Here is a 57,671-nt window from a genome sequence, read left to right as displayed (position 1 = left end):
GATCGCGTTCGGCTCCGGCGATCCCACCAAGATCATCTGCTCGGCCCTGATCGCGCAGGCCTTCGACGCCGTGCGCTACCCGATCCTGCCCAGGGTGACGCTGGCCGGTTCGCGGCAGGCGCGCCGCGAAATCCTGCATATCCGCGACTCCTCGCTCTATATGCCGCGCGATTTCGACATCTCGCCCTATTTCGAGATCGTCAAGCCGACGATCATTACCGGGTTCGACTACACCGCGCTGCACTGGGCCGACAAACAGAAGCCGCTCCCGGAGGTAGCGGGCCAGTTCGGTGTGTTTCCAGAAGCGCCGCCGCTCGTTCCTGAAGAGGCTGACGAAGAAGCGCCGCTTCCAGTTGCGTAAGTAGGCGCGTCAATTCCTCGCACGCAAAACGCCTCCCTTCCACCACATCCGCACCGAGACACGCGCAGCTCCCGAGAGGGCCTTGCCGAACGCTGATGTCATGGCTAACTCTCGCGTGGGCTTCGCGGGGCGCCTACTTGCGCGGCACGAACTTCGGAAAGTGGGCATTAGATGATTGACGCTGCCATCAAGGCGCTGTCGCAAATGCTGTCACCGCCGATGCGCTCGATCCTGTGGCGATCGATCGGTCTGGCTCTGGTATTGATCGTGGTGCTGGCGATCGGATTGCAGCGGCTGTTGAGCTGGCTGGCGACCTCGGGCGAGGGGTGGGCAGAGGCGGCGCTCGGTCCGTCCTTTCAGACACCGCTCGATATTCTTGCCTGGATCGTTTCGGTCGCCGCCGGCCTCGGCATCGTCTTCGGCGCGGTGTTCCTGATGCCGGCAATCACCTCGCTGGTCGCCAGCTTCTTCGTCGACGAGGTCGCCGACCATGTCGAGCGCGAGCATTATCCGGCGGAACGGCCCGGCACCGCGCTGCCGCTTGGCATTGCGGTTCGCGAAGGCATCAAGACCGCTGCTCTGACGATCCTCGTTTATCTGGTCGCGCTGCCGTTCCTGCTGTTTGCCGGCGCCGGCTTCATCATCTTCTTCATCGCCACCGCATGGCTTCTGGGCCGGGAATATTTCGAACTCGCCGCCATGCGGTTCCGTTCGCCGCATGAAGCCAAGCTGATGCGCAAGGAGAACGCGACAACCGTGTTCACCGCCGGTCTGTTCATCGCGGCTTTTGTCTCGATTCCCGTCGTCAACCTGGCGACGCCGGTCTTCGCCATGGCTTTCATGGTTCATATGCACAAGCGGCTGAGCGGGCCCGGTGCTGAGCTGATCGAGCCAGCGAGCAAGACGAGATTACCGCTGGCGTGATCGCGCTGCCTCCTCAGTCGGCGACGTAGCCTTGCGGAAGGTTGACGATCCGGCCTCCCCGCGTGAGCGTGACGGCGTCCGGAAATTCCTGTTCAAATGTCACGCCGAGATCTTCCAGCCTAAGCAGCAATTCCGGCAGGCACGCCAGACATCCGCCTTCGATATCGTGCAGAACCACGACGCTCCAGGGCTCGTCCAAGGCCACCGCGACGCAGCGCTCGACCCAGCCGTCCGGATCCCGCCAGTCACCGGGCACGTTATTCCAGATGATCGTCCGGTAATTTTGCACGACGAGGTGATCGAGGGCCGCCCGGCTCAGAAGATGAGGTCCGAGATGTCCGGAGTTGCCATAGGGTCGAAACAGCTTTTCGGCTTGCGCGAAGGGCCCGATGCGCGCTTGTGCGCCCTCGATCTCGCTCACCGCATAATCGCAATCCGGCCGATCCCCCAGAGCAACCGTGTGCGAAAATGTGTGGTTGCCGATCCAGTGACCCGCCGCATGCGCGCTCTTCATCAGTTCAACTGTGCCCGGCTTGTCGAGATTGCGTCCGATCACGAAGAAGGTCGAACGAATCCGCGCCTGCCCCAGAATATCCAGCACGCGCTCGGTGACACCAGGCACCGGGCCGTTGTCAAAGGTCAGCGTGACGCGTCTTGATGTCATTTGGACTCAATTTAGTCGAACGATCTGGCGTTTGTTCGGCAACACTAGAAGCTCCATGAGCCTTCTACCCGTCGGGCCCGCTTCCCCGGCGAAGCGGACCTCGCAGGCGTCGCTTAGGCGCGAGAAATCGAGACTTCCGCGGCGACCGGGTCGTTTTATTGATTTTCCGGCGACGGCTTCAGGATGGTATCGACGCGCCCTTGAAGATTGGCGGGCGGCTTTTCCCCATTCGCCAAGCGACCGCGAATGACGGCTATCACGCGTGCTGCTTCGGCGCTGTGACCCAGCCCCTGTTCGACTTCGGCCAGCGAAACGATGATCGTCCAATTGTCGGGGTTGATGGTTGCCGCCTTTTGCAGAACCTGGCTGGCAGAGTGCATCTCCTTTCGCCGCCGCAGGTCTTCGGCATAGTCCGACAGCACACCCGGATTGTTCGGGGTCTGCATCGTGCCTGTCACCAGCGCCTCAGTTGCGCCCTCCGTGTCACCTGTCGCGCGAAGCACCTTGGCGAGCCGCCGGTATGCTCCGGCGTTTTTCGGAAACAGCTCGATGCTCTTCCGATAGCATACGATGGCGTCGGCGTTGTTACCGCTAGCCTGATAGATCCAGCCGAGGACAAAATGCGTGCTGTGTTCGTTGGGGTAACGCTGGACGTTCCCCAATTGAACGGCAAGCGCGTCGTCGAACCTCTTGGCGAGCGTCAGCGCAAATGCCTTGGAGTTATCAGCGGGGAACAGGACGCCGCCAAAAGATCTAACCCGCTCTGAAGCGGCAAGCGCGTCATCGATGCGGCCATCGACGGCGAGCATGTAGGACTTCAGGTTCCAGGCAAATTTTTGCGAGTTCGGGTCCGGGCTCACCAGCGCGACCGAGAGCAGGCGCTTTGCCGTCTCGGCATCGCCATACTCCCGCCAATAGACGCCCGCGGCAATTTCCGGGTCGAGGCGTTCGAGCAGGTTCATGCCGCCTTTGGCGAAGAGCGCTTCGGGACCTCCCGACGACTCCACATCAATAAGCGTCTCTCGGCCCGGCGAGCGCCTCAGGCGTAGCCGGGCCACTTCCTTGTCATTCTGCTTTCGCAGGGTGATTTCGCCCGAGAGCTGAATGATATCCTTGCCGAAGAATCGCCTTATCAGCGTTTGGACCGATCGTGCATCAATCAGTCCAGATTGAACCTGGGTGGCGGCGACATCGCCGAGAAAGCTGGTGTCGCCGACGTACGTCTTCGGCTTGCCTCCCACCGATATGCTGTTGATGTTGGCGATCTCGTCGAGGAGGCGTTGGGTCGCAGCTTCGCTTGAATATCCATTTTTCTCGTACGCCTCGGGCACGCTGATCGGAGTCAGCACGATTGGCGTGTGCAGCAACGACTGCAGGATGATTACAAAGCCGATCACGGTCGGGAGGACACCCGCCATGATGACGATCGTCGTCTTTGCAACCCCATAAAGCTCCGACGTCGTCCGGCTCGACACATGGGAATGGATGCGCCGCGGCATCGCAAAAACGACGGAAGAAAATTTGGCGCGTGGCGTTGCGCGTTTGTCGGGTTGAGCACTATTGCTCATGTCCTGCATATCAATGCGTCCAGGCGTTGCGCGAGGAACGTTCTGGGAGTGACGTCATGAAATCTACCAAGGTCCCGGAGGGGGTTGTCTCCCTCGCGACGTCATTTTTGCAAAAATCAGCCTCGATGGCAGACGCGGCGTTCAGTTGATCGATGGCAGCAGCGCGCTGGCCACATATTTCTGTCCCGCGGCGTTCAGGTGAATCCCGTCCGCTACCACCATCCCCTTGCTTCGCGCGGCCATATAAAGCGGCATCGCATTGATCACACGGATACCGCGTGCTCGCAATCGCGACATGATTTGTGCCACGCCTGCCTTTGCGTCGGCGACGCTAGCGCCACGGCGAATGTCGTTTCCGCCGATCATCAAGATGACGATGCGCGTGCTCTGGGGCACGGCGCTGTCGAGCCGGCTCAGAACGCCAGCGGTGGTGTCTCCGGAGACGCCCTGATTGCTGACTGAATACTGCTTGCCCTTGGCGCGGAGCATCCCCTGCAATTGCTCCGGAAACGCCTCGCCGGAGTTGACGCCATAGCCCTGAACCACGCTCGCGCCGAGTGCGACGATTTGTGCTTGAGAAGGGGCAGCCCAAGCGAATTGCGCCGCAAGAAAAACAAAAGCGCAGGAAATTGCGCGTCGTCGCTTGATCATAAAATGCTTCATATTATCCTCCACTTTCAATTTCTTGTGGCAATTGGAAAACCAATCACAGTTTGCATGGTGCGGCAAGCGGCCGCCAGCTTGGCGCGTCGCAGTAGATTGTGCGTTGCACGAGAAGGACAACCGCCATACGACGATGGCACATGCGCCACTGCCGCCAGTACTGCCATTTTCCATGATCTGCGGTTGCCGCCGAAACGGCCTGCCCCGCAGGCCGTCGAAATGATCGGTCGCAAAGCCAATGGCACTTCCGCTCTTTGCCCGTCGCGTCATTTCGCTGCCGCGCGGTAGCTAGTGCCCACTTTCCGAAGTTCGTGTTACACCTCAGCGCGCTCCTTTCACGAACTTCGGAAAGTTATGGGCACTAGCAAATATATGTTTCTAGTGGAGTTTATGATTTGACATTCGCTTGCGAATTCGCGGTCGGATGGTAGCGAATGTCAAATCCACTCCACTAGCCACTTATGCCGGTAAGTGAAAATGGCCGGTCATCTGCCAGCCGGTCATCCACCATGTATCGCGACAATGACGCGCCCTAAAGGTCTTTTCCCAGAGCGCGACCGGGGACGGCGGACCCAGGCGCCACAGCCCCTGAAATTTTAGACTGCGCGACGCTTTGGCGGCTTCCCGGACAGTTGACACCGCTTGGGGGCGCGGGTGAGATGAAGTTAGCCCGGCGCGGGCCTGGGGTATCGCCGCTTACGCGTTGAACCGACGCACAAATTGCCTGGACAGAAGCAGAATGAGTATCCGCCTTTCGTTGCTGGCTCTTTTGGTTCTTTTGCTTGCCCCGAATTTCGCTTGGGCGGCTGGCCCGGACCGGATTGCTCTCGTCATCGGCAATGCCAAATATCCCGACGCAGATGCGCCGTTGAAAGAGCCGGTCAACGACGCGCGGAGCCTCGCCGACGAACTCAAGCGTGACGGCTTCACGGTCGAGGTCGGCGAAAATCTGACCAACGACGGAATGCGCAAAGCGCTCGATCGCCTGTACGGCCATATCAAGCCCGGCAGCGTGGCGCTGATCTTCTTCAGCGGTTTCGGCATCCAGTCCAATCGCCGGAGCTTCATGATGCCGGTGGATGCGCAGATATGGACCGAAGCGGATGTCCGGCGGGATGGCTTCAGCCTGGAGACGATGCTCGGCGAAATCAATAATCGCGGCGCCGGCGTCAAGATCGCCCTGATCGATGCATCGCGGCGCAACCCCTATGAACGGCGGTTCCGCAGCGCTTCGGCCGGCCTTGCTCCGGTGATCGCGCCCAACGGCTCGCTGGTGATGTATTCGGCGGCGCTCAGCTCGGTGATGTCCGACAATGGCGGCGACCACAGTCTGTTCGTCCAGGAGTTGCTGAAGGAGATCCGGGTTCCGGACCTGATGGCGGAGGAGACGCTCAACCGCACCCGCATCGGCGTCACCCGCGCTTCGCAGCGCGAACAGGTCCCGTGGATTTCGTCCTCGCTGGCGGAAGACTTCTCCTTCATTCCGGGCGCGCGGCCCACTGCTTCGGCTCCGCAACAGCCGACCGCCGACGCCTCGCCTGCGCCACGCGTTGAACCGCCGGCGCCGCCAAAGGCGGAGGTGCCTCCGCCGCCGAAGATGGAAGCGGCGATCCCACCGCCGCCCGAGCCCCCCGTGGCGAAGACGCCGAGCAGCGAGGCGACACCTCCACAGCCCTCGCTCGCCGATGATCTGATCATCAAGGGCCTGAACCAGAAGCTTGCGGAAAATCCTGACGACGCCAGCAGCCTTTACAGGCGCGGCCAGGTCTATGCCAGCAAGGGCGCCTATGACCTTGCGGTCCGGGACTTCAGCGACACCATCCGCCTCAATGGCAAGGATGTCGAAGCCTATAACAACCGATGCTGGGTGCGCGCCGTGACCGGCGATTTGCAGCCGGCGCTGCGGGACTGCAACGAGGCGCTCCGGCTGCGCCCGAACTTCGTCGACGCCCTCGACAGCCGCGGGCTAGTCAACCTGAAAAGCGGATCGAACAAGAACGCGATCGCCGATTTCGACGCCGCTCTACGGCTCAATCCGCGGCTGACCTCGTCGCTGTATGGGCGCGGCCTGGCGCGGCAGCGTAGTGGCGCTGCTTCGGATGGCGAGGTGGACATCAACAACGCGAAGGCGATGGACCCGAATATTGTCAAGGAATTTGCAAGCTACGGCGTACACTGAGACATTCAACCCATCTATCTAAAGCTCCCGCAGACGGAGCCACCTGATTTCGCGCCAACGCGCCGCTAGTGAGGTCTATTTGAAGTTCCTGCACCACAAGCGGCGAATTCAATCGGGGACTTGAGATCGAAAAAGCGGTACTAGAATCAATAAGTTTGTGAGTAGCCCATGACTTTTCCGAAGTTCGTGAAGGCGGGTGCTGCGATGGAGCACGAACTTCGGAATCGGGACACTAGTCCGCCCCGACCAAGGAGCGCCGAGCCCGGCAATGAACCTTTCCCACTACGTCAAGCCCGCGCTGGCGCTTGTATTCTTCATCGTCCTCGGGGCCAGCTGGTACTGGTTCGAGCATCGCTGGCACGCCGGAAAAAAGGAGATGGCCGGCAACGCACTTGTCGTCGTCGCCAAATCGGCCAACGCCTGCTTTTCAGATCTGGTGCGGGCGACCGGATTTGTGGTGCCGCGCCACGAGGCCGTGGCTGGCGTCGAGCAGGAGGGTTCGAGGGTCACGGAAGTGCTGGTCCGCGAGGGCGAGACTGTCGCCGATAACCAGGAATTGGCGCGCCTTGCCCCTCCGCCAGGGGGAAATTATTCGCGCAACCCGACCTCGCTGCGCGCGCCCGCCGCCGGACTTGTCACCCAGGTCAACACCATTGCCGGCGCGCCCGCCTCGCCGCAGGCCGGACCGATGTTCCGCATTGCCGTCAATAGCGAGATCGACCTCGACGCCGAGGTACCGGCGGTTCACATGGCAAAGCTGAGCCCCGGCGCGACCGCGCGGATCGTCCGTGACAATGGTCCGGAGATTGTCGGCCGCGTGCGCCTGGTGTCGCCACAGATCGATCGCAACACCCAGCTCGGCCATGTCCGGATAGCGCTGAATGGCAGTTCCGATGTCAAGATCGGCATGTTTGCGAAGGCCAGCATCGACGCCAAGCGCAGTTGCGGCGTTGCGATCCCGCGCACCGCGATTGACCATCTCACCGTTCAGGTGGTCAAGGACAACATCATCGAAACGCGGAAGGTGAAGGTCGGCCTCGTCTCCGACACCTCGACGGAAATCCTCGAAGGCCTCAATGTCGGCGAAGTCGTCGTGGCCGATGCCGGCTCTTCGCTGCACGACGGCGACCACATCAAGACCGTATTCCCCGATGCACTCGACCGGACGCAGGTACGCTGATGGCTCTCAATATTTCGGCATGGTCGATCCGCCACCCGCTTCCGTCGGTCGTCTTTTCAATCATTCTCCTGTTGTTGGGCTGGGTCAGCTTCACGCACCTGGCGGTGACGCGGCTGCCCAGCGCCGATATTCCGGTGATTTCGGTGGCGGTCTCACAGTTCGGCGCCGCCCCCGCCGAACTTGAAGCGCAGGTCACCAAGACGATCGAAGACGGCGTCTCCGGCGTCGAGGGCGTGCGGCACATCTCGTCGTCGATCACCGACGGCCTGTCGGTGACGACGATCCAGTTCGCGCTGGAAACCAACACCGACCGCGCGCTCAACGACGTCAAGGACGCGGTGACGCGCGTGCGCGCCAACCTGCCGCAGAACGTCAACGAGCCGCTTATCCAGCGCGTCGATGTCATCGGCCTGCCGATCGTCACCTATGCCGCGATTTCGCCCGGCAAGACGCCGGAGCAACTGTCTTACTTCGTCGACGACGTGGTCAAACGCGCGCTGCAAGGCGTGCGCAACGTCGCCCAGGTTGAGCGTATCGGCGGTGTCGAGCGCGAAATTCTGGTCTCGCTCGATCCCGATCGCCTGCAGGCCGCAGGGCTGACCGCGGTCGATGTCTCCCACCGCCTGCGCGGCACCAATGTCGATCTCGCCGGCGGGCGGGCCGAAATCGGCAAGAACGACCAGGCTATCCGCACGCTCGCCGGCGCCAAGACCCTCAACGAACTCGCCGGCACCATGATCAGCCTGCCGAACGGCGGCGAGGTCCGGCTCGACGATCTCGGAACGGTCACCGATACCATCGCCGATCGCCGGACGTTTGCGCGCTTCAACGGCGAACCGGTGGTGGCGCTCGGCATCAAGCGCTCCAAAGGCGCCAGCGACGTGGTGGTCGCGGCCGCCGTGCAGAAGCGCATCGACGCTCTGAAAATTGCCCATCCCGAGGTCGATCTGAAGCTGATCGATACTTCGGTCGAATACACCAAGGGCAATTACGAGGCAGCGATCTCGACCCTGTTCGAAGGCGCGATCCTGGCCGTCATCATCGTGCTTTTGTTCCTGCGCGACATCCGCGCCACCATTATCGCCGCAATTTCACTGCCGCTGTCGATCTTCCCGGCGTTCTGGGCGATGGACATTCTCGGCTTCTCCCTCAATCTCGTCAGCTTCCTCGCCATCACGTTGTCGACGGGCATTCTCGTCGACGATGCGATCGTCGAGATCGAGAACATTGTGCGCCACATGCGGATGGGCAAATCGCCCTACCGCGCGGCGCTCGAGGCCGCCGACGAGATTGGTCTGGCGGTGATTGCGATCTCCCTGGCGATCATCGCGATTTTTGCGCCCGCCAGTTTCATGTCGGGCATCGCCGGACAGTTTTTCAAGCAATTCGGCATTACGGTTTCGGTTCAGGTGTTCTTCTCGCTGCTCGCGGCGCGCTTCGTCACGCCGGTGCTGGCCGCCTACTTCCTCAAGGATCATTCGCACGACGATCCGGCGCCCGGCCGCGTGCTCCAGACCTACACGAAGCTCGTGACCTGGTCGGTCAAGCACTACTTCGTCACGGTGATGATCGGGTTCGGCATCTTTGCCGCCTCGATCTGGAGCATCACGCTGCTGCCGCAGGGCTTCCTGCCGGCACAGGACACCGCGCGTTCGCTGCTCGCCATCGAGCTGCCGCCCGGCTCGCAGCTTGCCTTCACCGAGAAGGTCACCGAGCAGATCGTGGCCCGGTTGCGCAAGCGACCCGAAGTACGAAGCGTTTTCGTCGATGGTGGCCGGATTCCGCCCGGCACATTCGAAGTGCGCCGCGCGGCTTTGATCATCAACTACACGCCGAAGACCGAACGCGAGATTACCCAGCGCGAACTCGAGCTTTCGATCGGCAAGGAGCTCGCAAACGTCCCTGACATTCGTTTCTGGTTCCTCGACGAAAACGGCCTGCGCGCGATCTCGCTCGTCGTCACCGGCGCCGACAGCAACATCGTCAACAACGTTGCGAGCGAACTCGCCAACCAGATGAAGCGGATTTCGCTGATCGCCAACGTGATCTCCGAAACCGCGCTGGACCGGCCGGAGCTGCGCATCCAGCCACGGGCCGATCTGGCTGCGCGGCTCGGCGTTTCCACCGAGAGCCTGTCGGAGACCATTCGCGTCGCCACCATCGGCGACGTCGGCCCGGCGCTCGCCAAGTTCGATGCCGGCGGCCGCCAGGTGCCGATCCGGGTTCAGCTTGAAGATAGCGCGCGCGGCGACTTGCAGACGCTGGAGCAGTTGCGGGTTCCGCTCGGCGGCGGCCACGGCGGCGTCCCATTATCCGTGGTCGCCGACGTCAAACTTGGCCAGGGGCCGACCAGCATCAACCGCTACGACCGCGAACGGCAGGCGACGGTCGCCGCCGATCTTGTCGGCACGGCCGCGCTCGGAACCGCGACCAAAAGGATCTATGAACTGCCGGTCATGAAGACCCTGCCGAAGGGCGTGACCGTCAATCCTTCCGGCGACGCCGAAAGCCTCAACGAATTGTCGGCGGGCTTTGCCACCGCCATCACCGCCGGCCTGATGATGGTCTACGCGGTGCTGGTGCTGCTATTCGGTACGTTCCTGCAGCCGATCACGATTCTGTTCTCGCTGCCGCTTTCGATCGGTGGCGCGATCGCCGCGCTGCTTCTGACCGGAAAGCAGCTGACGACGCCGGTGTGGATCGGCATCCTGATGCTGATGGGCATCGTCACCAAGAACGCGATCATGCTGGTCGAATTCGCGGTGGAATCCATGCGCGAAGGCAGGACGCGTGAATATGCCATCATCGACGCCGGCATGAAACGCGCCCGCCCGATCGTGATGACTACGATCGCGATGGCGGCCGGCATGATGCCTTCCGCGCTGGCCTTCGGCGCCGGCGGCGAATTCCGTTCGCCGATGGCGCTCGCGGTGATCGGCGGCCTGATCTTTTCGACCATCCTGTCGCTGGTGTTCGTGCCGGCGATGTTCATGGTGATGGATGACATCGGCACGCTGATCTGGCGCTTCGCGCGGCGGTTCGTCACGTCGAGCGATCGTCGCGACGATTCTGGCCAAGGTGAGGATCGAAAGCCGCCGGCGATTCTCCATTCACCGGCAGCCGAGTGACCAGTGCGGCGAATTGGAGGTTCCGCCTTCGCCAGATTCGATCGCTTCACGCAACGGAACTGCATCGAACGACTTGTGTCATAAGTCACACATCTTTGCAGCTGGAAGACCGATATGAGAGCCTTGAAAATTGCAGGCGGGGTTATTGCCGCCATGGTCGTCGTGGCGGCATTGCTGCTGATCGTCGGAATGCCCGCCGGGTCTTTGACGTCCAGCATTCAACAGCGGGTCGCGCGCGAGACCGGCTACCGACTGACGGTCAAGGGTTCGACCAGGGTCGGGCTGTGGCCTTGGCTCAACGTCACGATGAGCGAGGTAACGCTGCAGCCGCCCAAGGACCGGGACACCGAGGACCACGACACCGGCCATCGGTTGACCATCGGCAGCCTCCGGGCCGACTTGACGCTGCGCAGCCTGTGGTCGGGCCAGCCTGATATCACCGAGCTTGTGATCAATCGCCCCACCGCCAGCATTCCGCTGCTCCGTGAACGGCGCGCTGTGGCCAAATCGACTTCCGCCGCGCCGGCCGCGCCGCCAGAAGCGGCCACGTCGAGCGCCACGACCATCAAGCGCATCGCCGTCACTGAGGGCACGGTCATTTTTTTCAATACCCATGATCGGGTGGAAGAGCACATCGAGGGTATCAGCGCCAATGCGACGATCGGCGCTGACCGCCATCTCAACCTCGATGGCAACGCCCGCGCGGGCGGCCATCCGCTGACATTCAACCTCAAGGCTTCGTTGGGCGACCCGTCGATGCAACGGCAGACCCTTCCTGCCGAGTTCTCGCTCGAGGCGCCCGGCCTGTTGCAGGCGCCGCTGTCGAGCAAGGCGGAGCTTCGGATCAACGGCAGCACGGTCCTGATCAATAGCCTCTCCGGCACGATCGGCAATGGCGCCTTCGACGGCTGGGCCTCGGTCGATTTCGCCAGCAAACCCCTGGTCAAGCTCGACCTCGATTTCAAGCGCCTCGACATCGCGGCAGCCGCAACGCAGGCCAGGCCGGAGGCCGCTGCGAACGCATGGAGCACCGAAACAATTGAGCTTGCCTGGCTCAACTATGTCGATGCGCAGGTCCGCCTGTCGGCCGACGAACTCAATATCGGGCGTGCACACTTTGCCCCCGCGGCGATCGAGGCGTCGCTCGAAAGCGGCATCCTGAAAGGCACCCTGTCCGATATCGGCGCCTATGGTGGAAAGGCCAATGGCACCGTCGATATCGACGTTTCGCAGGAAACGCCGGTCTACACGATCCACAGCGATCTCTCCGGCGTTCGCGCGCTTCCCTTGCTGAGCAGCACCGCCGGATTCGACAAGCTCGACGGCAAGCTGCAAGCGAAAATCGACGTTCGCTCCAATGGCCAAAGCCAGCAGGCGATCATGTCGAACCTTTCCGGCACGGTGAAGGCCAATTTCGCCGACGGCGCCATCCGCGGCCTCAACGTGGCGCAGATGATCCGCTCGCTCACGTCAGGCACGCTTTCGGGCTGGCAGGAAGGCCAGGAGAAAGCGACCGATCTTTCCCGGCTTTCGGCATCCTTCCGCATCGACAAGGGTCAGGCGAAGACGACCGACCTCAATCTGGTTGGCCCACTGGTGAAAATGACGGGCACCGGCACGGTTGATCTCGGCGCGCAGACGCTGGCGCTGCGCGTTGAACCGAAGCTGGTGATGAGCACCGAAGGTCAGGGACGCACGTCGGACCCGGTCGCCTTCGGCATTCCCGTTGTCATTGACGGGCCGTGGACGGCGCCGCGCATTAATCTCGACGACGCCGGCAATGATAACAACACGACCGGCGGCAACTCGCTCGGCGACACCCTGGGCAAACTCATCCAGCAGGGATTGGACGCCGCTCGCGGCCGCAACTCGCCTGACGCCTCGCCGAACGATCCCTCGCGCCAGCAAGATAGCCAGCCGCTGAATGACATCATGAAGCAGCTGTTTGGCAGGTGATCGGTCGGCCAACTCCGCGCGCGGCGGCAAGACGTGATGAAGCAGTAGCCGCTCTCTGTCGTCCCGGACAAGCGAGCTCTTGGCAACGCGAAGCGTTGTCCAATGCGAGCGCCGATCCGGGATCCATACGCCGCGGCCCACCGGTTGGAGTGCGGAAGCCTGACGCCTGTTTAAACCACGAACACCTGTGGTTATGGGTCCCTGCTTTCGCAGGGACGACGAAGCGGATGTGTAGGATTTCAATTTTCAAACATCCAAGCGTTGCAGACACACGACGATATTTCCGCGACGCAAATCGCGCCCGGATGATACCTGGAATCTTCACCCTTGGATCACCGAGGGCGCAGGGAAAGCCGGATGCTTTGCGCACCCGCAGCCTCGCGTCCAAAAAAAGGTAGGACACGAGTTAGTCACCACAGGTACGCCGGAGCGATCCGGCCTTCCCTGCGCGATGGTTTTAACGGCCTATAGCGCGCTCTCCCTGGTGATCGGGCTTTCTTGCCACCATCCCCGCGTGATGCGCAGCATCATCGCGAGTTGACATCAGCGTCGAGATGTCGGGACCACACGCCTTCGCCGTCCGCTTCAAGCCGCGCCCGTCGTGCGCCGCCCAAGCGTCCACCGCATCCCGCGCCCAACGTCCGTGACGATCGCGAAACGCCCCTTGTGTGAGGCGGGACGGCGAGGCTTGTAGAAACGATTTGCCCGACGGCGAAAGCGGAATATTTTTCGAGGAAAGGGTAGACAGGAATGCAAATCAGATTGCAGCGCCAAAGGTTTCGAAAGCTATGCTACCGCGCTGTCGCGTGACGCTCCGCCTCCACCTCGTGCACGGCAGGGAATTGAGCGGCGAGGAAGGCGAAATTCGACATCAGGATCTTCCTTAGGCGGCGTCGGCCACCGCGCGCACCTGCAATCGAACCCCAATCTCCGCTTGCAAAACACCGATGACGGCGAGCAGGTTTTCGGCGGTGGGATTGCCTGTTGGTCCGAACATACGCATCAGGCTCTTCGGCGATTGGCCGAGCGTCGCGCCGAGCTTTTCAAAGCCGACCGTGGCGTTGATGCACGAGCGCAGCGCAGCACGACCGTCCTCCAGATTGCTATCGAGCAGCGCCTGTATCGCCTCGCCCAGCAGCGCCCGGCGAAATTTGGCGTCGCGTCGCGCCCGCGCCCGCACGGTTTCGCGAAAGCTTTTCGTCAGGGGCATGGTCATTTCCTCTTCGTCCGTCCGGCAGCCTTGCGCGCCTTGTAGGTCCGCCAGTGGCGCAGTGCAGCCTGTATGTCGCTCTGCTGCCTTCTTTTGGTGCCGCCTCCGAGTAGAATGACGAGCACCTTGCCGTCCCATCCGAAGTAAACCCGGTAGCCGGGGCCTCGGTTAATTCGCAGTTCAGAGACGCCTTCACCGAGCGCCTTGGCATTCGAAATGTTGCCTTCGCCAAGCCGATCGATGGCAATGGTCACCAGCGCCGCCGCCTGTTCGTCGAGGCCGTCGAACCAACGCCGAAAGGGACTCACATCCTCATCGGTGATAAATTCCTCAACGTGGATCAATTGGTATCATATATGTTACTAAATGGCAAGCGGTTATCCCGCACGTGGCCATGTCGGGTCCAATAACGCAACCACCGGGCGGAAATCACTATCGCCAGCTGTTGGAGCGGCTGCTCTCTCGGTGGGATAGTGAACGCAGCGCGATTGAGGCAAGCCATGTTGATGACAAAACGCAAGCCGGCGACATCCGGCGAAATTCTGGTCGAAGAGTTCATGAAGCCGGTCGGCCTGACGCAAGGGGCACTGGCTGAAGCCATGGGCGTGCAACACAAGCACGTCAACGAGCTGTGCAACAACAAGCACAATGTGACTGCGGTAACCGCCCTCATCCTCGCCCGCGTGTTCGGCAATAGCGCGGAGTTCTGGCTCAACGTGCAGCGGCGCAGCGATCTGTGGGAGGCAATGCATTCTCCGCGCCAGCGCAAGCGGATTGAGCGCGCGCGGCCGCTGACGTCAGCGGCGTAAATCACCGCGTCCCTTAACCCAACGTCCGTGACGACCGCGAAACGCCCCTTGTGTGAGGCGGGACGGCAAAGAAGAACCATTGATTTGGGTGGGACGTGAAACGAAATATTTTTCTCGGAAGGACGGGACTGTCAGGCAAATCAGTCGAGGCTTCGGATACTCAGGCCGCGCTTTCCTTGAAAGGGTTCACGATCGTGAGGTCGCCGAATTTGCGGCCGTGCTGCAAATCTTCGGTGAACAGCGTGTCGCACTCGGCTTCGATGGCGGCGGCAACAATCAACGCATCGTAGACGGACAGCCGGTTCTCTTCGGCGAGCAATCGCGCTGACGTATGCAGATCCAGCGTCAACGTCAGCGGCGGATCGACCAGGGTGAGCACGTCGGAAATCGCCTCAGCGATTTCGCGCCAATCCTTGGCCTGCTTGCGCCGCGAGACCGCGGTGAACTCGTTCAATACCTGCACGCTGAGTTTGCCGCCGCCTGCGAACAGCGCACGCGCGCGATCGCCGTTCATCCCGGGTTGTTGGGCATAGACAAGGATATTGGTGTCGAAGAAGGCGCTCACCTTTCGTTGGCCTCGTCGCGATCGAATTTGTAATCGGGAGGAAGCGTCCAGTTGCGCGCCGCCATGCGCCCAAGCGCAGCCTTGCGCTGATCTTCCTTCGTTTCGACTTCGAGCGTGCCACTCCTGGCGGCAACCAGGTTCAACTCATCGCCTTCCTTGAGCCCAAGTTTATCGACCAGCGCCTTCGGCAGTCGAACTGCCAAGCTGTTACCCCATTTCGAAACCTGCATCGTCGCCTCCATGATATCCGCACATCCATGTATATCATACAATGTATATCTTTCGTTTTCAAGACGACCTTCGCCTGATTTTATGAGCTCTGACAAGGTCTTGTCGAATGAAGGACGCAGCCTTCGAGCTTCGTGGGGTTGTGCTTGAGCCCATCCTCCCGTTAGGTTGCGACCATGGGGGAAACCAAAAACACCGAAGCCGTTGAAGCCTTTATCAAGCGATGGCAGGGCCGAGAGGGAGGTCAGGAACGGGCGAATTACGTCTCGTTTCTCAACGAACTCATCGCACTCCTTGGACTGCCCCCGCCTGATCCCGCCGATGCTACCCACGAACACAACGACTATGTGTTCGAACGGGCCGTCACCAAACACAAGGACGAAGGCGATTCGCATGGCCGGATCGACCTGTACAGGAAAAGCAGCTTCGTTCTCGAAGCGAAACAGAGCCGCCTGAGAGGCGTCAAGAAGGTCGCGGGCCAGAACGACCTGTTTACTGCCGATATTCCCGAAGGTTCACGTGGGCGCCGTAGCGCGGATCGCGCCTGGGACGTCTTGATGCTCAACGCCAAGCGACAAGCGGAGGAATACGCGAGGGCGCTTCCAACCTCTCACGGCTGGCCACCCTTCATCCTCGTCTGCGATGTCGGACATTGCATCGAGGTCTATGCTGACTTTTCCGGCCAGGGAAAGAATTACACTCAGTTCCCGGATCGTCAGACCTTCCGCATCTATCTTGAGGACTTGCGTAGCGAGGTCGTCCGTGACCGTCTTCGCAAGATTTGGCTTGATCCAACCTCGCTCGATCCTGCACAGGCGTCTGCAAAGGTCACGCGAGACATCGCCAAACGACTGGCACAAGTCTCCCTCGCGCTAGAGAAGAGAAATTATCCCGCGCAGGACGTGGCCATGTTCCTGATGCGATGCCTGTTCACGATGTTTGCCGAAGATGTCGGACTGCTGCCGGAAAAATCTTTCAAGGAAGTTCTCGAAGAATGCGAGAAGAGTCCGGAGGCGTTCACACATGATGTGGGGCAGCTTTGGGAAGCAATGGACCTTGGCACGTGGGCGCATGTGCTGAAGACCAAAGTCAAGAAATTCAACGGCGAGTTTTTCCGGAACCGAGCGGCGCTGCCACTCGGACGCGAGGAAATCGGCGAGTTGCGGCAGGCCGCAAGCTATACTTGGAGAGAGGTTGATCCCTCGATATTCGGCACTTTGCTCGAACAGGCGCTTGATCCGGACGAGCGCAAGCGTCTTGGTGCACATTATACGCCTCGCGCTTATGTCGAGCGGCTCGTAGTCGCCACTGTCATTGAACCCTTGCGCGAAGACTGGCGCAACGTGCAGGCCACGGCGGAAATAAAACGCGCCTCAGGCGACCTTAAAGGCGCTGCGGCCGAGGTCCAGGCGTTTCACGATAAACTTTGCGAGACGCGCGTGCTCGATCCCGCCTGCGGCACTGGAAACTTCCTCTATGTTTCACTCGAATTGATGAAGCGGCTTGAGGGCGAAGTACTGGAGGCACTCCTCGATCTCGGCGGGCAGGAAGCGCTACGCGGGCTTGGTTCGCACAGCGTCGACCCACATCAATTCCTTGGACTTGAAATCAATCCGCGCGCCGCGGCGATTGCCGAACTGGTGCTATGGATCGGCTATCTGCAATGGCATTTCCGCACGAAAGGCGCACCGCCGGATGAGCCGATCCTGCGGGCGTTCAAAAATATTCAGGTCAAGAATGCGGTGCTGACGTGGGACGGTGAGCCGGTGCCAAAGATCATCGATGGCAAGGAAACCTACCCGCACGCGCGGCAGCCGGAATGGCCTTTGGCAGAGTTTATCGCCGGCAATCCGCCGTTTATCGGCAAAGGATTGTTTATGCGGGCGGCCTTGGGAGACGCACAAACTGAAGCGCTCTGGTCGGCGCACCCGCATATCGGCGATTCCACTGACTTCGTTCTGTATTGGTGGGACCGGGCTGCTGAACTTTTGACACGCAGGGGAACGACGCTTCGACGATTCGGGCTTGTCACCACAAATTCCATCACACAGGTCTTCAATCGACGGGTGATGGAGCGACACTTCAAATCCAACAAGCCGACTTCCCTTGTGATGGCAATACCCGATCATCCATGGACAAAGGCGACACCAGACGCGGCGTCTGTCCGAATTGCGATGACAGTTGTCGAGGCCGGCAATAGGGACGGCCTTTTAGAGGAAGTGACTCGTGAACAAAACCTAGATACCGATGCTCCCAAGGTCGATTTTAAAATCAGTTACGGCCACATAAATTCCGACCTAACGATCGGCTCGGACGTTACGACTGCGAAGTCCCTTCGCGCGAACGACAACCTTTCTTCGAACGGAATGATGCTTGCCGGCGCAGGGTTCATCCTTACGCCTTCCGAGGCAAGCCATCTAGGACTTGGGAGGCGCCCTAGCCTAGAGAAGCATATTCGCGACTATCGCAATGGCCGCGATCTTATGAGCCGATCGCGCGGAGCAATGGTGATCGATCTATTTGGCCTCACGTCCGACGAAGTGAGGGACCAATATCCCGAAGTATATCAACACGTCTTGCTTACTGTTAAGCCCGAGCGAGATTTGAACCGAAGAGCCAGTTTCAAGGAAAACTGGTGGAGATTTGGAGAACCACGGAAATTGCTGCGTAGCTTTTCTGTAGGTCTTCCGCGCTATATCGCGACGGTCGAAACGACCAAGCACCGAGTTTTTCAGTTTCTGGACATTGGAATTGTGCCCGACCACATGCTCATAGCGATCGGCTCGGATGATGCAGCAATCTTGGGCATCTTATCGTCACGGATTCACATTGTATGGGCGCTTCGTGCCGGCGGCTGGCTCGGCGTAGGAAATGATCCTCGCTATTCGAAATCCCGCTGTTTCGACCCCTTTCCGTTTCCCAACGCCAACAACATCCAGAAACAGACTATTCGCGTCATCGCCGAAGAGCTTGACGCCCATCGCAAACGCGTGCTGGTCGATCATCCGCGCCTGACGTTAACGGGGCTCTACAATGTGCTTGAAAAGCTTCGCGCCGGAGCCAAACCAGATGAACTCGACGAAAGCGATCGCGGAATTTTCGACAACGGCCTCGTACTCATCCTGAAAGAGCTACATGATAAACTCGACGTCGCGGTGGCCGAAGCCTACGACTGGCCCGCTGACCTTGCGGACGAGGAAATTCTGAATCGGCTGGTAGCGCTGAACAAGGAACGGTTGGCGGAAGAGAAACGTGGTTTGGTGCGCTGGCTGAGACCGGACTATCAAATCCCCCGTTTCGCCAAGGAGCTAGACAAGCAGGCGGCCAAGGAGGAAGGCGCGCAGGTTGCGGCCGAACTTATTCCCTCTGTAGAGCAGAAGCCTTCGTTCCCAAGCGGCGCCGTCGAACAGACCGCAGCTGTATTCGCGGCCTTGGCCGCCGCCACCCAACCGCTTGATGCCAAGGGTCTCGCCCAGCTGTTCAAGCGAACCAGGACAACTGAGAAAAAGATCAGCGAGGTGTTAGCGTCGCTAGCCCGACTTGGATACGTTACATCGGAAGACGGCAAGACCTTCGCATTTCGAAGAGTAGCATAGCTTCAGCCACGGGGCTTTGCTCCTTTCCTGCCGGTCTGGTATCCATGCTAGTAGAAGCTGGGACGCAATGCGGATGATCAATCTCGCTCGCGAGAACGCGCTCAAATTTTCGGCCTTGGGTTTTGCCGCCCTGCTCGCCATCGCCGCCCCCGCCCTCGCTGCCGACAATCCGAGCGCGCCTAAGGACGGCCCGCAAGGCGCTGCGGTGACGGTGCTGAAGGCTTCGAAATTCTGCTTCCCCAACGTGGTCGAGGCATTCGGCATCCTGATCGCGCGCGAGGAGACGATGGTGCGAGCGGAGCGGCCGGGGCTGAAGGTGGCCGAGATCATGGCCGAGCCCGGCGACACCGTCACGGCAGGCCAGGTCCTCGCCCGGCTGATCCCATTCGAAGGCGGCGGCACCACCGCGGTATCGTCTCCGGTCGCGGGCCTCGTGCTGAGCTCGACCGCGACCATCGGCGCGGTGGCCTCGCCGAGCGGCGAGGCCTTGTTTACCGTCATCGCCCGCAACGAGTTCGACCTGGTCGCCATGGTGTCGACGGAGGACCTGCCGAAGATCGCGGTGAACCAGGGCGCGCGCGTCCGCCTCGTCGGCGGCGGCGAGGTGGAAGGCAAGGTCCGCCGCATCGGCGCGACCGTCGAGCCCAACACCCAGCTCGGCCAGGTCTTTGTCGGCCTCACCACCAATCGCAAGCTGTTCGTCAATGGTAGCGGCCGCGCCATGATCACGACGGGCAAGAGCTGCGGCGTTTCGGTGCCGCTCACCGCCGTGCTTTATGGCAACGCCGGCACGGTGGTGCAGGTGGTGCACCGCGCGCGGATCGAGACCAAGCGCGTCGAAGTCGGACTGACGTCGGGCGGCCAGATCGAAATCCGCGAGGGACTGGCCGAGGGCGACATCGTGGTCGCGCGCGCCGGCGCGCTGCTGCGCGAAGGCGACGTGGTGCGGCCGGTGATGGAGAACGCCGAGGCGCGGTAGAGGCTTGGTCTAACCGGTGTCGTCCCTGCGAAAGCAGGGACCTATAACCACCGGCCTAGGATATTGAGGAAGTCGTTGCCACCGTGCCCTAAGATGGGCCGCGGCGGCGCGATGAGCGCAATTGCGCTCACGCGGGGGTCCCTGCTTTCGGCAGGGACGACAGATCGATAAATTTCGAGCATGTTTCACGTCTATGTTCTTGCCAGCCGACGTCACGGAACCCTCTACATTGGGGTGACGAATTCCTTGCAGAAACGGCTGGACCAACATCGAAACGGCGATGGGTCTTCGTTTGTGAAAGCCTATGGCGTCCATCGGCTTGTCTACGTCGAATCGTACGATCGCGCGGATGAGGCCATTGCCCGCGAAAAACAATTGAAACGGTGGAAGCGCGATTGGAAGATCGAGCTTATCGAGCGCGACAATCTCGAATGGCGCGACCTCAGCGATTTGCTGGCCTAGCTGGGGAAGAAAAAGTTTAGCGTCGTTCCTGCGAAAGCAGGAACCCATACGCCGCGGCCTTGCGGATGGAACGCCGCAGATAGACACCTTTCTGTAACCACACAAGCCAGTGGTTATGGATCCCGGCTCGCGCTTCGCTTGGCCGGGACGACGAAACAGAGATTGCTCTTTTGGTCGTCCCTGGTTCGCAGGGACGACGACAGGCGTTGAGCTACCGGGCTTTAGCCGGGTCGGCGTTGAGGCTGACGTCTTCCATCAGCGTCGAGGAGACGGAAGGCACCTGCGCGCCGCCAGAGGCGCGCGAGATCGCGACGCGGGTCTGGTTGAAGATCGCCTCCGCGGCCCGCGCCTGGTCGGCCTGCTTGCTGTCGATATGGCTGAGCAGTTCCGTCACCAGCACCGAGTCCGGACCGGTGGAATCATCGGCGACCGTGCCGGGCGATGCCGACGTCAACAGCAGCGCGTTGTCAGGCAGGTTGATCGGCGCCAGACCGTGGGAGAACGTGCGGAAGCGGCGCTCGTAAGGGTTGCGGCGCGAGGCATCGAGCACCACGACCTTGGCCGAGGCGCCGAAATCCCTGGCGGCGTCGAGCACGGACTCGACGCTGACGCCATCGCGGCGCACGTCGGCTTCCTTCCAGATCCTGGCATCGACCGGGATCATGTAGCTTTCGCGGCCGACCTGGATGCCATAGCCGCCGAAGAACAGCATCACCACCGAATCCGGGCGAACCTTCGATTTCACCCGGGCGACGGCGCGGGTCATGTCGTCATGGGTCGCATCTTCGATGACGTCGACGTCGAAGCCTTCGTGACGCAGCGCCGAGGTCAAGGCGCGCGCGTCGTTGATCGGTTGGGTCAGCGGGGCGTTCGCGTCAGGGTAATGGCCATTGCCGATGACGAGCGCAATCCGGGACGACGGCCTGGCGGCGCTGTCCACCTGGTCGTTGGCTGCCACCCTGGTGGCGTCCGCTATCCGCTTGTTCAGCGCCGCATGGGCACCAATGGCCAGCGAGACCGTCCCGACCACGGCCACCGCAATGGCAAGCGAGCGACGGGAAATGCCAAGTCGCAAGAACTGGCCGAAAAGCTCCATCACAGGTCTCATTCCGCAATCACTGGATCTCTTGATTGAGCATCAAAACCGGTTTCCACTTTTCCGGATCATGCCCTGCCGCGCGCAATTTGGTCGCGCGGGATACTGGATCGGTTTGTTGGGATCGGCGTCGTTTGCTGTCGAAATGTGCTCAATTTGCGGCACCGCAACAAACAAAGTCTTAACCCGTTAGGTAACCTGCTCGCAACCTTATTCGTCCGTTAACGGGAACCGGCTGGTGCCAGTTCCCTGATGCTCATCACGCAACATGGCTCGCTTTTCGCCCAATCCGCTCCGGCTCTCATTTCCTTGAAATTGCTGCAGCTTTCGTGCGAGTTCTCGATGCGCTTGCAGATGCCTTCCGCAAATGAGCATTTTGCGGGGGAACTGGCGGAGCGCGCGGGCGTCGGCTGTTCGAGAAAGAAAATCCATGGCGTTTCATGAAATGGCCGGGGCCGCCTGCCGCGCGCTGACGGCCCGAAAAGACGGCCCGTCGCTCTATGACGTCTGCGATCCGATCCTGCGGGGCGGCGCCGGCGGCGATCCGCATCTCGCCAAATTCTACCGCACCGCGCTTGCCAACCCGGCCTTGCGGCCGTTGCTCCGCCGCAGCGGCTTAACCGAATTGAACGACGCATCGCGCCTGGACGCGGTGCGCCAGGCGTTGATCCGGGCGCGTGACGACGAGCGGCCGGACTGGGCCGCGATCGGCCGGCCGGTCGCGGACCTGCTCGATACGATCGAACTGCACCATCCCCGGCCGCCCTCCGCTCCATCATCGAACGCCGCGCCGCCAAGGCTTTTCGAGATCGAGCACGCGATCCGCACCTGCGGCGCGCATCTGCTGCGATCATACCGGAGGTGCGGCTTCATCCCTGCTTATGCGGCTTTCAACCTGATCGGCGATCCCGACATGCGCGGCCGCGACTTCGTGACCGCACTGACCGGGCTCGATGCGCGCGGCTACAAGAACTCGACGCTGTTGTTCAATCTGGCGCGCATCTTCATCGCGCGTTCGCCGGCGCGCGAGCTGATCAACCCGCCCTGGAAAGGCATCGCCGAGCCGATGTGGCAGCCGGTGCAGATCCGCCATCGCTCGGCCTATTACGATGCGTTCTACATCGAAGCACTCCTGAGCTTTGCCGAGAGCGGGCTTGCCTCGCATGAAGAGAGCGCCGCGGCGCGGCGCGCCATATCGGCCATGGCCGATTTTTGCCTCGGGGCGAGCCGCGAGCGGGTCACCGGCGTCGACGGCCGGGCCTTCGATGTCGTCACCGCGATCGCGCCGCACCCGCATCCGCAATTTTCGCGCTTCTTCGCGCAGATCAAGCAGACGCTCGGCTTCGGCCTCTACGTGCCGGACTGCGACACCACGGCCTGTTCGTTCTCCGCCGCCTTGCAGGCCGGCTCCAGCGATCCGATGCTCGATCAGCCGCTTCCCGATTTCTATGCCGGCTATCAGGTCAAGCCAGGCGCCAACGCACCCAGGGTCACGGTCGCGATCAACGACCACATCGACTATGACGGCGCGATCGTCACCTGGATCGACAACATCAACGGCGACCGCCCCTACGGCAACGACCTCGATCCGACGCTCAATCTCGACGTCCTCGAGGTGAGCTTTCGCAACCTCGCGCGCTGGAAAATTCTGGAAACGCCGCAGCGGCTCGATTTCCTGCGCGGCATCGTCAAGTTCCAGAAAAATCTCGCAGCCAGCGGCGCCTTCACTGAGCCGCGTTCGCACATCTATTATTTGCCCGAACTTTACTGCGCCTATTTCGGCCGTTGTTACGCCGCCTTCATGGCGCTGCCCGCCGACGCGCGCCAGGTGATCGATCCCGACGGCGCGCTCAGTTTCATTCGCGCTCGCGTGCTGGCCTATGTGTGCGACGACCTGATCGCCCATGAGATGAACGCGTTTGACGCAGCGCTGGCGCTGATCGCAATGGGGCATCTCGGCGCCGAGGCCTCTCACCTTGCGCCAGCCTTGCACTGCATCGTGCGTCACCTTGGCGAAGGCGGCCGGCGCGGTCCGTTCAAGGCCTATGAGTGGAACAAGATGAAGACGCCGACGCGCATTCTCGTCGGAGGTCCGGAAGCCACGTCAGCCTTTGTGCTGATGGGCCTGTCACTGGCGCACAAGGCGCTCACGAAGGTGAACGGCTAGCGCAGAGTACGCTGACTTCAACATATTCGGCGCGGCGGGATTCTACTGGCGCTGCCGCCAAATCCGCATCACAATCCAGCGCGATCGTGATTTCCTATTTGAACGGGTCTCATTTCACATGCGCCAGAAATTCATGCTCGCGATGACGCTATTGTGCCTGCCGGTCGCGGCCGGGGCCGCCGACATTACCGGCACCGCCAAGGTCCGCGAGGGCGACACGGTCATGATCGGCACCACCCGCATTCGGCTCAGCGGCATCGACGCGCCGTCGGTCGATCAACTCTGTCTCAACAGCAAGGGCGAGCGCTGGACCTGCGGCGTCGCGGCCCGTGACGCACTCATCAAACATACCGACAGCAAGACCTGGACCTGCCATCCCGGCCAGGCGCACGATCGCCGTGGCCGGGTCATGGCGCGATGCGAAGTCGACGGCGAGGACATCCAGAAATGGCTGGTGCGAAGCGGATGGGCGCTCGCACGGATCTCGCATGATTACGACGCCGATGAGAAGGCCGCGCGCGAAGCCAAGGCCGGCATGTGGCAGGGCGCGTTCATCGCGCCGTGGGACTGGCTGGTCCGCAACAAGAAGACCACCATCCTGGGAGCGACGAAGCCGCCGGAAAGCGCGCACGCGATCCTGCTCGCGTCGGCGTCAGGGCCGATCGCACCTTCGCCGGATTGCACCATCAAGGGCAATGTCAACCGCGCTGGCGAGTGCATCTATCACAAACCGACCAGCCGATGGTACGCCCGCATCGAGATGAAAATCAGCAAGGGCACGCGCTGGTTCTGCTCGGTCGAGGAGGCCGAAGCCGCAGGCTGCCGCGAGACCCGGCGCTAACAGAACACGTCTGGCTCGAACATTCGAAACGGAAACGCGGTGACGTTCTTCTTTGTCATCTTGCCGTCTCGCCATCCGCACGGGCGGCTCGAGCAGTTTCTGCTCGGCGCGCTCTGCGCCGTATTGGCCTACACGGTGCTCGCCTATCTGGCGTTGCCCGCGTTGTGGAGTCACTACGAGCATCAACGCGGCCTTGCCGATCTGCCGATGGTGACGCGCACCGCGCAAGGCATTCCCGGCGATCCCATCAATGTCGGCCTGATCGGCGACAAGCGCGATGTGCTCTGCGCGATGCAGGCAGCAGGCTGGCTACCGGCCGACCCCGTGACCGCGCGATCGTCCATCGAGATCGCCGGCAGCGTGCTGCTCGACCGCCCCTACCGCCAGGCGCCGGTCAGTCCATTGTTTTATCTCGGCCGGCACGAGGATTTCGCGTTCGAAAAGCCGTTCGGCGCCAGCGCCGATCGCCGCCATCATGTGCGGTTCTGGAAGGTGCTGGATCAGGGCCAGGAAAAACGTCCGGTCTGGCTTGGCGCCGCCACCTTCGATCGCGGCGTCGGCATCAGCCATTATACCGGGGCGATCACCCACCACATCTCTGCCGATATCGATGCCGAGCGTAGCCTGCTCGCCTCCGACCTCGAGGCGGCGCAGATGGTCGACGCCAAATACCAGGTGACCGGCGTGGGCGTGACGCTCACCGGGCGGAACGGCGGCGGCGATTCCTATTTCACCGACGGCGAAGTGTGGATCTTGCGGCTGGTTACGGCGTGCCAAAAAAGAACAGCGCCGGTCGATGTGATCCCGAGCCCGCCGGCGACCGAGTTGAAGGACCAGATCTGGCACGCGGTTGCCGACGCGCTGACGAAATAGGTGTCGGCGCATGACAGCCTCACCCGAATATCATCCCAATCCGGCTTGAATTTCCCGCCATTCCCCTGCATCCCTTTCGCAGTCGAACCTTTCGGAGGAATCACGAAAATGGCCGTTCGCGCGGGCCGGGAATTCCTGGCGATCCCCGGACCCACCACCATGCCCGACGAGGTGTTGCGGGCGATGCATCGCCCTGCGCTCGACATCTATTCCGAGGAGATGGTGCAACTGTCCGACGGACTGTTGCGCGACCTTTCGAATCTGTTCGCCACCAAGGGCAAATCCTACATCTACATCGCCAACGGCCATGGCGCGTGGGAAGCCGTGCTCAGCAACGTGCTGTCGCGCGGTGACAAGATCCTGGTGCTGGAAAGCGGCCGGTTCGCCATCAACTGGGGCAACGCGGCGAGCGCGATGGGCGTCGATGTCGAAGTGCTCAAGGGCGATTGGCGCCGCGCCATTCGCGTGGCTGATGTCGAGGAGCGTCTGCGCCAGGACAAGGACCACAAGATCAAGGCGATCCTGGCGGTTCAGGTCGATACCGCCTCGGCCGTCTGCAACGACATCGAGGCGATCGGCAAGGCGATCAAATCGACCGGTCACCCTGCTTTGTATCTGGTCGACACCGTGGCATCGCTTGGCTGCATGCCGTTCGAGATGGACGCCTGGGGTATCGATGTCACGATGTCCGGCTCGCAGAAGGGCCTGATGACGCCGCCCGGCCTGTCCTTTTGCGCGGTCAACGATCGCGCGCAGGCAGCGCACAGACGCGCGAACCTGCGCACGCCCTACTGGGACTGGACCGAGCGCGAGGGCACCGAGCACTACCGCAAATATGGCGGCACCGCGCCGATCCATCTGTTGTTCGCGCTTCGCCAGGCTCTCGACATGATCAACGCCGAAGGCCTCGACAACATCTTCCTGCGCCATCGCCTGCTGGCAGAAGCGGTGCGCGCGGCGGTCGCGACCTGGGCCGAGGGTCAGGTGCTCGGCTTCAATATCACTGAGGCCAGCGAGCGCGCCAACACGGTCACGACGGTGTTGATGGCCGATAGCCACGACCCGGCCGCGCTTCAGCGCTACTGCAAGGAAAAATGCGGCGTGGTGCTGGGGGTGGGCATCGGCGAATTGACCGGCCAGGCGTTCCGGATCGCCCATATGGGCCACGTCAACGCGCCGATGATCCTAGGCGTGCTTGGCGTGGTCGAAGTCGCGCTGCAGGCGCTCGGCATTCCCCACGGCAAAGGCGGCGTCGAGGCCGCCATCGGCTGGCTCGGCGACAACGTTCCGGCCTGACATCGGATTTGACAATCGCCTGAAGGCGGCTTCCCGGCCGCCCCGCATTCGTGCTTATATTAATCTGGCGATAAATAAGCAGCCGGCATATTCCCGTCACCGTCACCATCAGCTTGCCACCCGGAGGCACTGATCGCGGCGGAATGCGCAAAAGAACGAACAGGGAGTGGAGCGATTGGCGTCGGTTGAATTGCGTGACCTCACCAAGCGATTTGGATCGGTGACGGTCGTTGATAACGTCGGCTTGCGGATCGATCACGGGCAACTGGTCTGCCTTCTCGGCCCCTCGGGCTGCGGCAAAACGACGACATTGCGGCTGATCGCGGGCTTTCTCGAACCGACATCCGGCGAAATCCACGTCGGCGATCGCCTGGTCTCGTCGGCCGCGCGCACGCTGCCACCCGAGCAGCGCAAGATGTCGATGATCTTCCAGAGCTACGCGCTGTGGCCGCATATGACGGTTGCCGGGAACATCGTCTACGGGCTTCGCTTGCGGAAGATGGATCGCGACACCATCGCCAAGAAGCTCAAGCTGATCCTGCAAACGACCAAGCTCGAAATTCTCGCCGAACGCTATCCCGGCGAGTTGTCGGGCGGCCAGCAGCAACGCGTCGCGCTGGCGCGGGCGCTGGTGGTCGAGCCCGAAACCCTGCTGCTCGACGAGCCGCTTTCCAACCTCGACGCCAATCTGCGCGAGGAGATGCGCTTTGAAATCCGCAGGCTGCACGACCAATATCGCTATACGACGGTTTACGTCACCCATGATCAGTCGGAGGCGATGACGACGGCCGATCTCATCGCCGTCATGAACGGCGGCAAGATCGATCAGCTCGGCACGCCGGAAGACATCTACGACCGGCCGCAATCGGAATTCGTCGCGCGCTTCATCGGCTCCAGCAACGTCATCAAGGGCGTCGCCCGCGACGAGAACCACATCGCGTTTTCCGGCGCGACGTTGCGCGTGGTGGGCGCGAAGCTCTCGGCCGATCAGGACGCCGCCGTCGCCATTCGCCAGCACGATATCCAGCTTTCGACCACTGCGCCGGCATCAGCCGACAACACCGTGAAAGCGACCGTGACACGGCAGGTGTTTCTCGGCGCCAACCGCGACTACGTGCTCGAAACGCCGGACGGCACCAGCTTGCGCGCGGTCACCCCGCCGCAAACCGCGATTTCCCCCGGAACAGAAGTATGGCTGACGCTCCCGCCGGAGCGCTGCCGCGCGTTGAGCCGATAGGCACGGACGCGATGACGCGACGAAACGGTCAACGACTGAACCTGCATGACGCGCTGGGCGAGCGCGCGATCATGGCCGACGGCAACGAATATAATGTCGTACTCGTGAAGGAAGCAGGCCAGCCGGTCTATCCGGCCGATGGCACGCCGACCATTTCGGGTCCCACCGCGATCTTCGCCAGTGCACCACATCCCAATGCCGAGCGGCTGTTCCAGGCATGGCTGCATACGCGCGAGACGCAGCAATTCTTCGCAATTCTTCACCGACTATACCGCGCAATATTCAGCCCATCCGCAGGTGACGCCGAAAGCGGGCCGTCGCAGGATTTCCGACATCAAGCTGATGAAGGAAGATACGGCCGGCGTCGAGAAGATGACGGACGAAATCAAGACGCGCTATGCGCGGCTGTTTAGGGTGTAGATATGCCGCATCCTAAATTGATTTTTGCGTCATTCCGGGATGGTCCGAAGGACCAGACCCGGAATCTCGAGATTCCGGGTTCGCTCGTTTCACTCGCGCCCCGGAATGACGACTTTCAAAGAAACGGATCAATCGGCAAGTGACCATTATTCAGCAAAGCATCGTCACCCCCGCAGCCAAGATCGACTGGACCAAACCGGTCCTTTGGCTGTTTGCAGCCTTCATGATCGTCATGATCGTGCTGCCGATGTCGTGGCTCTTGATCTACAGCGTCACCGACAAGGGCGGCCACCTGACGTTGCAGAATTTCGTCACGCTGTTCACCGATCCCGATTTTCTTGATCCGCTGCTGACGACCGCGATCATCGCGGTCAGCTCGGCCATCATCTGCTGCCTGATCGCAGCACCCATGGGATGGCTGGTCTCGCGCACCGACATGCCAGGCCGGCAGATCATCCGCGCGCTCGTCACCGCTTCGTTCGTGACGCCACCGTTTCTCGGCGCCATCGCCTGGGAATTATTGGCCGCTCCGAACAGCGGCTTGCTCAATCAGCTGTTTCGCTTTGTCACGGGCGCCCAGTCGGACGAACACCTGTTCGACATCTACACGCTGACCGGCATTATCTTCGTCATCTCCTGCTATACGTTTCCCTTCGTGTTCGTGCTGATCGCGAACGCGCTCGACAACATGCCTGGCGAACTCGAAGATGCCTCCGCCATCCTCGGCGGGCGGACCTGGACCACCGCGCGGCGCATCACGATTCCCTTGGCGATGCCGTCGATTGTTGCCGGCGCGCTGATCGCCTTTCTTCAGGCCCTGACCCTGTTCGGCTCGCCCGCCATCCTGGCGCTGCCGGCCGGCTTCCACGTCATGACGACCAAGATCTGGAGCCTGTTCCAGTATCCGCCCAAACTCGAACTCGCGGCCGCAGCCGCCGTGCCGCTCCTGGTGCTGACCATCCTTCTGTTGCAAGGACAGAAATTTCTGCTGGGAAGGCGCGGCTTCTCGGTGCTCGGCGGCAAATACGGCGCGCCGCGCCGGGTCGAAATGAAGAAGTGGCGCTGGGCAGCGCTGGCCTTCTGCCTCCTGATGCTGCTCAACCCGGTGTTCCTGCCCTATTTCGCGCTGTTCAACGCGGCGTTCTCGCCCAACGCAACGACGCTGGTCACGCCGTCAACCTTCACGCTGCACAACGTCGTGTTCGTTTTTACCGAGCTGTCGTCAACCCAACTCGCGCTGAAGAACACGGTGATCCTCGGCACCTCGACGGCGACGCTGGGCACCCTGCTCGCGCTGGTCGTCGCCTACGTCACCACGCGAAAGGTGATATCAGGCCATCGTATCCTCGGCTTTCTCGCCACCGCGCCGGTTGCAGTTCCCGGAATCGTGCTCGGCGTCGGCCTGTTCCTGAGTTACACGCGGCCGCCTTTCGTGCTCTATGGCTCGCTCTGGATCCTCCTGATCGCGTTTTTGACCATCAACCTGCCGTCGGCCTATCAGCAACTGCAGGCCGCGTTCGCGACGGTTCACCCCGAGCTTGAGGAAGCAAGCCGAATCCTCGGTGCCAGCCGGCTGCAATCGCTGCGCCAGATCACGGCACCGCTGCTGCGCACCGGCGTGATCGCGACCTGGTGCTTCATCTTCATCGGCGTGATGCGCGAACTCTCGGCCGCGATCGTGCTGTTCACCTCGCAGACCAAGGTGATCAGCGTGTTGATCTACGACCTCAACGAAAGCGGCGATCTCGCCGCCATTTCCGTGCTCGGCATCGCGATGCTGCTCATCACCTTTGCCGTGGTGCTTGCCGTCAACCGGATTCCGATGCTGGGCGGCAACGCCGGCGCCCGGCTGCGAAATTAAATATTCCGGCCAACAGGCCTCGGTGTGGCGGCACTGCTGGCCCGTGTTCAACGGGGCAGCCTCTGGCCGTGAAACCTGATCTCTGGCAATCCGCTTTCCCAAACCCGATATGTTCGGTAACCCCGCATTTGAAGTGAGAACCAGGATGGATAAAAAGAGCCCGTTGACGCCGCCGATCGCGCCGCGCCGCCCGCATTCCCTTACGACCCACGGCATCACGATCGTCGACGACTATGCGTGGCTGAAGGACGGGAACTGGCAGGAGGTGCTGCGCGATCCGTCCATCCTGAACGCGGATATCCGCAAATATCTCGAAGCGGAGAACGCCTATACCGAGAGCCTGCTCGGTCATACCGGCGCTTTGCAGAAGCTGCTGGTCAAGGAAATGCGCGGGCGCATCAAGGAAGATGACTCCAGCGTGCCCTCGCCCGACGGCGCTTATGCCTATCTGCGCAAGTTCCGCGAGGGCGGGCAACACGAGTTATTCGGACGCACCCTGCGTGACGGCGGCGAGGCCGAGATCATACTCGATGGCGATGAACTCGCGGCAGCCCACGATTATTTCAGGTTCGGCGGGGCGCGGCATTCGCCCGATCACCGGCTTCAGGCCTGGAGCGCGGACACCAAGGGGTCTGAGTATTTTTCGATCCGGGTCCGCGACTGGGCGGGCAAGAAGGATCTCGACGACGTCGTCGAGGAAACCGAAGGCTCGGTGGTGTGGAACAGCGACTCGAGCGCCTTCTTCTACGTCAAGCTCGACGACAACCACCGGCCGATGCAGGTCTGGCGTCATCGCTTGGGAACAAGGCAGGCCGACGATCTGCTGGTCCATGAGGAACATGATTCCGGCTGGTTCACCAATATCCACGAAAGCTCCAGCGGCCGCTACTGCGTGATCGCCGGTGGCGATCACGAAACATCCGAACAGCGCCTGATCGATCTTGCCGACCCGAAAGCAACGCCACGACTGGTGACCGCCCGCGAGGAAGGCCTGCAGTACTCGGTCAACGACCGCGGCGACCAGCTTTTCATTCTGACCAACGCCGACGGCGCCATCGACTTCAAGATCGCCACCGCGCCGATCGCCTCGCCGGAGCGGAAAAACTGGCGCGACCTGATTCACTACCGCGAAGGCATCTATGTCCTCGATGTCGAACTATTCGCCGGCCATATGGTGCGGCTGGAGCGCGCCAATGCGCTGCCCGCTATCGTCATCCGCGATCTCGATAGCAGCGAGGAACACGCCATCGCGTTCGACGAGGCCGCCTACTCGCTCGACACCATGGGCTCTTACGAATTCGAGACGACGAACCTGCGCTTCTCCTACTCGTCGATGACGACGCCGTCCGAAATCTACGACTACGACATGGCGAAGCGGACGCGCACCTTACGCAAGCGTCAGGAGATTCCGTCCGGCCACAACCCGGCCGACTATGTGACGACCCGCATCATGGCGAAATCCCATGACGGCGCCGAGGTGCCGGTCTCGATCCTGCATCGTCGCGATCTCAAGCGCGACGGTAGCGCGCCATTGTTGCTCTACGGCTACGGCTCCTACGGCATGGCGATGCCGGCGTCGTTTTCCGCCAACCGCCTGTCGCTGGTCGATCGCGGCTTCGTCTATGCCATTGCGCATATCCGCGGCGGCGCCGACAAAGGCTGGGGCTGGTATCTCGACGGCAAGCGCGCCAAGAAAAACAACAGCTTTGACGACTTCGCCGCCAGCGCCCGCACATTGATCGCGGACAACTACACATCGGCGAAGCGCATCGTTGGCCATGGCGGGTCGGCCGGCGGCATGCTGATGGGCGCGGTGGCCAATCGGGCCGGCGAATTATTTGCTGGTCTCGTCGCCGAAGTGCCCTTCGTCGATGTGCTCAATACCATGCTCGATCTGTCGCTGCCGCTGACGCCGCCGGAATGGCCGGAATGGGGCAACCCGACCGAGAGCGCGACCGACTTCAAGACCATCCTGTCCTATTCGCCTTACGACAATGTCGAGGCGAAGGAGTATCCGGCGATTCTGGCCATGGGCGGCCTCACCGATCCGCGCGTCACCTATTGGGAGCCGGCGAAATGGGTTGCGAAGTTGCGCGCGACCATGACCGGCGGCGGCCCGGTGCTGTTGCGCACCAACATGGGCGCGGGTCATGGCGGCGCTTCCGGCCGCTTCAACCGGCTCGACGAAGTCGCGATCGCCTATGCTTTCGCGCTGTGGGCGGTGGGACTGGCGGAGAGCTAAGTCTCTCGTGTCCCGGACGCGGCGCATCCCTCGAGACGGCGCTACGCGCCTCCTCGGGATGAGGCCGAAACCAAACAGTTCCGTATCTTCATGGTGAGGAGCCGCGTTCTTCGCGGCGTCTCGAACCATGAGGCCCCGACGTGCGCGACGTAAGAACTACCGCCCCTTCTCCTTCCGCCACGCGGCGAAATCGACCAGCGTCTTCTCGTCGGTGGCGGGATAGAGCCCGACAATCGACTTGCCGTTTTGCACCTGCTCGGTGACGAAGTCCTCGAACGCGGTCATCTCGACCGCCTCAGTGGCGATCTCGTCGGCGAGATGCGCGGGGATCACGATCACGCCGTCGCTATCGCCAAGAATGACGTCGCCGGGAAACACCGGCGCGTCGCCGCAGCCGATCGGCACATTGATCTCGATCGCCTGATGCAGCGTCAGATTGGTCGGCGCGCTCGGACGGTGATGGTAAGTCGGAAAACCGAGCTTGGCGATTTCGGCAGAATCGCGAAAACCGCCGTCGGTGATCGCGCCGGCGACGCCGCGCTTCATCAGCCGCGCCACGAGAATGGCGCCGGCCGATGCGGCCCGCGCTTCCTTGCGGCTGTCCATCACCAGCACGCTGCCGGCCGGACATTCTTCCACCGCCTTGCGCTGCGGATGGGCGCGATCGCGAAACACCTCGATCTTGTTGAGGTCTTCGCGCGCCGGCATGTAGCGCAGCGTGAAGGCCTCGCCGACCAGCACTGGCTGATCGGCGCTGAGCGGGTGCACGTCCTGGATCATCTGGATGCGAAAACCGCGCTTGAAGAGCGCGGTCGCCACCGTCGCGGTCGAAACGGTCCTGAGTTTGTTGCGGGTGGCGTCGGAGAGTTTTGGCATGATCTAACCCCTGCTGTCATTCCGGGGCGATGCGTCAGCATCGAACCCGGAATCTCGAGGTTCCGGGTTCGCTTCGCGCCCCGGAACGACGAACTAGAAAATCGAGGGCTCGCCGACCGGCTTGCCAAAGCTGGTTTCAAGAAAATCGAAGTCGCAGCCTTCGTTGGCCTGCTTGATGTGCCTGGTGAACATCCAGCCATAGCCGCGTTCGAACCGCGTCTCCGGCTGCTTCCACACGGCGCGGCGCTTGTTCAACTCCGCCTCGGACACATCGAGATTGATGGTGCGCGCGGCAACGTCGAGCGTGATCTTGTCGCCGGTCATCACCAGCGCCAGTGGCCCGCCGATATAGGATTCCGGCGAGACGTGCAGGATGCAGGCGCCGTAGCTGGTGCCGCTCATGCGCGCATCCGACAGCCGCACCATGTCGCGCACGCCCTGCTTCACGAGCTTGGTCGGGATCGGCAGCATGCCCCATTCCGGCATTCCCGGACCGCCTTGCGGGCCCGCATTACGCAGGATCAAAACATGATCCGCCGTGACATCGAGATCAGGATCGTCGACCGCCTTCTTCATCGACGGATAGTCGTCGAACACCAGGGCCGTGCCGGTATGCTTGAGGAAGCGCGGATCGCAGGCGGAAGGCTTGATCACGCAGCCATCGGGCGCGAGATTGCCTCTCAGTACGGCGAGCGCGCCTTCCGCATAGATCGGGTTGTCGAGGTTGCGGATGACATCGTCATTATAGACTTCCGCACGCTCGATATTCTCGCCAAGCGTTTTGCCGGTGACCGTCAGACAATCAAGATGCAGATGTGGCTTGACCCGGCTCATCAGGCCGGGCAGCCCGCCGGCATAATAAAAATCTTCCATCAGGTATTTGTCGCCACTCGGCCGAACGTTGGCGATGACCGGCACCTTGCGGCTCGCCTTTTCGAAATCGTCGAGGCTGATGTCTTGGCCAGCGCGGCGCGCCTGCGCGATCAGATGGATGATCGCGTTGGTCGAGCAGCCCATCGCCATCGCGACCGTGATTGCATTCTCGAAGGCTTTTCGGCTCTGGATCTTGCGTGGCGTCAGATCTTCCCAGACCATCTCGACGATGCGCCGTCCGCATTCCGACGCCATGCGGATATGGCCCGCATCGGCCGCCGGAATCGAAGAGGCGCCGGGCAGCGTCATGCCGATCGATTCCGCGATCGCCGTCATGGTCGAGGCGGTGCCCATGGTCATGCAGGTACCATAGCTGCGGGCGATGCCGGCCTCGACGTCGATCCAGTCCTTGTCGGAAATTTTTCCGGCCCGCCGCTCGTCCCAATACTTCCAGGCGTCCGACCCCGAGCCCAGCGTCTTGCCCTTCCAGTTGCCACGCAGCATCGGACCGGCGGGCAGATAGATTGCCGGGATGTTCATGCTGGTCGCACCGAGCAGGAGCGCCGGGGTGGTCTTGTCGCAACCGCCCATCAGCACCACGCCGTCGACGGGATGGCCGCGCAGCAATTCCTCCGCATCCATCGCCAGCAGATTGCGATAGAGCATGGTGGTCGGCTTCAGGAAAGATTCCGACAATGACAGCGCCGGCAATTCCATCGGGAAGCCGCCGGCCATCAGAATGCCGCGCTTGACGTCGTCGACACGGCTCTTGAAGTGCATGTGGCAGGGCTGCGCGTCCGACCAGGTATTGAGGATCGCGATGACCGGCCGGCCCTTCCATTCCTCTGGCGCATAGCCCATCTGCATCGCGCGCGAGCGGTGGCCGAAGGCGCGCAGATCGTCGGGCGCAAACCAGCGCGCGCTGCGCAGCGTATCCGGATTTTTCTTGCTTTCAGCCATGCGACACCCCGTGACCCTTAATCGAGTCATGTCACAGGCGATCCATGGCGAGCAAGGCCCGCTGGTCTCGAAGCCGCGATTTTTCCCGTGCCCGATTTCCAAACCAGAGCGACGGGGCGAAGCTCGTCAGGACGCGCGCGAGGCGGTCATCACGATCCGAACGAGGTCGGCGGCATTTCGCGCCCCCAGCTTTTTCATGATGTTGGCGCGATGGTCTTCGATCGTTCTCGGGCTGATTCCCAAATGCCGCCCGGCTTCCTTGTTGGAGGCGCCGGAGGTGAATTGCTCCAGCACTTCGCGCTCGCGGCGCGTCAGCGGCTCGCGGCCGGGCAAATTTACCGCTCCGATATCCGAGGCGGCGCGACCGGCCTGACGGCGAGTATAGGCTTCGATCGCCTCGTTCAACCGCATCACGATCTCGTTGCCGCGGAACGGCTTCTCGATAAAATCCAGCGCCCCATTCTTGATCGCGCTCACCGCCATCGCAATATCGCCCTGTCCGGAGATGATGAAGATCGGCGCGGGGTAGTCCTCGCCGCGCAATTCCTTCAGGATATCCAGCCCGGATCTACCGGGAATATGCACATCGAGAAGAATAGCGGCAGGAGTGCGATTTCGCGCGACCGACAGCAGTGCGGCGCCATCTGCAAAGCAGATGACCTTGTAGCCTCCGGCGGAAAGGACGATCGAGAGGGTTTCGCGGACGGCAGCATCATCGTCGACGACGAAAATCTCACCGCGAGAGGACGGCTTTTCGTTCATGTGACATCGTCCCTTGAACGGCAGAAAAACGGCACCGATTTGCAACGCAGTTCGCAAATCGCCTGCTCCCGTAGTTCTACGGGACGACGACTTAACGCACAAGTAGCAGCGTGATTTGGTCTAGTGCCGCCTATTTGAAGTTCCTGCACCACAAGCGGCGAATTCTGTCCAGGAACTTCAAATAGAAAAGCGGCACTAGCATCAATAAGTTTGTGAGTAGCCCATAGCTTTCCGAAGTCCGTGAAAGGTCGTGCTGAGATGTAACACGGACTTCGGAAAGTGGGCACTAGCGCGAAGCCGCAAAACTTTAGGCCAGAGGCTCGTTTCTTTTCGGACTTTGTTCCACGAGCCGCAACCGTTCGATCTTTTTTCCGCTGCACGTCTCGCGGATGATGTGGCGGTTGGGCCGCGCGGCCCTTGAAAGAGCTAGTTCACATCGTTGTTGGACTTCTTCTTGCGGCCCTTGGTCTTCAGGAACTGGATATCCATGTCGGTTCCATTGACGCGGACGAGTTCGCAGCGGCGATAGGCAAGGCCCGTCGACGACAGCAGCAGAAAGAACTCCTTGAGATTGAGACCCTGGATGGAACCCTCGATGGTTAGCAGGGCGTCCGTGTCGGAGATCGCGTGCAGCATGCAGTCGCGACGCCAGGTTCCATCGATGCCCATGATGCAAACATCATAGCCGCGGCCGGTGACGCGATCCAGAACTTTGTTCTCTTCAGCCATTGTGGCCGCCGCTACCGGGCGATGCGATGCTCCGCCGCCCAGCAGGTCGCCGATCGCTGTGAAGGGTTAAGTTTCTCCTAATCGCTCGCAGCGCGAAACAGGATGGAAAATACTGTCGCATTTTGAGCGACATGTCCGGATTGGGGCAGCGCTATCGGCGGCTAACCAGAATGTGAATCAGTACTTTGCGGGGAACAGCAACGTCTTACCGCTTTTTTTACGACTTAATTTACGGCGGCCTGCTTTGATTGCTTCTTGTGCGGGCCATGGCCTGCAAGGGTTTCCCTTAACAATCGTAACCGTCTGCGATGATTCAGACCAGCCTCAGAGAGTTCTTGCAGCGATTGACGCCGCCGACGCGTAGCAATCTGCTTGACGAACTGGAGCGGTTGGAGCTCTCGGGGGACGAAATCCCCGGGGCGGGCGAAGTCATCGAGACATTGCGCGCCGAGTTTCGCGGCGGAGGGCAGAGCCAAAAGCGCAATAATCCGCCCACCCGCTATTTCTTCACACCGCTGGAGCCGTTGCTGGTCGATGGCGCGCCCCAGCACGCGACGACCGGCGGAATCCAGCGCGGTTCGCTTTCGGCGATCTGGGAGTGGATCAGCCGCGATCTCCTGCCGACCATGGCGCGCGACTACACCAAGAACCTCAATGACCTGATCGCGGTCGATAAACAGCGGGAGGCCCGTCAGGCCGCCGCGACGTTTCAGGTCAAGGTCCTCAAAAGCATGGAGGGCGTGCTCGGTTCCCCGGAGAGCGCCGACCAGATTCGGGCAAGGCTCGCAACCTACACCACCTCGCCGGCAGCCTTCGACGACCTGACCAAGATGCTGAGTGCGCTGCGCGCGCGTGAGGAGCTCACAAAATTGAACGAAGCGTTGCCGGCCAAGCTCGCCCGCTTCGACAACGCCGAAGTTGCCAAGGTCGCGACGCTCCTGGCCGCATTCGCCAAGACTCACCCCGAACAGCTTCCGTTCGCGCTGATGCTGGTGTCGCGCCGCCTCAAGATTCAATGGCAGCTGATCCGCCTCGCCACCAAGGCCGCGTCATCCAAGAAAGCGGCCGACGTCGCCGCCACGCCCTATGCGGCCGCCGTCTCGATGGTGCTCGACCGGATGGAAGACAGGCGCACCATGCTGCGCATCGCGCTCAAGCATGAGCGTATCCTCGTCGCCAAGGAAATTCTGATCGACCTTTACGACACCGAATATGCGCTGAGGGTCCGGATCGACCAACTGGCGGAATCCGACTGGGGGCAGAGAATCGATGCACTGATGGCGTCGATCACCGAGCTTGTGGAATGCGAGGTCAAGCGCTTTCCCGACAATGTCGGTCACGTCCTGGGATCTCGAAGCCTGCGCAGCTACAATTCCCTGTCAGGCCGCCTGACCCACCTGGCGTGGAAAGGACGCGACGCCGTCAACGACGGGGCCGCGTTCTTCAAGAAGGTGCTTGGCGGCCCCGAGAAATCTCGCGCCTGAGCGTCCTGATCGCGCCGGCCCACGCTTGATCGTTCCGGCGGAAAAATTCCCTGAAGCCTGCTCTTTCCCGCAGCGAAACGGTTCGCAAGCAGCGAAGGTTCGGCCTTCCGCCAAAAGTCTAGGCGGCGATGGCTCGTTGCAACGGAACCTTCGCCGCGACGCGGGCGTTTCCCAACAAACGCCCGCTGGCGAATTCTGTTTCCGATCCTGTGCATGCGGAGCCGCCGCGGGACGAGTGCAGTGGATTTGACATTCGCGCCCACATAGCCGCGAACTCGCCAGGCGAATGCCAAATCCTGAACTCCACTCGAAACCTAAATTTTCCTAGTGGTCCTTTGATTCTGACATTGGCAAAGGTGCCGGCTTCGAGGGAATGCGAATGTTGGAATCGGACCACTAGCCGGAGGCATTGCCATGTCAGCGCTCGACGCCAACAACGTTATCCCACTCAGCGGCCCAACCCTCAGCCCCGACGAACATCAGACCCAGCTTCGACGCGCGGTGATCGCCTCGACCATCGGCACCGCGATCGAGTGGTACGATTTCTTCCTCTACTCGACCGTGACCGGGCTCGTTTTCGCCAAGCTGTTCTTTCCGCACTCCGACCCCTGGGTCGGCACGCTTGAAGCTTTCGCCATCTATGCCGTCGGCTTCGTCGCTCGACCGGTGGGCGCCGCGATTTTCGGTTATTACGGCGACCGCATCGGCCGCAAATCGACGCTGATCGCAACGCTGCTTTGCATGGGGCTCGCGACCTTCGCGGTCGCGCTGGTGCCGGGCTATGCAAAAATCGGCGTCTGGGGCGCGGTGATCCTAACGGTACTGCGGTTCATCCAGGGCGTCGGCGTCGGCGGGGAGTGGGGCGGCTCGGTGCTGATGTCGATGGAATGGGCGCGCACCAATCATTCGCGCGGCCTCGTCGCATCGTGGCCGCAATTCGGCGTCCCCTGCGGATTGTTCCTGGCCAATCTTGCTGTGCTCGCTTTCAGCGGCATGTCCGGCGCGCAGTTCATCTCCTGGGGCTGGCGGATTCCCTTTGCGCTCAGCATCGTGCTGGTCGGCCTCGGCCTCTACATCCGCCTTGGCATTCTCGAGACGCCGATCTTCACGAAATTGCTTGCCGAGCGAAAGGTCGAGCGCGCGCCGATGCTCGCCGTGATCAAGGAGTATCCGAAACAAATCCTGCTGTCGGCCTTCGCGCGGATGGCCGAGCAGGCGCCGTTCTACATCTACACCGCTTTTGTCTTCTCTTACGGCATCGGCACGTTGCACCTCACCCGCGACTTCCTGCTCACCTCGGTGCTGGCGGCCTCCGTGGTGTCGTTCGTCTCCATTCCGGTGTTCGGCTATGTCTCCGACCGCATCGGCCGCAAGAACATGTACATGATCGGGGCGGTGGTCACCGGCATCTTCGCCTTCATCTACTTCGCCATGCTGAAAACCGGCTCGGAGCCGATCATCCTTTTCGCGATCATTCTTTCGCTGATCCCGCATGACATGATGTACGGGCCGCAAGCGGCACTGATCGCCGAAAGCTTCACCGGGCGGCTGCGCTACAGCGGCTCATCGCTCGGCTACCAACTTGCCTCGATCATCGCCGGCGGCCCGGCGCCGCTGATCGCCGCCTGGCTCTATGCCACCTATCATTCGGCGACCGCGATTGCGATCTACGTCGCAGCCTGCGCCGTGATCACGTTGATCGCGACCGCGCTGATGACGGACTACACCGGCAAGGATATCTCCGCCGAATACCAAACACGGTGATGTGAGGGTCGGATTTGATCCCGGGTCGGCGATGATACTCCATCGCTGACCCGCATCTGTTCCGCTTCACGAAATTAAGCTCCTCGTGAACGGTGCTATGGTAGGTAAACGGCCCAATTTCAATCTGACTGGTCAGATTTTATGCATTTGGCGTTGAAATAAGTCGTTTGGTCGCATATTTGTCATGGTCTGAAGAAGGATTTCTCATCCTTCGCGGACCAGAACATCCGTCGGGAGCCTGATATGGCCAGACCCAGCCTGCGCGAAAAGCTCGCCAGCAGCGCGGTGGATACGCTGCACACCCATGGTTTCAGGGGTTGCTCGATCCAGGACATTACCGAGGCGGCCGGCGTTCCCAAGGGCTCGTTCTTCAATCACTTCGAGAACAAGGAAGACCTCGCGATCGACGCCTTGCGGCGCTATCTCGATGAGAATGCGTGCTCGGACATGCTGTTCGACGAGAGCGTCTCGCCGCTGACACGCCTGAAGAATCATTTCGGCTATTTGTCCGATCGCCTTATTTCGCTGGGTTTCACGCGCGGCTGCATGCTCGGACTTTTCGCGGCCGAGATGAGCACGGACTATCCGAGGATGCGCGAGGAGCTGCGGTCCATCTTCGAGACCTGGTGCGGTGGCGTCGAGCAGGTCTTGCGCGAGGCGCAGGCCAAAGGCGAGGTCGATCCCCGTCACGATGCGGGGCAAATGGCGCGCTTCCTGGTCAATGCCTGGGAAGGCGCAACGGTACGGCTGAAAATCACGCAGAGCCGCGAGCCGATCGACGACTTCCTCAACGTCGCCTTCAAGGCGCTGTTAAAGTGAACGTGATCTTAATCCCGTTGACATTTTAAGCTGACCGGTCATATTCATTCCACTGCGTAACTGAGGTGGGTTTGGGTTATTGCCTCGCTCCGAATACAAGCTGACCAGTCACCTTCAATTCGGAGTGTTAGTATTTAAATACCGAACGCCCACTCGGATGACGCTTTAACCGAGAGAGATGCACCATGTTGAAATCTTTTCAGAACACCCGAGCCCTGAGTCTCGTTTTCGGCGCCACCGCTTTCGTCGCGCTGGCGTTCGCCGCCCCGGCGGCCGCCCAAGGCGTCCCGGACGCGCTACGCCGGCTGGATACGCCTCAGGTTTTCAATGCCGAGGCCAGCGTGGCTGAACTTCAGCAGCCCAGGGTCCGCGCTACCTACGCCCGCGTGCGCAAGCACCACCACCACGTCGCGGCCCAGTAATCCGCGACGCCGAATCCTCCCTGTAAAGAGTACCCCTCTAAGTGCGATGGCCCCCTCGCCATCGCACTCTTTTTTTGCGCGAGGTTCTGCGGAGCTACTTCGCGGGCTCGGTCGTCGACCACAGCACCGTCTTGGCGTCCTTCTCGTAGGCCATGCCCTTCGGATAACTGATGAGCTCCATCTGCAATCCCCAGGGCGTCAGGAAATAGAGAATCGACTGGCCGGCCGCGGGACCTTCCTTCACCGGAATCGGACCCTTCATCGTCGTGATGCCCTTCGAGCGCAAATACTCCGCCGCCTTGTCGATGTCGTCCACATAGAGCGCGATGTGGTGCCCGCCGTAGTCGCTGTTCTTCGGCTCGGCCTTGGACTGATCGGGCGAGGTGTACTGGAACAACTCGATGTTGGAGCCGTAGCCGCAGCGGACCATGCTGATCTGTTCGATCACGGCGCGCGGATTGACGTTGACGACATCCTGCATGAACGTGCCCTTGTCATCCCTGAACGGGCCGAACGACATCGCATGCTTGCAGCCGATCACATCGGTAAAGAAGTCCGTTGCCGCTTTCACATCCGGAACGGTGATGCCGGTGTGATCGTGGCCGCGCAGGCCCGGGATTGAATCGGCCGAGGCCGGCATCGCGGAGGCGCCGAGCGTCAGCGCGGTGCAGGCAAGCAGTACTCGCAACTTGGTCATGGTCGTTTCCTCTCTCCTTTTTTGAACAGTTAGACTTGATTGATAGAACTAGCCCGTTGATTGATAGAACTAGCCGGGCGAGGCGAGCTGGCGCTCGACACCCTTGGGATCGGCGGCGAGGCCCTGGGCGAGCCCGCGGGCCATCTCGCCGACGTAGGTCTCCTCTTCGCCCGCCTCGAACCCGTCGAGAATTTCCCTGGCCGCGTCCGCCGTGGTCATCTTCGGGATGGTGAGCATCGCCGTCATGCGGGTATCGATCGCGCCCGGCAGCGCGGCCGCAACGTGCACACCCTTTGGCGCCAGTTCGCCGCGCAGGCCCTGCGTCAGGCTGAGGCCGGCCGCCTTGGATGCACAATACGAACCCATGAACGGCAGATTGACCCGCGACAGGATGGTCAGGAGGTTGAGCACCGCGCCCTTGTTCCTGATCAGCGCCGGCGCAAACGCCTTGGTTACGCGGAGCGGCGCGAGATAGTTGATCTCGATTTCCTCGCGCGCGATCGCGACATCGGGCGCCACCATGAACGCCGTGTTGTGATTGATGCCGGCATTGTTGATCAAAATCGTGACGTCGCTGGCTTGGGCGGCGGCTGTCGCCACATCGGCGTCGCTGGTGACATCCATTTTGATCGGCACCACCCCGCTGGAGGCGGCGAGCGGGGAGATATCGCGCGCGGCGGCATAGATCTTGGTTGCGCCTCGCGCCTTGAGCTCGGCGATGAGAGCCTTTGCAATCGCGCCGGTGGCGCCGGTGATGAGGACAACGGAACCCTTGATGGTCGCGGTCATGCGGCTGATCCTTGAGGTTGGGTGTTGATGACGACAGGAGCATCGTCGAGCCAGCCCGGCTCGACGTCAGGCAGTGGAATCGCGGCGAGCAACCGCCGCGTATAGTCGTGCTGCGGGGCGCTGAACACGCGCGCGACAGGGCCGTACTCGACGACCTCGCCACGATAGAGGATCGCGACATCGTCGCAGAGCACGCGCACCAGCGACAAATCGTGGCTGATGAACACCATGGTGAGGCCAAGCCGGGCGCGCAGCTCTTTCAAGAGCAGCAGAATGTGCGCCTGGGTCGAGACATCGAGGCCCGACACGATTTCGTCCGCGACGATGAAGTCAGGCTCGAGCGCGAGCGCCCGCGCAATGCCGGCGCGCTGGCGCTGGCCGCCCGAGAGCTCATTCGGATAGCGGTCGGCGAATTCCGCCGGCAGACCGACGAGATCAAGCAGCGCCGCCGCGCGCTCGCGCTGGCCGCGCCGCCCCTTCAACCGCCCATAGGCGTTCAATGGCCGCGTCAATGTCGTGCCGAGCCGCAGCCGCGGATTGAGCGAAGACTGTGGGTCCTGAAAGATCATCTGGATGCGCGCGCGCATCGGACGCAGCGCGGCGTCGTCGAGCCCGCCAATTTCGGCGCCGTCGAACTGGATGTGGCCTGCGGTCGGCTTGAGCAGGCGAACCAGCAAGCGACCGAGCGTGGTCTTGCCGGAGCCGGATTCGCCGACAAGGCCAAGCACCGAGCCGCGTGGCACGGCGAGATCGACGCCCTTGATCACCTCGCGGACATCAGCTTTGCGGAACAGGCCTTCATGTTGCGGATAACCGAAGCGGAGACCACGGGTGCGGACCAGGACGTCGCTCATGCCGGCCTCGCTACATCCAACCAGTCGAGCCGGCGCGCGTCCGACCATAATTGGTCGATCAGCGCCGGCGGCACCGGGCGCAGCGTCTCCGCAGGCCGGTCGGCGCGCGGTGTCGCGGCCAGCAGCGCGCGCGTATAGGCGTGGCGCGGGTGCGCCAGCACCTCAGCGGTTTCTCCCTCTTCAAGCACGCGGCCCGCATGCAGCACGGTCATGCTGCGACAGATCTTCGCGACCACGCCGAGATCGTGCGTGATGAACAGCACGGCGCTGCCGTGACGCTGGCGGAGGCGCTCGACGAGCTGAAGTACCTGGCGCTGCACGGTCACATCGAGCGCGGTGGTCGGCTCATCCGCAATGACGAGCGAGGGGTTGCAGGCGAACGCCATCGCGATCAGCACCCGTTGCCGCATGCCCCCGGAGATCTCATGAGGATAAAGCGAAAGCACCCGCTCCGGCTCCCGGATCGCAACCTCCGTCAGGAGTTCGGCCGCGCGCTCGAGCGCGGCACGCTTCGACAGGTCGAGGTGATGCCGCAACAGACGGCCGATCTGCGCGCCGACGCGCTTCACCGGGTTGAGCGAGGTCATCGGGTCCTGCGGGATCAACGCGATTCGGCGGCCGAGCTCGCTGCGCCGTTCGCCCTCGCTCATTTTCAGGAGGTCGCGGCCTTCGAACGCGATACGCCCCGACACGATGGAAGCGTTCGACGGCAGCAGGCCGAGCGCCGCGCGTCCCAGCATGGATTTGCCGGCACCGGACTCGCCGACGAGACCGCGGACCTCACCCGGCTGCACCTCGAGGCTGGCGCCGCGCAACACGATGGTGTCGCCGATCGCGATCCGCAAGTTGTCGACGGTGAGCGCGGCGGTCATGAGCGCTGCACCGGATCCAGCGCGAGCCGCAGGCCATCGCCCAGCAGATTGAGGCCGATGACGCTGACGATGATGCAACCGATCGGCAGCGCCATGATCCACGGCGCCTGATAGACGATCTGGCGTCCCTCGGCGATCATGCTGCCCCAGGTCGGGGTATCGCCGGCGACCGAGATCCCGACAAAGGACAGGATCACCTCGACGAGAATCGCAATTCCCATTTCGACCGCGAGCAGCGTGACCAGCAACGGCACGAGATTGGGCAGGATTTCCAGCCGCAGCACTTTTGAGCGGTTCAACCCGATCGCACGCGCGGCAGCGGCATAGTCGCGGGTCAGCTGCACCATGGTCTCGGCGCGCACCACGCGGGCAAAGCGGGTCCAATCGACCACCACGATCGCAACGATGACCGAGGTCAGCCCGGCGCCAATCACCGCCGCCAGCACGATCGACAGCAGCACCGGCGGAAACGCCATCCAGACATCGATCAGCCGCGAGATGAACTGATCGACCCAGCCGCCGAAACTGCCGGCGAATAGGCCGAGTGAAACCCCGATCAGGGCCGCAAGGCTCGCCGCGATCAGCGCCACGATCACAGCGGTTTGCGCGGAATAGATCAGCCGCGACAGCACGCAACGCCCGAGACTGTCGGTGCCGAGAATGTAGGCGCCATCGCCGCCATGCATCCACATCGGCGGCAGCTGCGCCGACAACAGGTCCTGTTCGAGCGGATTGTGCGGGGCGAGTATCGGCGCGAGCAATGCAGCCAGCACCAATATCGCCGTCAGCGCCGCGCCGACCCACAGCCGCGCGCCGCCCCGCCTCACACCTGCGAGCAAGCGCGAGGGCGGTGCGGCCATGGCACGGACGGCAATGTCAGCCATGGCGCAGCCTCGGATCGAGCAGGGTCACGAGAGCGTCGACGGCGAGGTTCAGCACGATGAACAACACCGCGAAGGTCAGAACCAGTCCCTGGATCAGCGGAAAGTCGCGGTTAATCACGGCATCGATCGCCATGTTGCCGATCCCTTCATACGAGAAGATGCGCTCGACCAGCACCGTGCCGCCGAGCAGCAAGGTCACCTGCACGCCGCCGAGCGCGACGGTTGGGATCAGCGCGTTGGGAAACACCTCATTGAGGAGGATCGAGGGGCGCGAATAGCCGCGCGCGCGAGCGATCTGTGCGTAGTCCTGATCTTCGGCTTCCACCAGCGACGCCTTCAACAGGCGCGCGATGATGGCGGAAAATGGCAACGCCAGTGCCAGCGCCGGCAGGATCATGTGGCGCAGGAGCGCCGCGGCAACGTCGAGGCGGCCGGTCAAAAGGCTCTCAATCAGATAGAAATTGCTGTGAAAGTCGATCTCGACCTGCGGGTCGATACGGCCGGAGATCGGCAGCAACGGGACCAGCACGCCGAACAACAGCAGCAGGATCAGAGCCCAGAGAAAATCCGGAATCGCGAGCAGAACGCCAACGCCGCCGTCCACCGCCCATTCGGCACGGCGGCCCCGCGCGAGGATGCCGACCAGCGCGGCGAGAACACCGATAACGACCGCGATCAAGGTTGCGAGCAGCGTCAGTTCGATGGTCGCGGGCAGGCGCGTCAGGAGCAGGTCGAGCACGTCCTGGCGCACGCTGATCGATCGCCCGAAATTGCCCTGCACCACCTGGCCCAGCCAACTCACGAATTGATGCAGGATCGGCTGGTCCAGCCCGTAAAGCGCGCGCAGCCTGCCGATGTCGGCTTGCGATGCGCCAGGCGGAATCATCATTGAGATGGGATCGCCTGGCACAACGCGCAGCAAAACGAAGACGATCACCGCCACGCCGAACAGAGTGGGCGGCACCAGGACGAGTCTGCGGATGATCTCGCCCCATCGCATCGCTACTTCACCATTCCGTATAGCCTTAGGCAGGCGAGATCAGTTGCGGAAGAATCATGCCATTGGCTTGCGCCACGACCTTCAGGCTCTTCTTGTGGATGATCGGCTGCACATACTGGAACAGCGGAATCACCTCACCCTCTTCGGCGATGTATTTGTCGACCGCCTTGTAGCCGGCGATGCGTTTGGCCTCGTCCTTCTCGCCCCACAGCGGCCCGATCCGTTCGACCAGATCCTTGCCCTTCCAGGCGCAATGCGGCGACGGGCCGAACATGGCGAATCCGGTCGAAGTGGAGGGATCGCCGATGGCGTTGCCCCAATTGTAGAAGGCCGCAGGCGCCAGCGCGTGGCGCGCCCGCAACTCGAAGTGCTTGGCGATTTCGTAAACCTCGATGTTGGCGTCGATGCCGACCTTGCGCCACATGCCGACGATCGCCTGGATCATCTCGTAGTCTTTCGGCTTGAAGCCGCGCGTGGTCTGGATCGTGAACTTGACCGGCTTGTCCGGCGAGTAACCGCTCTTGGCGAGCAGGCTCTTGGCGAGGTCAGGATCGTAAGCCACCTTGATCGAGGGATCGAAGGCCTCATAGCCGGGCGCTTCCAGCGTCGAGATCGGAACGCCGTACCCTCTCAGCAGCCGGTCGACGATCGCCTTCTTGTCGATCGAATGGCTCGCGGCGAGCCGGACGTTGCGATCCAGCATCGGGGCGATGTCGGTGATAAAGATCATCGCGATGTCGGACACCGGCTTGGCCACACCGGCGAGGCCGGGCTTGGCCTTCAGGCGATCGAATTCCTCATAGGGAATTTCGAAGGTCAGGTCCGAGCCGCCCGATTCCATCTCCGCAACGCGGCTGGTCGGGTCGGTGACGAACTTGAACACCACGGTCTCGAAGGCCGGTTTGCCGCCCCAATAGCCGGGATGCGCCTTCAGCCGCAGGAACGCATTGCGCTCGAACGCATCGACCTTGTAGGGGCCCGATCCGATCGGCGCCTTCTCGAATCCCTCCGCGCCGACCTTCTGGTAATAGGCCTTCGGCAGGATATAGCCGGTGAGGAAGGCCATCCATTTGAACAGCGTCGGCTCGAACTGGAGCACGTCGCCGGTAATGGTGTTGCCGTCGATCTTGTAGTTGCCGACCTTGGACCAGACGAACTGGATCGGATTGCCGCCCTTCGGATCGGCCGCGCGTTGCAAGGACCACACGACGTCGTCGGGGGTGACCGGCGAGCCGTCATGCCAGGTGGCACCCTTGCGCAATTCCATGTTGATTTTGGTGCGGTCGGCGTTCCAGCCCCATTTGGTCAACAGGCCCGGCTTGAACGAAAGATCCGGCGCCTGGCCGATATAGGGATCGAACACCGACTGGTAGATCGACTGGATCGTCGGATTGACCGCCGACAATCCAACAGTCGGATCGAACGACGGTAGATTGACATTGTAGGCGATGGTCAGCGTGCCTGACGCAGCATGGGCTGCGCCACCACCCAGCAGGCCGGAGGCGACCGGCAGCGCGGCCGCGCCACCGGCGAGTTGCAGGATCGAACGGCGAGACAGTGAAGACATCATGATCGTTACCCCAACGCTGTGAGACAGATTGCATCGACACTTCCACGAGCCGCTAGCCGGCTCGTTTCGATTATTTGCCCGAACTCTCCGACCAGCGCGCCATCAGCGTGTTCGATGGCAAGGCTTCATCGACGAGCTTTTTCGCGGTTTCGACACCGGCGACGGGAAGCTTCTTCGGATCGAGCAGGCCGACCTGGACCAGCACCGAGGCCTGATCCCAGTAGATGTGCTCGTTGTAGAGCTTGTCGCCGCGGAAGCGCACGATCGCGACCAGCGGGATCTCGACATATTTGCCGGTCGGCGGCACGCCCGGCAGCATCCAGTCGATCTCGATATCGTGCGTGAAGCAGAACAGCATCTCGTCGACGATGCGATCGGCACCGATGGTGCGCGAGATCGGCACCAGCTTGGTGTCCTTCGGCGTCTTCGGGATGAAATGGTGCTTGTAGAAGCGCAGGAGATCGCGATAGCCGACGCCGCCGGTCATGGTCGGGATGTGGTTGACATAGGGCTCGGCGACCATGGTCGTCATGGTCTGTTCAGCCGAGCGCGTTGCGAATTCGAGTTCGGTATGGCGGTCCCACAGCGACGAGAGATCGTAGTGCGGACCGAGCACCTTGCGGAACAGGGCGATCGAGCGCGAATGCGCCATCAACGTCGCCGGCTTGTTGAAGCTCGTGCGTTCTGGCGCGGCGAAGGCGTGGTCGCAGCCGGGATAGAGATAGAATTCGACGTCGGAGCGCCCCTTGAAGGCGGCTTTGACCTGCTCGCGCGCCTCAGCCGGCGCGTATTTGTCGAGCTCCGCGAAATGGAAGACCATCGGCCCCTTGACCTTGCCCGCTTCCGCGATATCGGCCTCGAGACCGACGCCGTAATAGCTGACCGCGCAATCGACATCGGTGCGCGCGGCGACGAGATAAGCGAGCTTGCCGCCGAGGCAGAAGCCGAGTGCGCCGACCTTGCCTTTGCATTCGCTTCGCGCGCGCAACACCTTCAACGCGTCGGCGGAATCCTTGATCGACTGGTTGACGTCGAAGCGCTGAAAGTAGCCGAACGCCTTGGCGAAGTCGGCTTCGCCGTAGCCGAGATCGACGCCGGGCTCCATGCGCCAGAACAGGTCCGGCGCCAGCACGACATAACCCTCTTCCGCGTAGTAGTCGGCAGTCTCGCGCATCGACTTGTTGACCCCGAAGATCTCCTGCAACAGCAGAATGCCGGGGCCCGAGCCCGAGGCGGGGACACTGAGGTAGCCTTTGAACTTGCCGCCATCCTGGGCCGCAATATCGATCCATTGTCCCGCCATCGAATCCTCCCCTGGTTCGAAGCCTTGCCGGCTTCTCGTTGAGACGCCTGCGCGGCGCCTTGCATGGACTACCTAGCGCCCACTTTCCGAAGTACTAGGGGCCATGCCTTTTCATCATGTTTTATTACTTGAATTTTTAATGTAAGAATCGAACTTGTAAATAGGGTAGATTCGGCACTAGTGGTCCGATTCTAACATTCGCATCCCTTCTCAGCGGGCACGTTTGCGAATGTTAGAATCAAAGGACCACTAGCAAATTCAAGTCTCTAGCGGAGTATGGGATTTGACATTCGCTTTTCGAATTCGCGGCTAAGTGGGTAGCGAATGTCAAATCCACTCCACTAGGCCGCCCAAAGGGCCGATCCAGCGACTGATCGAAAGCGAAAATCGGGAGACGAGGTTGAGGAAGACGCAAAAGGCCGCGGCAAAACGAACCGGTCCGGCGGTCAAACCGAAGCCGGCGACCGGCGAGCGGCCGGGCTCCTGGCATCTGGCGCGCACCGAGACCGAGCGGCGGCTGTCGGAGTTCGAATTCCGCCTGGAACGGCTGGCGCAGGCCTATTACCGCTGGAAGGCCTCGTGCCTGGCCGCGGTCTGCGATGTGCCGCTGACAGGCGACGATGTCGCCGTGCTCAACGTGATCCGGATGGGCGACGAGCCGAAGCGGCTTTCGGAGATCGGCCAGCTACTTAACCGCGTCGACGTCCCCAACATGCAATATGCCACCCGCAAGCTGGTGAAGGCCGGACTGATCGAGACCGAAGGGTCGTCGTCGCGCAAGGAAACGCGCTACCGCGCCACCGACACCGGCCACTCCGTCACGGAGGCCTATGCGGCGCTACGCGCCACGACCTTGCCGCCGATGCTGGAGGCGCTGGAGGGCTGGGCCGACAAATCGGTTGCAGCCGGCTCGCATCTCGAACTGGTCTCGAGCCTTTATACGCAGGCCGCGCAGGTCGCGATCACGCGGCGGCATCAACCGTAAGGACGGCGGCCGTCGTTTTCTACGAATTATAACGACGCCATTGAAGCCGGCGGCGCCGATCGGTTGGCTTGTGCCGCCGATCTCCTCACACGCTGGTCGCAGCGCGGCTCCTTGGTGAGCGCACCCTTCATATTTCACTGAGCGGAAATTGCGACGCGAGTTCCTTCGCGGCAACGTCGAGTCCATTTGACCGACAACGAGCGCTGCTCTTACACTCCAAGAAAAATACCTTGGAGGAAACGATGGCTTTGCCGCAGCAAGATGCTGGATCGCAAGCGTACCAGTCGCTCGCCGCCACGCGTCTGCCTCGCTTCCGTTTCGGAAAGACCAATCAGGAACAGATCGTGCTCGCGATCACGATCGCGCTGTTGATCGTGTTCGGTTTCACGCTCAACGGTTTTGCCACGGTCTCGAACCTTCTCAACCTGCTGCGCAGCATCTCGATCCTCGGCATCCTCGGTCTCGGCATGGGACTGATCGTCATCAGCCGCGGCATCGACCTCAGCGAAGTCGCGATCATGGCGGGATCGTGGTCGATTGCCCTGATCGAAATGCAGCGAGGCATGTCCACGCCATCGGCCGTGCTGATCGCGCTCGTGCTTGCGATTGCGATCGGCGCGATCAACGGCGTGATGATCGCCTTCGTCGAGGCCCCGCCGTTGTTCGTTACGCTCGCCGCGGGCTTCGTCATCTACGGCCTTGCGTTCTGGTTTGCGCCGGCCTGGGTCGTCTATGCGCCGAAGGATGCGCCGGGATTGATGTACCTCGGCGCCGGCCACCTGTTTGGCGTGCCGGTCCCGATCTTCGTGTTCGCTTTCGCGGCGATCGTCATCCAGCTTTTCCTGTCGCGCACCTCGGTCGGGCGCTTCATCTACGCGCAGGGTGACAATCCCGAGGCTGCGCGGCTCTCCGGCGTCGCGCTGCGGCCACTGATCGTGCTGGAATATGTGATTGTAGCGATCCTCGCCTGGCTTGCGGGCTTCGTCTGGGTCGGCACCACCGGCAGCATGCAGATGGCCATCACGCAAGGCACCATGATCTTCGACGTGGTGCTGGTGGTCGTGATCGGCGGCATCAGCCTGATCGGCGGGCGCGGCAGCGTGTTCAGCGTCGTGGTCGGCTGCGTTCTGATCGGCACGCTGCTCAACGCCTTCACCATCATGGACGTCAACACCGAGGTCCAGAACATCATCAAGGGCATCGTGCTGCTTGCGGCCATCGTGCTCGACAACTGGCTGCATCCCCGCGACGAGGAAACCGCGCGGCAGGGCGATTAACGAGTTTCTCGCAACGAAGTGAAATGAACCAAAACCAACAGGGAGGACGGCGATGAAGATGACAAAGATCTGGGCGTTCTTGTTCGCGGGAGCGGCATTGGCCGCACTGCCGATGTGGGCCGCAGCGCAGGAGAGCGGGACCAAGACGGCGCGCGAGCTCCGCACATCCTATGACAAGGCCTTGCAGGGCAAGACCATCGCCTACCTGCCGATCGCGCTCGGCGTGCCGCTATCCGACGAGTGGGGCCGCGTGGTGAAGGAAGAAGCCGAATGGCGCGGCATGAAGTTCGAGGTGCGCGATCCCAACAACAATCCGGCCGCCATGCAGCAGGCGCTGACGGCGCTGGTCGATCAAAAGCCGGACGTGCTGATCGTGCAAAATCCGAGCGTCACGCTCCTGATGAAGGACCTGAAGCGCGCCGAGCAGCAGGGCACGCACGTCATCCAGATCAACATGTCCTCGAACTACAAGTCCGGCGCGTTCGTCGGCGCCGACTGGCATGAGATCGGCAAACTGCTCGCGACCGACGTCGTCAAGCAGTGCGGCACCGGCTCGGGCAAGTCCGGCAAGGTGCAGATCGTGCAAGGGGAATTGACCGCAGCCGCCAGCGTCGACCAGGTCGGCGGCATCATGGAGGTCCTCAACAAGGACTCCAATATCAAGGTCGTCTCCAACCAGGCGGCGAACTGGGACGCCAACACCGCGCTCAACGTGACCGCAACCGTGATCCAGCAGCATCCGGACCTCTGCGCCAGCATCGGCTTCTGGGGCATCATGGAATCGGGCGCGGCGCAGGCGATCAAGAATGCCGGCAAGATCGACCAGGTGAAGGTCTACGCTTCGGGCGAAGGCTCGCAGCTCGACTGCGACCAGGTCAACTCGGGCAATTTCTACAAATTCCTGAGCTACAAGGCGACCGAACAGGGCCACGACCTGATGATGGCGGCCGAGACGCTTCTGGAATCCGGCGAGAAGCCCGGCACCAAGAACCTCGAATACTACACGCAGCCGATCTGGCTCGATAAGACCAACGCCAAAGGCGCCAACTGCTTCGCTCTTCCCAAGAAGAGCTAGCCAGCGAACCCCGACCCGGCGCGCGGGACGCGCGCCGGACGGCGCCCGAGGAGTCCTTTCGAACATGTCGACGATGGATACGCTTGCGACGTCGGTGCGGCGGTTTTCGCCCCGTCTGTTGCTGTCCGAGTTATTGCTGAAGCAATGGTTCGAGCCCGTCATTCCCTTCACGGTGATGATCGGCCTGTGGGTCTATTTCGCGCTGACGATCCCCAACTACGCTTCCATGCAAAACATGCTGTCGCTGCTGCGGCTGTTCGCCGAGTTCGGCTTTGTCGCGCTGGCGATGGGATTTTGCCTGATCTCGGGCGGCATTGACCTCTCGGTCGGCGCGATCTTCGCGCTGTGCAACTTTTCGGCGCTTTATTTCCTGCTGGTGCAGGAATGGCCGGTCGGCGGCGTGATCGTGGCAACGCTCGCCGTCGGCGGCGTGCTCGGCAGCATCAACGGTCTTCTGATCGGCTTTCTGAAGACGCGGCCATTCCTCACCACGCTGGTGACGCTGATTATCCTGCGCGCCTCGGTCAACCTGCTCAACACCGGCTATGCGCAGGTGTTCGCGACCAATTCGGTCGACAGCGACGCCTGGGATTTCATCGGCGGCGGCAGCGTGCTCGGCATTCCCATCAACGCGGCCACGCTGTTCGTCGTGCTGCTGGTCTGCCACATCTTCCTGTCGCGCTCGCGCTATGGCTGGCACCTGACCGCGATCGGCGCGAGCCGCAAGGCGGCGCGGCATGCCGGCATCCGCGTCCGCTTCATGCTGTTCATGACCTATGTGCTGTCGGGCGTGCTGTGCGCGGCAAGCGGCATCTTCTACGCGGCGCGGCAGGCGAGCACGGATTCGACCACCGGCGTCGGCTGGGAGTTTCAGGCACTGACCGCCGTGGTGCTCGGCGGCGTGTCGCTCGCCGGCGGCAAGGGCACGGTGTGGCGCGCGATGATCGGCGCGCTGATCATCTTCCTGTTGACCAACGGCCTCGTGCGCATGGGCATCCCCGGCTATGTCACCTCGGCGGTGACCGGGCTGATCCTGCTCGCTGCGGTCGGCATCGACGTCAAATGGTCGAAGAACCGCGGCAAGGCGATCCAGAAGATCTACGTCAATCCGGCCTTTGTCGCGTTGTCGCCGGCGCCGTCGGTGCAACCGGGCGCGAATTCGCCCTACGCGCAGAACGACCGCCTGATCAAAGCGCAGGCGATCGGCCTCGACCAGGTCGAGGGACCGGAGGACGTCATCCTCGACCGCCAGGGCCGCCTCTATGGCTCGACCCGCGACGGCAATGTCATCCGTTTTTCGGGGCCGAATTTCGAGAAGCGCGAGGTATTCGCCCATATCGGCGGGCGGCCGCTCGGCATGCAGTTCGATCGCGACGAGAACCTGATCGTCGCGGTCGCCGGCATGGGCGTCTACGGCGTTGCGCCGGAAGGTAACGTCTTCAAGGTCACCGATGAGACCAACCGCACCTGGTACAAGCTCAACGACGATTCACGGCTGCGCATGGCCGACGACCTCGACATCGCGCCCGACGGCAAGATCTATTTCAGCGATTGCACCACGCGCTACGAGATGACGACCAACACGCTCGACATCATCGAGGCGCGGCCGAACGGACGCGTGGTCTGCTACGATCCCGCCACCAAGACCACGCGCACGGTGATCAATCATTTCTATTTTCCGAACGGCGTCTGCGTCTCGCATGACGGCAAGTCGGTGCTGATCGCGAGCACGTCACTCTGCAAGATCTTCCGCTACTGGATCGAGGGCCCGAAGAAAGGCCGCACCGAGATCCTGATCGACGAATTGCCGGGCAATCCCGACAACATCAACCGCGCTTCGGATGGAAATTACTGGCTGGCGCTGGTCGGTATCCGCACGCCGACCTTCGACCTTGCCGCGCGCAAGCCGGGCTTCCGCCTGCGCATGGTCAAGCAGGTGCCGGCCGACGAATGGCTGGCACCGGCGCTCAACCATGGCTGCGTGCTGAAGTTCAATGAAGCCGGCGAGGCGCTGGAATCCTGGTGGGATCCGACCGGGATTTCGCATTCGACGCTGACCTCGATGCGCGAGCACCAGGGCTATCTCTATCTTGGCGGGCTTGAGAACAACCGGATCGGCCGCATCAAGCTCGACGGCGTCGACGAAACATGGAGCGGCTATGACGCCTATTGGGGCGCCAAGAGCCGCATCAAGAGCCCGGCAAGAGGATAGCGCAATGTTCGATCATCTGTTGCGCGACATCCGCAGCGTCGTCGACCGCGACGGGGTGCAGAACGCCATTCCGCCGCTCGACGGCGCGCTCAGCCCCAATGATCGCCTCGATGCCTGCGCGCCGATCGGCGATCCACTGCCCGGCCTCGACGATGTGATCGTGGCCAAGGACGGCAGCGTCTACGTCTCCGCCGGCAAGAAGGTCTTGAAGCTCAGCGGCAACGGCCTCGGCGAGCGCAGCCTCGTCGCCGAGTTCGAAGGCGACGCCGGCGCCCTCGCGATCCATCCCGACGGAAGGCTTCTCGTGTGTGTCGCCGGCCGCGGGCTCGCCGCGCTCGATCCGGCTCGTCCCAGTCCGCGCTGGCTGGAATCCGCTGACGGGCGCGGCTTTGCCGGGCTCACCGCAGTGACGGCAGCACCGGACGGACGCATCTTCGTGGTCGAAGGCTCTACCGGCCGCGCGCCCGGTCAGTGGCGGCACGATCTGATGGAAAAGCGCAGCAACGGACGCCTTGTTGTCTGCGGTCCTGATCTCGGCAATGCGCGGGTGTTGTTGAACGACCTGCCCTACCCCTATGGCGTTGCGGTCTCGGCGGATGGAAAACGGCTCTGGCTCGCGGAAAGCTGGGCGCATCGATTGAGCCGCTTTGCGCTGACCGCAAACGGTATCGGCCCGCGCGAAGTCGTTGCACCCAATTTGCCCGGTTATCCGGCGCGGCTGCATCTCGACGCCCATGGCGGCTTGTTCCTGGGCGTGTTCGCACGGCGCACGCATCTGATCGATTTCGTGCTCAACGAAGACGACTTCCGCAAGGACATGATCGAGACCATGGCGCCGGACTACTGGATCGCGCCGGCGTTTGCCGGCGGCAGCGATTGTCTCGAGCCGATGCAGATCGGTGGCGTGAAAGCGCTCGGCATCCAGAAGCCCTGGGCGCCGCCGCGCTCTTACGGCTTTCTGGTTCATCTCGACGGCGACGGCAATGCCACCGACAGCCTGCACAGCCGGGCCGGCGGCCGCTTCCACGGCGTGACCGGCGCCTGCGACACGCAATATGGCGTCGTCATCGCGGCGCGCGGTGCGGCGCGTTTGCTCCTGCACACCGGAGAGCTGCGATGAGCGACGGAGCCACAATGGCGGCCACTTCCACAACCGACACTGCCACGCGCGAGCCGGTGCTGCGCATCATCGGCGGAGCCAAGGTCTATGGCGGCGTGCATGCGATCGAAGGCGTCAACTTCGATCTCTATCCCGGCGAGGTGCATGCGCTGGTCGGCGAGAACGGCGCCGGCAAATCGACGCTGTGCAAGGCCATCGCCGGCGCGATTTCGTTCACCTCGGGGGAGTTCATCCTCGACGGCAAGCCAGCGAGGTTCGATCAGCCGCGCGACGCGCTGAAGGCCGGCATCTGCATGGTCTATCAGGAGACGAGCCTGGTGCCGACCATGACGGCGGCGCAGAACATCGAGCTCGGCAACGAAAAGCTGCTGACGCGTTTTCGCACCCTCAACATCCAGGCGCAGCAACTGTTGCAGTCGCTGAATTTCCATGTCGATCCGGCCACACCAGTCGGCCTGCTCGGCACCGCCAAGAAGCAGATGGTGGAAATCGCGCGCGCGATCTACAACAAGGCGCGCATCATCATCTTCGACGAGCCGACCGCGAGTCTCACGCCGGAAGAGATCGTGCATTTCTTCCACCTGGTGCGCGACCTGCGCGCGCGCGGCGTCTCGGTCATCTACATTTCGCACGCGCTGGAAGAATCGCTGCAGATCGCCGACCGCATCACCGTGCTGCGCGACGGCAAGCTCGTGATCACCGCGCCCGCCAAACAGCTGACGCGCGATGCGCTGGTGCAGCACATGGTCGGCCGCGAAGTGGCGCAGGCGGTCTACGGCCGCAAGGAAAAGACCGCCCATCGCCGCGAGAAGGTGTTGACGGTGGAGAACGTCACCATGGGCATGGCGGTCAAGAACATGTCGTTCTCGGTCTATGCCGGCGAGGTGGTCGGCATTGCCGGGCTGATCGGCTCGGGCCGCACCGAGATCGCAAAAGTCATCTATGGCGCGCTGAAGCGAAACCTGATCAATGGCGGCACCATCCGCCTGCGCGGCAAGCCGATCCGCTACCGCGTGCCGCGGCAGGCGATCAACGACGGCATCGCCTACATCACCGAGGACCGCAAGGCCAACGGCTTCTTCGAGACCATGGTGGTGGACGACAACGTCTATATCGGCAATCTCGCCACGAGACTGGGCTGGAGTTTCCTGTTGTCGCGGGGGCGCCGCAGCAAGCTTGCCAACTACTGGGTCGAGCGGCTGAAGATCAACGCGCTACAGCGCAAAGCGCGGATCGTCGAACTCTCGGGCGGCAACCAGCAGAAGGTCGTACTCGCCAAGACGCTGGTGCAGGACCCTTCGATCATCATCTTCGACGAGCCGACGCGCGGCGTCGATGTCGGCACCATTCCGCACATTCATGCGGAAATCCGCCGCCTCGCCGACGAGGGCAAGGCGGTGGTGGTGATCTCATCCTACTTGCCGGAAATCCTCGCGGTCTCCGATCGCATTCTCGTCGCCCGCACCGGGCGCATCGTCGCCGAGTTCGACGCGGCCGACGCCACGCAAGACAAGATCCTGTACGCGGCGATTCATTGACGGGCTTTCTTATCCCTCCCCCGCGAAAGCGTGGGGAGGGTCGGCGAGCTCAGGAGCGCTCTGCGCTCCGAGCGAGCCGGGGTGGGGGCTTTTAGACTGAAGTTTGCGGCCGCGACACGCAGAAAACCGAATCTCTTGAATCACTTGAGGCGAAATTCGCTTGCCAAAAGTGTCCATGTGATTGGCCGCGCCGATGTTCACAAATCATCCAATTTGTGATTCGATTCGAAGCTCCACAGCAGCGAACTGCGTGTCCAGTAGCGGAAAAGGCGATTTTCGAGAATCGTGAGTCAGATCAGTC

Annotated in this window: 49 protein-coding genes (1 of these 49 running past the window's edge); 29 read left to right on the top strand and 20 right to left on the bottom strand. The window is 62.0% G+C overall.

Annotated features, from left to right (window positions below; all coding sequences use genetic code 11):
• Both M6D32_RS20190 and M6D32_RS20185 read left to right on the top strand, forming a co-directional pair.
• On the top strand, positions 1-361 hold the 3' portion of the coding sequence (locus tag M6D32_RS20190; protein WP_298259493.1) for a YiiX/YebB-like N1pC/P60 family cysteine hydrolase. 485 nt of this gene lie to the left of the window's left edge; only the last 361 of its 846 coding nucleotides appear in the window; its start codon lies beyond the left edge, outside the window; it ends in the stop codon at positions 359-361.
• Positions 362-532: 171 nt separating this feature from the next.
• Entirely contained in the window at positions 533-1,285 is a 753-nt protein-coding gene (locus M6D32_RS20185) for a sulfate transporter family protein (RefSeq protein ID WP_298259490.1), read from the top strand.
• Between the two features lie 13 nt (positions 1,286-1,298).
• On the opposite strand, the gene M6D32_RS20180 is transcribed toward M6D32_RS20185, so the two are convergent.
• From M6D32_RS20180 to M6D32_RS20170, 3 genes are all read right to left on the bottom strand, one after another.
• Complete coding sequence (locus M6D32_RS20180) at positions 1,299-1,949, bottom strand: polysaccharide deacetylase family protein (RefSeq protein ID WP_298259488.1); 651 nt, start codon at positions 1,947-1,949, stop codon at positions 1,299-1,301.
• Positions 1,950-2,104: 155 nt separating this feature from the next.
• Positions 2,105-3,526 (bottom strand): tetratricopeptide repeat protein, encoded by a 1,422-nt coding sequence (locus M6D32_RS20175; RefSeq protein ID WP_298259486.1) that lies wholly within the window; start codon positions 3,524-3,526, stop codon positions 2,105-2,107.
• A 132-nt stretch (positions 3,527-3,658) separates the two neighbouring features.
• Complete coding sequence (locus M6D32_RS20170; RefSeq protein WP_298259484.1) at positions 3,659-4,450, bottom strand: GDSL-type esterase/lipase family protein; 792 nt, start codon at positions 4,448-4,450, stop codon at positions 3,659-3,661.
• A gap of 469 nt (positions 4,451-4,919) precedes the next feature.
• Between M6D32_RS20170 and M6D32_RS20165 the strand changes: the two genes are divergently transcribed.
• The 4 genes from M6D32_RS20165 (at position 4,920) to M6D32_RS20150 (ending at position 12,623) form a co-directional block, all read left to right on the top strand.
• Entirely contained in the window at positions 4,920-6,359 is a 1,440-nt protein-coding gene (locus M6D32_RS20165; RefSeq protein ID WP_298259482.1) for a caspase family protein, read from the top strand.
• A 268-nt stretch (positions 6,360-6,627) separates the two neighbouring features.
• Complete coding sequence (locus M6D32_RS20160) at positions 6,628-7,539, top strand: efflux RND transporter periplasmic adaptor subunit (RefSeq protein WP_298259480.1); 912 nt, start codon at positions 6,628-6,630, stop codon at positions 7,537-7,539.
• On the top strand, positions 7,539-10,667 hold the full coding sequence (locus M6D32_RS20155; protein WP_298259478.1) for an efflux RND transporter permease subunit: 3,129 nt from the start codon (positions 7,539-7,541) through the stop codon (positions 10,665-10,667). The genes M6D32_RS20160 and M6D32_RS20155 overlap by 1 nt, the downstream gene beginning before the upstream one ends.
• 114 nt (positions 10,668-10,781) lie before the next feature.
• Positions 10,782-12,623 carry an AsmA family protein gene (locus tag M6D32_RS20150; RefSeq protein ID WP_298259476.1) on the top strand — a complete coding sequence of 614 codons (1,842 nt, stop codon included), beginning with the start codon at positions 10,782-10,784 and terminating at the stop codon, positions 12,621-12,623.
• 883 nt (positions 12,624-13,506) lie between these two features.
• Here the strand turns inward: M6D32_RS20150 and M6D32_RS20145 are convergent.
• Positions 13,507-13,833, bottom strand: coding sequence for a transcriptional regulator (locus M6D32_RS20145; protein ID WP_298259474.1), 327 nt, complete (start codon positions 13,831-13,833; stop codon positions 13,507-13,509).
• A 2-nt stretch (positions 13,834-13,835) separates the two neighbouring features.
• A complete protein-coding gene (locus tag M6D32_RS20140) occupies positions 13,836-14,174 on the bottom strand; it encodes a type II toxin-antitoxin system RelE/ParE family toxin (RefSeq protein WP_298259523.1) in 339 nt (112 codons plus the stop codon).
• 159 nt (positions 14,175-14,333) lie between these two features.
• Between M6D32_RS20140 and M6D32_RS20135 the strand changes: the two genes are divergently transcribed.
• Positions 14,334-14,642, top strand: coding sequence for a HigA family addiction module antitoxin (locus M6D32_RS20135; protein WP_298259472.1), 309 nt, complete (start codon positions 14,334-14,336; stop codon positions 14,640-14,642).
• A gap of 160 nt (positions 14,643-14,802) precedes the next feature.
• On the opposite strand, the gene M6D32_RS20130 is transcribed toward M6D32_RS20135, so the two are convergent.
• Positions 14,803-15,207 (bottom strand): PIN domain-containing protein, encoded by a 405-nt coding sequence (locus M6D32_RS20130; RefSeq protein WP_298259470.1) that lies wholly within the window; start codon positions 15,205-15,207, stop codon positions 14,803-14,805.
• The gene (locus M6D32_RS20125) at positions 15,204-15,437 is read right to left on the bottom strand and encodes an AbrB/MazE/SpoVT family DNA-binding domain-containing protein (RefSeq protein WP_298259468.1); all 234 of its coding nucleotides are present in this window, start codon (positions 15,435-15,437) and stop codon (positions 15,204-15,206) included. The genes M6D32_RS20130 and M6D32_RS20125 overlap by 4 nt, the downstream gene beginning before the upstream one ends.
• Before the next feature lie 174 nt (positions 15,438-15,611).
• On the opposite strand from M6D32_RS20125, the gene M6D32_RS20120 reads away from it, so the two are divergent.
• The 3 genes from M6D32_RS20120 to M6D32_RS20110 all read left to right on the top strand — a co-directional run bounded on the left by M6D32_RS20120 (position 15,612) and on the right by M6D32_RS20110 (position 20,472).
• On the top strand, positions 15,612-19,031 hold the full coding sequence (locus M6D32_RS20120; protein ID WP_298259466.1) for a DNA methyltransferase: 3,420 nt from the start codon (positions 15,612-15,614) through the stop codon (positions 19,029-19,031).
• Positions 19,032-19,104: 73 nt separating this feature from the next.
• Entirely contained in the window at positions 19,105-20,010 is a 906-nt protein-coding gene (locus M6D32_RS20115; RefSeq protein ID WP_298259464.1) for an HlyD family efflux transporter periplasmic adaptor subunit, read from the top strand.
• Between the two features lie 180 nt (positions 20,011-20,190).
• On the top strand, positions 20,191-20,472 hold the full coding sequence (locus M6D32_RS20110; RefSeq protein ID WP_298259462.1) for a GIY-YIG nuclease family protein: 282 nt from the start codon (positions 20,191-20,193) through the stop codon (positions 20,470-20,472).
• A 211-nt stretch (positions 20,473-20,683) separates the two neighbouring features.
• Here M6D32_RS20110 and M6D32_RS20105 read toward each other — a convergent pair whose 3' ends face one another.
• Entirely contained in the window at positions 20,684-21,580 is an 897-nt protein-coding gene (locus M6D32_RS20105; protein WP_298259459.1) for a caspase family protein, read from the bottom strand.
• A gap of 240 nt (positions 21,581-21,820) precedes the next feature.
• On the opposite strand from M6D32_RS20105, the gene M6D32_RS20100 reads away from it, so the two are divergent.
• The 9 genes from M6D32_RS20100 (at position 21,821) to M6D32_RS20060 (ending at position 32,505) form a co-directional block, all read left to right on the top strand.
• Positions 21,821-22,012, top strand: a complete 192-nt coding sequence (locus tag M6D32_RS20100) for a hypothetical protein (RefSeq protein ID WP_298259457.1) — start codon at positions 21,821-21,823, stop codon at positions 22,010-22,012.
• On the top strand, positions 21,999-23,735 hold the full coding sequence (locus M6D32_RS20095; RefSeq protein WP_298259455.1) for a hypothetical protein: 1,737 nt from the start codon (positions 21,999-22,001) through the stop codon (positions 23,733-23,735). Before M6D32_RS20100 ends, M6D32_RS20095 begins: the two co-directional genes overlap by 14 nt.
• Before the next feature lie 118 nt (positions 23,736-23,853).
• A complete protein-coding gene (locus M6D32_RS20090; RefSeq protein ID WP_298259454.1) occupies positions 23,854-24,576 on the top strand; it encodes a thermonuclease family protein in 723 nt (240 codons plus the stop codon).
• A gap of 99 nt (positions 24,577-24,675) precedes the next feature.
• Positions 24,676-25,449, top strand: coding sequence for an LssY C-terminal domain-containing protein (locus M6D32_RS20085; RefSeq protein WP_298259521.1), 774 nt, complete (start codon positions 24,676-24,678; stop codon positions 25,447-25,449).
• Between the two features lie 108 nt (positions 25,450-25,557).
• On the top strand, positions 25,558-26,745 hold the full coding sequence (locus tag M6D32_RS20080) for an aminotransferase class V-fold PLP-dependent enzyme (RefSeq protein ID WP_298259452.1): 1,188 nt from the start codon (positions 25,558-25,560) through the stop codon (positions 26,743-26,745).
• Positions 26,746-26,920: 175 nt separating this feature from the next.
• Complete coding sequence (locus tag M6D32_RS20075) at positions 26,921-27,982, top strand: ABC transporter ATP-binding protein (RefSeq protein WP_298259451.1); 1,062 nt, start codon at positions 26,921-26,923, stop codon at positions 27,980-27,982.
• A 71-nt stretch (positions 27,983-28,053) separates the two neighbouring features.
• Positions 28,054-28,395: a hypothetical protein gene (locus tag M6D32_RS20070; protein WP_298259449.1), complete on the top strand. Its 342-nt coding sequence runs from the start codon at positions 28,054-28,056 to the stop codon at positions 28,393-28,395.
• 146 nt (positions 28,396-28,541) lie between these two features.
• The gene (locus M6D32_RS20065; protein WP_298259447.1) at positions 28,542-30,263 is read left to right on the top strand and encodes an iron ABC transporter permease; all 1,722 of its coding nucleotides are present in this window, start codon (positions 28,542-28,544) and stop codon (positions 30,261-30,263) included.
• A 145-nt stretch (positions 30,264-30,408) separates the two neighbouring features.
• On the top strand, positions 30,409-32,505 hold the full coding sequence (locus tag M6D32_RS20060; RefSeq protein WP_298259445.1) for a S9 family peptidase: 2,097 nt from the start codon (positions 30,409-30,411) through the stop codon (positions 32,503-32,505).
• A gap of 156 nt (positions 32,506-32,661) precedes the next feature.
• Here the strand turns inward: M6D32_RS20060 and M6D32_RS20055 are convergent, their stop codons facing one another.
• From M6D32_RS20055 to M6D32_RS20040, 4 genes are all read right to left on the bottom strand, one after another.
• A complete protein-coding gene (locus tag M6D32_RS20055) occupies positions 32,662-33,381 on the bottom strand; it encodes a ribonuclease activity regulator RraA (RefSeq protein WP_298259443.1) in 720 nt (239 codons plus the stop codon).
• Positions 33,382-33,474: 93 nt separating this feature from the next.
• Positions 33,475-35,214, bottom strand: a complete 1,740-nt coding sequence (gene araD / locus M6D32_RS20050; protein ID WP_298259441.1) for an L-arabinonate dehydratase — start codon at positions 35,212-35,214, stop codon at positions 33,475-33,477.
• Between the two features lie 126 nt (positions 35,215-35,340).
• The gene (locus tag M6D32_RS20045) at positions 35,341-35,976 is read right to left on the bottom strand and encodes a response regulator (RefSeq protein WP_298259439.1); all 636 of its coding nucleotides are present in this window, start codon (positions 35,974-35,976) and stop codon (positions 35,341-35,343) included.
• Positions 35,977-36,402: 426 nt separating this feature from the next.
• Positions 36,403-36,705, bottom strand: coding sequence for a PilZ domain-containing protein (locus M6D32_RS20040; protein WP_298259437.1), 303 nt, complete (start codon positions 36,703-36,705; stop codon positions 36,403-36,405).
• Between the two features lie 308 nt (positions 36,706-37,013).
• Here M6D32_RS20040 and M6D32_RS20035 point away from each other — a divergent pair, with 308 nt between their 5' ends.
• The 4 genes from M6D32_RS20035 to M6D32_RS20020 all read left to right on the top strand — a co-directional run bounded on the left by M6D32_RS20035 (position 37,014) and on the right by M6D32_RS20020 (position 41,194).
• Positions 37,014-38,189 (top strand): hypothetical protein, encoded by a 1,176-nt coding sequence (locus M6D32_RS20035; protein WP_298259435.1) that lies wholly within the window; start codon positions 37,014-37,016, stop codon positions 38,187-38,189.
• 414 nt (positions 38,190-38,603) lie between these two features.
• The gene (locus M6D32_RS20030; RefSeq protein ID WP_298259433.1) at positions 38,604-39,953 is read left to right on the top strand and encodes an MFS transporter; all 1,350 of its coding nucleotides are present in this window, start codon (positions 38,604-38,606) and stop codon (positions 39,951-39,953) included.
• A gap of 243 nt (positions 39,954-40,196) precedes the next feature.
• Positions 40,197-40,772: a TetR/AcrR family transcriptional regulator gene (locus M6D32_RS20025; RefSeq protein ID WP_298259430.1), complete on the top strand. Its 576-nt coding sequence runs from the start codon at positions 40,197-40,199 to the stop codon at positions 40,770-40,772.
• A gap of 185 nt (positions 40,773-40,957) precedes the next feature.
• Positions 40,958-41,194, top strand: coding sequence for a hypothetical protein (locus M6D32_RS20020; protein WP_298259428.1), 237 nt, complete (start codon positions 40,958-40,960; stop codon positions 41,192-41,194).
• Between the two features lie 94 nt (positions 41,195-41,288).
• Here M6D32_RS20020 and M6D32_RS20015 read toward each other — a convergent pair whose 3' ends face one another.
• The 8 genes from M6D32_RS20015 to M6D32_RS19980 form a co-directional block, all read right to left on the bottom strand.
• Positions 41,289-41,834 (bottom strand): VOC family protein, encoded by a 546-nt coding sequence (locus M6D32_RS20015; RefSeq protein ID WP_298259519.1) that lies wholly within the window; start codon positions 41,832-41,834, stop codon positions 41,289-41,291.
• A 126-nt stretch (positions 41,835-41,960) separates the two neighbouring features.
• Entirely contained in the window at positions 41,961-42,680 is a 720-nt protein-coding gene (locus M6D32_RS20010) for an SDR family oxidoreductase (RefSeq protein WP_298259426.1), read from the bottom strand.
• Positions 42,677-43,534: an ATP-binding cassette domain-containing protein gene (locus M6D32_RS20005; protein WP_298259424.1), complete on the bottom strand. Its 858-nt coding sequence runs from the start codon at positions 43,532-43,534 to the stop codon at positions 42,677-42,679. The genes M6D32_RS20010 and M6D32_RS20005 overlap by 4 nt, the downstream gene beginning before the upstream one ends.
• Positions 43,531-44,406 (bottom strand): ABC transporter ATP-binding protein, encoded by an 876-nt coding sequence (locus M6D32_RS20000; protein ID WP_298259422.1) that lies wholly within the window; start codon positions 44,404-44,406, stop codon positions 43,531-43,533. The genes M6D32_RS20005 and M6D32_RS20000 overlap by 4 nt, the downstream gene beginning before the upstream one ends.
• Positions 44,403-45,290: an ABC transporter permease gene (locus M6D32_RS19995; protein WP_298259420.1), complete on the bottom strand. Its 888-nt coding sequence runs from the start codon at positions 45,288-45,290 to the stop codon at positions 44,403-44,405. Before M6D32_RS19995 ends, M6D32_RS20000 begins: the two co-directional genes overlap by 4 nt.
• Positions 45,283-46,290: an ABC transporter permease gene (locus tag M6D32_RS19990; protein ID WP_298259418.1), complete on the bottom strand. Its 1,008-nt coding sequence runs from the start codon at positions 46,288-46,290 to the stop codon at positions 45,283-45,285. Before M6D32_RS19990 ends, M6D32_RS19995 begins: the two co-directional genes overlap by 8 nt.
• A 25-nt stretch (positions 46,291-46,315) precedes the next feature.
• A complete protein-coding gene (locus tag M6D32_RS19985; RefSeq protein WP_298259517.1) occupies positions 46,316-47,857 on the bottom strand; it encodes an ABC transporter substrate-binding protein in 1,542 nt (513 codons plus the stop codon).
• Between the two features lie 73 nt (positions 47,858-47,930).
• The gene (locus M6D32_RS19980) at positions 47,931-49,163 is read right to left on the bottom strand and encodes a dienelactone hydrolase family protein (RefSeq protein ID WP_298259416.1); all 1,233 of its coding nucleotides are present in this window, start codon (positions 49,161-49,163) and stop codon (positions 47,931-47,933) included.
• 400 nt (positions 49,164-49,563) lie between these two features.
• Between M6D32_RS19980 and M6D32_RS19975 the strand changes: the two genes are divergently transcribed.
• The 6 genes from M6D32_RS19975 (at position 49,564) to M6D32_RS19950 (ending at position 57,370) form a co-directional block, all read left to right on the top strand.
• The gene (locus M6D32_RS19975; protein ID WP_298259414.1) at positions 49,564-50,148 is read left to right on the top strand and encodes a winged helix DNA-binding protein; all 585 of its coding nucleotides are present in this window, start codon (positions 49,564-49,566) and stop codon (positions 50,146-50,148) included.
• 242 nt (positions 50,149-50,390) lie between these two features.
• A complete protein-coding gene (locus M6D32_RS19970) occupies positions 50,391-51,425 on the top strand; it encodes an ABC transporter permease (RefSeq protein WP_298259412.1) in 1,035 nt (344 codons plus the stop codon).
• A 52-nt stretch (positions 51,426-51,477) separates the two neighbouring features.
• Positions 51,478-52,500 (top strand): sugar ABC transporter substrate-binding protein, encoded by a 1,023-nt coding sequence (locus M6D32_RS19965; protein WP_298259410.1) that lies wholly within the window; start codon positions 51,478-51,480, stop codon positions 52,498-52,500.
• A 64-nt stretch (positions 52,501-52,564) separates the two neighbouring features.
• On the top strand, positions 52,565-54,712 hold the full coding sequence (locus M6D32_RS19960; protein ID WP_298259408.1) for an SMP-30/gluconolactonase/LRE family protein: 2,148 nt from the start codon (positions 52,565-52,567) through the stop codon (positions 54,710-54,712).
• 4 nt (positions 54,713-54,716) lie between these two features.
• Positions 54,717-55,832, top strand: a complete 1,116-nt coding sequence (locus M6D32_RS19955) for an SMP-30/gluconolactonase/LRE family protein (RefSeq protein WP_298259406.1) — start codon at positions 54,717-54,719, stop codon at positions 55,830-55,832.
• Positions 55,829-57,370 carry a sugar ABC transporter ATP-binding protein gene (locus M6D32_RS19950; protein WP_298259405.1) on the top strand — a complete coding sequence of 514 codons (1,542 nt, stop codon included), beginning with the start codon at positions 55,829-55,831 and terminating at the stop codon, positions 57,368-57,370. Before M6D32_RS19955 ends, M6D32_RS19950 begins: the two co-directional genes overlap by 4 nt.
• Positions 57,371-57,671: the final 301 nt, after the last annotated feature.

Source organism: Bradyrhizobium sp. (genome assembly GCF_027307225.1).
In the GTDB taxonomy this organism is placed as follows: Bacteria; Pseudomonadota; Alphaproteobacteria; order Rhizobiales; family Xanthobacteraceae; genus Bradyrhizobium.
This window is presented reverse-complemented; position numbering and strand designations above follow the sequence as displayed.

Bases quoted from the DNA above. Each gene is read 5' to 3' on its own strand.
- M6D32_RS20185 (WP_298259490.1), top strand. From the start codon at position 533: ATGATTGACGCTGCCATCAAGGCGCTGTCGCAAATGCTGTCACCGCCG.
- M6D32_RS20180 (WP_298259488.1), bottom strand. From the start codon at position 1,949: ATGACATCAAGACGCGTCACGCTGACCTTTGACAACGGCCCGGTGCCT.
- M6D32_RS20175 (WP_298259486.1), bottom strand. From the start codon at position 3,526: ATGCAGGACATGAGCAATAGTGCTCAACCCGACAAACGCGCAACGCCA.
- M6D32_RS20170 (WP_298259484.1), bottom strand. From the start codon at position 4,450: ATGACGCGACGGGCAAAGAGCGGAAGTGCCATTGGCTTTGCGACCGAT.
- M6D32_RS20165 (WP_298259482.1), top strand. From the start codon at position 4,920: ATGAGTATCCGCCTTTCGTTGCTGGCTCTTTTGGTTCTTTTGCTTGCC.
- M6D32_RS20160 (WP_298259480.1), top strand. From the start codon at position 6,628: ATGAACCTTTCCCACTACGTCAAGCCCGCGCTGGCGCTTGTATTCTTC.
- M6D32_RS20155 (WP_298259478.1), top strand. From the start codon at position 7,539: ATGGCTCTCAATATTTCGGCATGGTCGATCCGCCACCCGCTTCCGTCG.
- M6D32_RS20150 (WP_298259476.1), top strand. From the start codon at position 10,782: ATGAGAGCCTTGAAAATTGCAGGCGGGGTTATTGCCGCCATGGTCGTC.
- M6D32_RS20145 (WP_298259474.1), bottom strand. From the start codon at position 13,833: ATGCCCCTGACGAAAAGCTTTCGCGAAACCGTGCGGGCGCGGGCGCGA.
- M6D32_RS20135 (WP_298259472.1), top strand. From the start codon at position 14,334: ATGTTGATGACAAAACGCAAGCCGGCGACATCCGGCGAAATTCTGGTC.
- M6D32_RS20125 (WP_298259468.1), bottom strand. From the start codon at position 15,437: ATGCAGGTTTCGAAATGGGGTAACAGCTTGGCAGTTCGACTGCCGAAG.
- M6D32_RS20120 (WP_298259466.1), top strand. From the start codon at position 15,612: ATGGGGGAAACCAAAAACACCGAAGCCGTTGAAGCCTTTATCAAGCGA.
- M6D32_RS20115 (WP_298259464.1), top strand. From the start codon at position 19,105: ATGATCAATCTCGCTCGCGAGAACGCGCTCAAATTTTCGGCCTTGGGT.
- M6D32_RS20110 (WP_298259462.1), top strand. From the start codon at position 20,191: ATGTTTCACGTCTATGTTCTTGCCAGCCGACGTCACGGAACCCTCTAC.
- M6D32_RS20105 (WP_298259459.1), bottom strand. From the start codon at position 21,580: ATGAGACCTGTGATGGAGCTTTTCGGCCAGTTCTTGCGACTTGGCATT.
- M6D32_RS20100 (WP_298259457.1), top strand. From the start codon at position 21,821: ATGCTCATCACGCAACATGGCTCGCTTTTCGCCCAATCCGCTCCGGCT.
- M6D32_RS20095 (WP_298259455.1), top strand. From the start codon at position 21,999: ATGGCGTTTCATGAAATGGCCGGGGCCGCCTGCCGCGCGCTGACGGCC.
- M6D32_RS20090 (WP_298259454.1), top strand. From the start codon at position 23,854: ATGCGCCAGAAATTCATGCTCGCGATGACGCTATTGTGCCTGCCGGTC.
- M6D32_RS20080 (WP_298259452.1), top strand. From the start codon at position 25,558: ATGGCCGTTCGCGCGGGCCGGGAATTCCTGGCGATCCCCGGACCCACC.
- M6D32_RS20070 (WP_298259449.1), top strand. From the start codon at position 28,054: ATGGCCGACGGCAACGAATATAATGTCGTACTCGTGAAGGAAGCAGGC.
- M6D32_RS20060 (WP_298259445.1), top strand. From the start codon at position 30,409: ATGGATAAAAAGAGCCCGTTGACGCCGCCGATCGCGCCGCGCCGCCCG.
- M6D32_RS20055 (WP_298259443.1), bottom strand. From the start codon at position 33,381: ATGCCAAAACTCTCCGACGCCACCCGCAACAAACTCAGGACCGTTTCG.
- araD (WP_298259441.1), bottom strand. From the start codon at position 35,214: ATGGCTGAAAGCAAGAAAAATCCGGATACGCTGCGCAGCGCGCGCTGG.
- M6D32_RS20045 (WP_298259439.1), bottom strand. From the start codon at position 35,976: ATGAACGAAAAGCCGTCCTCTCGCGGTGAGATTTTCGTCGTCGACGAT.
- M6D32_RS20040 (WP_298259437.1), bottom strand. From the start codon at position 36,705: ATGGCTGAAGAGAACAAAGTTCTGGATCGCGTCACCGGCCGCGGCTAT.
- M6D32_RS20035 (WP_298259435.1), top strand. From the start codon at position 37,014: ATGATTCAGACCAGCCTCAGAGAGTTCTTGCAGCGATTGACGCCGCCG.
- M6D32_RS20030 (WP_298259433.1), top strand. From the start codon at position 38,604: ATGTCAGCGCTCGACGCCAACAACGTTATCCCACTCAGCGGCCCAACC.
- M6D32_RS20025 (WP_298259430.1), top strand. From the start codon at position 40,197: ATGGCCAGACCCAGCCTGCGCGAAAAGCTCGCCAGCAGCGCGGTGGAT.
- M6D32_RS20020 (WP_298259428.1), top strand. From the start codon at position 40,958: ATGTTGAAATCTTTTCAGAACACCCGAGCCCTGAGTCTCGTTTTCGGC.
- M6D32_RS20015 (WP_298259519.1), bottom strand. From the start codon at position 41,834: ATGCCGGCCTCGGCCGATTCAATCCCGGGCCTGCGCGGCCACGATCAC.
- M6D32_RS20010 (WP_298259426.1), bottom strand. From the start codon at position 42,680: ATGACCGCGACCATCAAGGGTTCCGTTGTCCTCATCACCGGCGCCACC.
- M6D32_RS20005 (WP_298259424.1), bottom strand. From the start codon at position 43,534: ATGAGCGACGTCCTGGTCCGCACCCGTGGTCTCCGCTTCGGTTATCCG.
- M6D32_RS20000 (WP_298259422.1), bottom strand. From the start codon at position 44,406: ATGACCGCCGCGCTCACCGTCGACAACTTGCGGATCGCGATCGGCGAC.
- M6D32_RS19995 (WP_298259420.1), bottom strand. From the start codon at position 45,290: ATGGCTGACATTGCCGTCCGTGCCATGGCCGCACCGCCCTCGCGCTTG.
- M6D32_RS19990 (WP_298259418.1), bottom strand. From the start codon at position 46,290: ATGCGATGGGGCGAGATCATCCGCAGACTCGTCCTGGTGCCGCCCACT.
- M6D32_RS19985 (WP_298259517.1), bottom strand. From the start codon at position 47,857: ATGTCTTCACTGTCTCGCCGTTCGATCCTGCAACTCGCCGGTGGCGCG.
- M6D32_RS19980 (WP_298259416.1), bottom strand. From the start codon at position 49,163: ATGGCGGGACAATGGATCGATATTGCGGCCCAGGATGGCGGCAAGTTC.
- M6D32_RS19970 (WP_298259412.1), top strand. From the start codon at position 50,391: ATGGCTTTGCCGCAGCAAGATGCTGGATCGCAAGCGTACCAGTCGCTC.
- M6D32_RS19965 (WP_298259410.1), top strand. From the start codon at position 51,478: ATGAAGATGACAAAGATCTGGGCGTTCTTGTTCGCGGGAGCGGCATTG.
- M6D32_RS19960 (WP_298259408.1), top strand. From the start codon at position 52,565: ATGTCGACGATGGATACGCTTGCGACGTCGGTGCGGCGGTTTTCGCCC.
- M6D32_RS19955 (WP_298259406.1), top strand. From the start codon at position 54,717: ATGTTCGATCATCTGTTGCGCGACATCCGCAGCGTCGTCGACCGCGAC.
- M6D32_RS19950 (WP_298259405.1), top strand. From the start codon at position 55,829: ATGAGCGACGGAGCCACAATGGCGGCCACTTCCACAACCGACACTGCC.